Raw genomic sequence first — 57,671 nt, forward strand, 5'->3', positions numbered from 1 at the left:
ATACCAAACAACAGCTGGCCACCATCGATATGACCATCGAAATCTATAACCTGCAGGTACTCGGGCGAGTGCTTGGCAAGCTGAACCAGGTACCGGATGTGATCGACGCACGTCGTCTGCACGGTAATTAATCATTATGTAGGCCGGATAATGTTGTAGGCCTGATAAAGCGCGTTAGCGTTTTATCAGGCATTGCTATGTTGCCATCTGTCGCCTTATCTGGACTATGGTATTGAAATTTCAGGATATTCCAATGAATCAAATCGACCGACTGCTCGGTATTATGCAGCGCCTGCGTGATCCGGAAAACGGCTGTCCGTGGGACAAAGAGCAGACATTCTCCACTATTGCCCCTTACACCCTCGAAGAAACCTATGAAGTGCTGGATGCGATTGCGCGAGAAGACTTCGACGATCTGCGTGGAGAGCTGGGCGACCTGCTGTTCCAGGTGGTGTTTTACGCCCAGATGGCGCAGGAAGAAGGACGCTTCAACTTTGATGATATTTGTGCTGCGATAAGCGATAAACTCGAACGCCGTCATCCACATGTTTTTGCTGATGTTTCTGCCAGTAACAGTACTGAGGTTTTGACCCGCTGGGAAAAAATCAAAAGTGAAGAACGCGCCCAGAAGGCACAGCATTCCGCACTCGACGATATTCCCCGCAGTTTACCGGCATTAATGCGCGCCCAAAAAATCCAGAAACGCTGCTCAAATGTTGGCTTCGACTGGAAAACGTTAGGACCGGTTGTCGACAAGGTTTACGAAGAGATCGACGAAGTCATGTTTGAGGCTAAGCAGGCTGTTGTCGACCAGGCTAAACTGGAGGAGGAAATGGGCGATCTGCTGTTTGCTACGGTCAATATGGCCCGGCATTTAGGCACTAAAGCAGAGACCGCATTGCAGAAAGCGAATGAGAAGTTTGAGCGGCGTTTTCGTGAAGTTGAGCGAATTGTGGCTTCGCGCGGTCTGGAAATGACTGGTGTTGATCTGGAAACTATGGAAGAAGTCTGGCAACAGGTAAAACGGCAGGAAATTGATCTCTAAGGGATTTCGTCGGTCAAGGGCGATTTGTGTGATTTTTTAAATAACAAGCGCTTGATTTACGTCAAAAACATTTACCCCAAAGGGGCTATTTTCTCACTCCCGATGTTAATGTGAGCCTGGTGAAGAGGAGGAATAATGAAAGTTTGTGGCGCTCGTCATGTTCGGGTATACTACTTTCCCGTCTTGGTAATTCCATCGTTTCACCCTAACTTCTCAGGTCCAGCATGACAACGAACTATATTTTTGTGACCGGCGGGGTCGTATCCTCTCTGGGAAAAGGCATTGCCGCAGCCTCCCTGGCAGCCATTCTTGAAGCCCGTGGCCTCAATGTAACCATGATGAAACTGGATCCGTACATCAACGTCGATCCAGGTACTATGAGCCCAATCCAACACGGGGAAGTGTTCGTTACCGAAGACGGCGCTGAAACCGACCTGGACCTGGGTCACTATGAGCGTTTCATTCGTACCAAAATGAGCCGCCGCAACAACTTCACTACGGGTCGTATCTACTCCGACGTTCTGCGTAAAGAACGCCGTGGCGACTACCTGGGCGCAACAGTTCAGGTTATCCCGCACATCACGAATGCCATTAAAGAGCGCGTTCTGGAAGGCGGTGAAGGTCATGATGTTGTGCTGGTCGAAATCGGCGGAACCGTTGGGGATATCGAATCTCTGCCGTTCCTTGAAGCGATTCGCCAGATGGCCGTAGAAATTGGTCGTGAGCACACGCTGTTTATGCATCTGACGCTGGTTCCGTACATGGCGGCGGCAGGTGAAGTCAAAACTAAACCGACTCAGCACTCTGTAAAAGAGCTGCTTTCTATCGGTATTCAGCCAGATATCCTGATTTGCCGCTCCGATCGCGCAGTTCCGGCTAATGAACGTGCAAAAATTGCATTGTTCTGTAACGTTCCGGAAAAAGCGGTGATTTCTCTGAAAGATGTCGATTCCATCTATAAAATCCCGGGCCTGTTGAAATCTCAGGGCCTTGACGATTATATTTGTAAACGATTCAGCTTGAACTGTCCGGAAGCTAATCTGTCAGAATGGGAACAGGTTATCTACGAAGAAGCGAATCCGGCAGGCGAAGTGACTATCGGTATGGTCGGCAAGTACATTGAACTGCCGGATGCCTATAAGTCAGTTATCGAAGCGCTGAAGCACGGTGGCCTGAAGAATCGTGTCACCGTCAACATCAAGCTGATCGATTCGCAAGATGTCGAAACGCGTGGCGTTGAGATCCTGAAAGGTCTTGATGCAATCCTGATCCCTGGCGGCTTCGGCTACCGTGGTGTTGAAGGTAAGATCGCGACGGCGCGCTTTGCGCGTGAGAACAATATTCCTTATCTGGGCATTTGCCTGGGTATGCAGGTTGCGTTGATTGAGTTTGCACGTAACGTAGTGGGTATGGACAACGCCAACTCCACGGAATTTGTGCCAGACTGTAAGTACCCGGTGGTGGCCCTGATTACCGAATGGCGCGATGAAGACGGTAACGTCGAAGTCCGTACCGAGAAGAGCGATCTGGGCGGCACAATGCGCCTTGGCGCGCAGCAGTGTCAGTTGAGCGACGATAGCCTGGTTCGTCAGCTGTATGGCGCGCCGACAATTGTTGAACGCCATCGCCACCGTTACGAAGTCAACAATATGCTGTTGAAACAGATTGAAGCTGCGGGTCTGCGTATTGCAGGCCGTTCCGGTGATGATCAGTTGGTCGAGATCATTGAGGTACCGAATCATCCGTGGTTCGTGGCCTGTCAGTTCCACCCGGAATTTACTTCCACGCCACGTGATGGGCACCCGCTGTTTGCCGGCTTTGTGAAAGCCGCCAGTGAACATCAGAAGCGTCAGGCGAAGTAAGAAGTAAATAAGTTAGAACGGCAATGCACCCATCAGGGTGCATTGTTTGTCTGGAGTTTTAGTTTAACTTGTACTGAGGAAAATCTAATGTCCAAAATCGTTAAAATCATCGGTCGTGAAATCATCGACTCCCGTGGTAACCCGACTGTTGAAGCCGAAGTACACCTGGAAGGTGGTTTCGTAGGTATGGCAGCAGCTCCGTCAGGTGCTTCTACTGGTTCCCGCGAAGCACTGGAACTGCGCGATGGCGACAAATCCCGTTTCATGGGTAAAGGCGTACTGAAAGCTGTTGGTGCGGTAAACGGCCCAATTGCTCAGGCTCTGCTGGGTAAAGATGCTAAAGATCAGGCTGGCATCGACAAGATCATGATCGATCTGGACGGTACTGAAAACAAATCCAACTTCGGTGCAAACGCCATCCTGGCTGTATCCCTGGCGAACGCCAAAGCAGCAGCTGCTGCTAAAGGCCTGCCACTGTATGCACACATCGCTGAACTGAACGGTACTCCGGGTAAATACTCCATGCCGGTTCCGATGATGAACATCATCAACGGTGGTGAGCACGCTGACAACAACGTCGACATCCAGGAATTCATGATTCAGCCGGTTGGCGCTAAGACTCTGAAAGAAGCCGTTCGTATGGGTTCTGAAGTGTTCCACAACCTGGCTAAAGTTCTGAAAGCTAAAGGTATGAACACTGCAGTTGGTGACGAAGGCGGCTATGCGCCGAACCTGGGTTCCAACGCTGAAGCTCTGGCTGTAATCGCTGAAGCGGTTAAAGCAGCTGGTTACGAGCTGGGCAAAGACATCACCCTGGCGATGGACTGTGCAGCTTCTGAATTCTACAAAGACGGTAAATACGTTCTGGCTGGCGAAGGCAACAAAGCATTCACCTCCGAAGAATTCACTCACTTCCTGGAAGAACTGACCAAACAGTACCCGATCGTGTCCATCGAAGATGGTCTGGACGAGTCTGACTGGGACGGTTTCGCATACCAGACTAAAGTGCTGGGCGACAAAATCCAGCTGGTTGGTGACGATCTGTTCGTAACTAACACCAAGATCCTGAAAGAAGGCATCGAAAAAGGCATCGTTAACTCCATCCTGATCAAATTCAACCAGATCGGTTCTCTGACCGAAACTCTGGCTGCGATCAAAATGGCGAAAGACGCTGGCTACACCGCTGTCATCTCTCACCGTTCTGGCGAAACTGAAGACGCTACCATCGCTGACCTGGCTGTTGGTACCGCTGCAGGCCAGATCAAAACTGGTTCTATGAGCCGTTCTGACCGCGTTGCTAAGTACAACCAGCTGATTCGTATCGAAGAAGCTCTGGGTGAACAAGCACCGTACAACGGTCGTAAAGAGATCAAAGGTCAGGCGTAATCCTGTTCTTTAACTCTTAACGTAAAAACCCGCTACGGCGGGTTTTTTTATATCTTTAAAGCAGTAGAGGAAGGGTTGCGCTGGCGGTTTGCTGGCTCACATCACTGTACTTTTCATCCAGCGCAATCAGCGACGTAGTCAGTAGTTCGACCAACAGCATCACACCCACCTTGGCGTTTAGCGCACCAGCACTCAACGGACCTTCTGGTTTGGCTGCGACCAGTTGAATATCACTCAGCGAAGCCAACGGGCTGCGCGGTGTATTACTCAGCGCCAGTACACGTACGCCTTGCTTACGCGCCAGTTTAACGACATGCAGCAGATCGCGCGTCGAACCTGAACTGGAAATCGCTACCACGAGAGTGTCTTTGCTAAGCGTTGTGGCGTTCATGGCTGCACGATGCATGTCACTGAACAATTGTGCAGGTTTGCCGAGACGCAAGAGTTTGTAATGTAAATACTCCCCCAGAATAGCGCTGGCCGCTACGCCATAAATCTGTACCGACTGAGCCTGATGCAGCGCCAGAGCGGCGGATTCCAGTAATGTCCTGTCGAGTAATTTTGCTGTGTCCTGCAACGCTTGTACGGACTCATTGACCACATTGTCAATTTCATCCCCGCTGTGCTCTACCGGCTGTCCTTGCTGGAGATCGAGTGCCAGCGCCATTTTGAATTCGTTATAGCCCTTACACCCAAGCGTGCGGCACAGACGCGTGACGCTTGCCTCGCTGGTGTCGCTTTCACGCGCCAGTTCGGTAATCGTCAGGTAGACAACTTTTGCCGGATCGCTGAGCACAAACTCTCCCAACTTTTGCTGTGTTCGGCTATATCCGTCAACGCCCTGGCGCAATCTCAGCAGCAGGTTTTCATTTTCTGACATGCAAAATCCTTAATGCGTTTCTCTGTTGATAGTGTGGCGGAAAGCAGGGGAGAGATGCCAGTCATTTTAAAAAAGTATGATCGGCTTCCTGGATTTTGATGATAATTTTCACTATCAATATTAAATATGGTAAAAATTTTCATCATTAATCGGGGAGATGAAAAAATGATGCAAATATTTAGCGGCGCCTCATCGGGCGCATGGTTCGAAAAGGCACAGCGGTTCGGCAAATCGTTCATGCTGCCGATTGCGGTACTGCCCGCTGCGGGGCTGTTGTTAGGGATTGGCGGCGCGCTGTCGAATCCAAACACATTGACCGCTTATCCATTTTTGGACGTTGACTGGTTACAGGCAATCTTCACGATCATGACCAGCGCAGGTTCTATTGTGTTTGCCAACCTGTCGGTGCTCTTTGCGGTGGGTGTCGCAGTAGGACTGGCGAAAACGGATAAAGGCACCGCCGGGCTTGCGGCATTGCTGGCATTTCTGGTGATGAACGCCACAATCAACGCTTTATTGACGCTCAACGGAACGCTGGCACACGAGAATCCCGGTGCCGTAGGCCAGGGGATGACGCTGGGTATTCAGACGCTGGAAACGGGCGTGTTTGGTGGGGTGGTTATTGGCCTTGTCACCTGTGCGCTGCATAGCCGTTTCAATAAAGTCTCACTCCCTCAGTTCCTTGGTTTCTTCAGCGGTTCGCGCTTTGTACCGATTATTAGCTCCCTTGCCGCGATAGTCGTGGGGGCGATCATGACGGTGGTTTGGCCGCATTTCCAGAAACTCATTTTTGGACTGGGTGGTCTGGTGGATGCGACAGGCTATCTGGGAACGCTGTTGTACGGCTTCATCCTGCGTATGCTCGGCCCATTGGGTTTACACCATATCTTTTATTTGCCCTTCTGGACGACGGCGCTTGGCGGTAGTGAAATCGTCAACGGCCAGTTAGTTGAAGGTACGCAGCGTATTTTCTTCGCGCAACTTGCCGATCCGAATACGCAGCAGTTCTATGCGGGCACCTCGCGCTTTATGTCCGGGCGTTTCATCACCATGATGTTTGGCCTGCTTGGCGCATGTCTGGCGATGTACCACACCGCCAGGCCGGAGAACAGAAAGCTTGTCGCCGGTCTGCTGTTGTCTGCGGCACTGACCTCTTTCCTGACGGGGATCACTGAGCCTATCGAGTTCTCATTCCTGTTTGTCGCACCCGTGTTATACGTCATTCACGCCTTCTTCGATGGTCTGGCGTTTATGATCGCGCATATTTTACATATCACCATCGGGCAAACCTTTTCGGGTGGGCTTATCGATTTCCTCCTCTTCGGTGTGCTACAGGGGGAAGCTAAAACCAACTGGATGTACGTCCCCATGGTGGGGATCCCGTGGTTCTTCCTTTACTACTTCACATTCCGTTATTTGATTAACCGCTTTAACTGGCTGACGCCGGGTCGAGAGACCGCAACTTCGATGGCATCCGATCTACCGCAAAGTGAACGTGCAGCGGCAGTGATTGCCGGACTGGGAGGTAAAGAGAATCTGGAAGAGGTGGACTGTTGCGCCACACGTCTGCGCGTGACGGTAAAAGAGAGTAGCAAGGTCGATGAAGCGGCACTGAAAGCGACCGGAGCGCGTGGCGTAATTATTCGCGGCAACGGGGTTCAGGTGATTTATGGCCCGCATGTCACCATCATTAAAAACGAAGTCGAAGAGATCTTATCGTAATGAAAACTGTACTGGATTCCCTGAAAGGTAAATTAATCGTCTCCTGCCAGGCGCTGGAAAATGAGCCTCTGCACAGCCCGTTTATTATGTCACGTATGGCGCTGGCGGCAGCGCAGGGCGGTGCGGTAGGTATCCGTGCGAACAGCGTGGTGGACATTCGCGCGATCAAAGAGAGCGTCTCCCTGCCGGTGATTGGGATTATCAAGCGTGATTATCCGGGTAGCGATGTGTTTATCACAGCCACTTTGCAGGAAGTCGATGAACTGATGACCGTTGAGCCGGAAATTATTGCTCTGGATGCGACAGCGCGCCCGCGCCCCGGTGGGCAATCGCTGGAAGAACTGGTCACGCAAATCCGCGCTCGCTACCCGTCTGTGCTACTGATGGCGGATATCGCCACCGTAGATGAAGCGGTGACCGCCCAGCGTCTGGGTTTTGACTGCGTGGGTACCACGCTCTACGGCTATACCGCTGACACCGCCGGACATGTGCTGGCGGAAAACGACTGTGGTTTTTTACGTGAGGTATTGGCCGCGGTCAGCATACCGGTCGTAGCGGAAGGAAACGTTGATACTCCGGAACGCGCCGCTCATTGCCTGGCATTAGGTGCTCATACCGTGGTGGTTGGGGGGGCTATCACGCGTCCGCAGCAGATAACGGCACGCTTTGTCGCGGCAATCGCCTCGTAAAGCATCGATGGGGCATGATACTTTGGCGGGGATCTGCGATAATTATCGTTTATCCCCATATTGAGAGCGCTATGCAGTACCCGATTAACGAGATGTTCCAGACCCTGCAAGGTGAGGGTTACTTTACCGGCGTCCCCGCCATTTTTATTCGTTTACAGGGATGCCCGGTTGGCTGTGCCTGGTGCGATACCAAACACACCTGGGATAAGCTTGAGGATCGGGAAGTCTCCCTTTACAGCATCCTGGCTAAGACCAAAGAGAGCGATAAATGGGGTGCTGCGAGCAGCGAAGATCTGTTGGCGGTCATTTCGCGTCAGGGCTATACCGCCCGTCACGTGGTGATCACCGGTGGCGAGCCCTGCATTCATGATCTGATGCCGCTGACGGATCTGCTGGAAAAGAACGGCTTTAGCTGCCAGATTGAGACCAGCGGCACGCACGAAGTACGCTGTACGCCGAATACCTGGGTAACCGTATCGCCGAAGGTGAATATGCGTGGCGGTTATGATGTGCTGTCACAGGCGCTGGAGCGCGCGAATGAAATCAAGCATCCGGTTGGTCGCGTTCGCGATATTGAAGCGCTGGATGAACTGCTGGCGACGTTGAGTGACGACAAACCGCGAATCATCGCCTTACAGCCAATCAGCCAGAAAGAAGATGCGACGCGTTTGTGTATTGAGACCTGCATCGCCCGCAACTGGCGTCTGTCGATGCAGACCCATAAGTATCTGAATATTGCCTGATAACTGTGCCGGGGGCATTTCGCTTACCCGGCCAGAGTTTGTTGCTCGTTGCAGGCCGGATAAGACGCATTGCCATCCGGCAAGCCTACAATCACTCGCCGCGGTACACGCAGCCCGCTGTGCAGGTCTCTTTTACCATTACGGCACTCAGCAGTGGGACAACCGGTTTAACCTGATCCCAAATCCATTTTGCCAGCACTTCGCTGGTTGGGTTTTCTAAGCCTGGAATATCGTTCAGATAGTAGTGATCAAGCCTGTCGTACGTTGGTTTAAACGCTGCTTTTAACTCAGAAAAATCCATAATCCAACCGGTATGAGGATCGACTTCACCGGTAATTTCAAGACGCACCATAAATGAGTGACCATGCAGACGGCCACACTTATGCCCTTCCGGTACATGCGGCAGGCGGTGAGCGGCTTCGAAGGTGAAATCTTTAAACAAGGTGGTGGACATTATTTACTCTCAAGAATGCGAAAAACCGCGGTAGGGTACCGTAAAGAGCAAATTTTATCATTAGTTATACACGTCATTCTTTAAGCTGCTTCTTTGTTGGCAACCTTTGCACGCCCCAGTCACTTACTCATGTAAGCTCCCGGGGACTTGATCAGTTGCCGCCTCGATGCCTCTTAAATTATTTAGTGTATAAAAGGATGCTCAGCACCAAAGCTACATATTCATACAATCAATATTGATTAATTATTTATATATCAGATGCTTATATAATCTGTTTTGCTGTTAATAACTATAACTAAAACAGGTTAGTTCATTTGGTTATTTGTTATTTCTATCCCTTCTTTAATTGTTACTATCCCCGCCGTTAACCTTATCTTCAGTTTGGGTTTTATTGCTGAAATCCGCTTTGCTTACTGGAACATGACAACGCATGACGACACAGGCCCCACCTTCCGCTTTGCTACCGCTAAACCCGGAGCAACTGGCACGCCTTCAGGCGGCCACGACCGATTTCACTCCCGCACAGCTTGCGTGGGTTTCTGGCTATTTTTGGGGCGTGCTAAATCAGCAGCCTGGCAGCAATGCGGTGGCGACTGCGCCTGTCGCTGAAATGCCTGGCGTTACGCTTATCTCCGCCTCGCAAACTGGTAATGCGCGTCGTGTGGCGGAAGCCCTGCGCGATGATCTGATTGCCGCGAAGCTCAACGTCACTCTCATCAACGCTGGCGACTATAAATTCAAACAAATCGCCAATGAAAAACTGCTGATCGTGGTGGCGTCGACGCAAGGGGAAGGTGAACCGGCGGAAGAAGCCGTGGCGTTGCATAAATTCCTGTTCTCGAAAAAAGCGCCGAAGCTTGATAACACCGCTTTTGCCGTGTTTGGTCTTGGCGATACCTCTTATGAGTTTTTCTGTCAGGCAGGAAAAGACTTCGATACCAAATTGGCTGAGTTGGGCGGTGAACGTCTGCTCGATCGTGTAGATGCCGACGTTGAATACCAGGCCGCGGCTGCGCAGTGGCGTGCCCGTCTGGTTGATGTCCTGAAAGCGCGAGCGCCTGCGGCACCATCTGTGCAAGTGGCCGCGAGCGGTGCGGTAAACGAAGTACACTCCAGCCCATACACCAAAGAAGCGCCACTGACGGCGTCGCTTGCGGTGAATCAGAAAATTACCGGCCGCGACTCTGAAAAAGACGTGCGCCATATTGAAATTGATTTAGGCGATTCCGGCCTGCGTTATCAGCCGGGCGATGCGCTTGGCGTCTGGTATCAGAATGACCCGGCGCTGGTCAAAGAGCTGGTGGAACTGTTGTGGCTGAAAGGTGATGAGCCGGTCACGGTTGACGGCAAAACTCTGTCGCTCGCTGAAGCGTTGCAGTGGCATTTCGAGCTGACGGTTAACACCGGCAATATCGTAGAAAACTATGCCACCTTGACCCGTAGCGAAACTCTGCTGCCGCTTGTGGGTGACAAAGCGCAGTTGCAGCATTATGCCGCAACCACGCCTATCGTCGATATGGTGCGTTTCTCCCCGGCGCAACTGGACGCCCAAACGTTGGTTGATCTTCTGCGCCCGCTGACGCCGCGTTTGTACTCCATTGCTTCTTCCCAGGCGGAAGTAGAAAGCGAAGTGCACGTCACCGTGGGCGTGGTGCGTTATGAGATAGAAGGTCGTGCCCGTGCTGGTGGTGCTTCCAGTTTCCTTGCCGACCGCGTGGAAGAAGAAGGTGAAGTTCGCGTGTTCATTGAACACAACGACAACTTCCGTCTGCCAGCGAACCCGCAGACGCCGGTAATTATGATTGGACCGGGTACGGGGATTGCACCGTTCCGTGCATTCATGCAGCAGCGTGCGGCTGATGGAGCCGAAGGCAAAAACTGGCTGTTTTTTGGTAACCCACACTTTACCGAAGATTTCCTGTATCAGGTGGAATGGCAGCGTTACGTCAAAGAGGGCGTACTGAGCCGTATCGATCTCGCCTGGTCCCGCGATCAAAAAGAAAAAGTCTACGTACAAGATAAACTGCGCCAACAAGGCGTGGAACTGTGGCGCTGGATTAACGACGGTGCGCACATTTATGTCTGCGGCGACGCCAATCGCATGGCGAAAGACGTTGAGCAGGCTTTGTTGGAAGTGATTGCCGAATTCGGTGGTATGGATATCGAAGCGGCGGATGAATTTTTAAGTGAGCTGCGCATTGAGCGCCGTTATCAGCGAGATGTCTACTAATGAGCGAAAAACATCCTGGACCATTGGTGGTCGAAGGCAAACTGACTGATGCCGAGCGCATGAAGGTTGAGAGCAACTACCTGCGCGGTACTATTGCCGAAGATTTAAATGACGGCCTGACCGGCGGCTTCAAAGGCGACAACTTCCTGTTGATCCGTTTTCACGGTATGTACCAGCAGGACGACCGCGATATCCGCGCCGAACGTGCCGAGCAAAAGCTGGAGCCGCGTCACGCGATGCTGCTGCGCTGTCGTCTGCCGGGTGGGGTGATCACCACCAAACAGTGGCAGGCGATCGACAAGTTCGCCCATGACAACACCATATACGGCAGCATTCGTCTGACCAACCGTCAGACCTTCCAGTTTCATGGCATTCTGAAGAAGAACGTTAAGCCAGTACACCAGATGCTGCACTCCGTCGGGCTGGATGCGCTGGCGACCGCCAACGATATGAACCGTAACGTGCTGTGCACCTCCAACCCGTATGAATCTGAGCTGCACGCGGAAGCCTACGAGTGGGCGAAAAAGATCTCCGAACATCTGCTGCCGCGTACCCGCGCCTATGCAGAGATCTGGCTCGATCAGGAAAAAGTCGCGACCACTGACGAAGAGCCGATCCTCGGTCAAACCTATCTGCCGCGTAAGTTTAAAACCACGGTCGTGATCCCGCCGCAGAACGACATCGATCTGCACGCCAACGACATGAACTTCGTGGCGGTTGCTGAAAACGGCAAGCTGGTGGGCTTTAACCTGCTGGTAGGCGGTGGTTTGTCCATCGAGCATGGCAATAAGAAAACTTACGCCCGTACGGCAAGCGAGTTTGGTTATCTGCCGCTTGAGCATACGCTGGACGTGGCAGAGGCTGTGGTGACGACGCAGCGTGACTGGGGTAACCGTACCGATCGTAAAAACGCCAAAACCAAATACACGTTGGAACGCGTGGGCGTTGAGACCTTTAAAGCTGAAGTTGAGCGCCGGGCGGGGATCAAGTTTGAGCCGATCCGTCCGTACGAGTTCACCGGTCGCGGCGATCGTATCGGCTGGGTGAAAGGGATCGACAATAACTGGCACCTGACGCTGTTTATTGAAAACGGCCGTATCCTGGATTATCCGGGCCGCCCGCTGAAAACCGGTCTGCTGGAGATCGCGAAGATCCACAAAGGGGATTTCCGCATTACCGCGAACCAGAACCTGATCATTGCTGGTGTTCCTGAGAGTGAAAAGGCGAAGATCGAGAAGATTGCGCAGAAGAGTGGCTTAATGAATGCGGTGACTCCGCAGCGTGAAAACTCGATGGCCTGCGTCTCGTTCCCAACCTGTCCGCTGGCGATGGCGGAAGCCGAGCGTTTCCTGCCAACATTTATCGACAATATCGATACGCTGATGGCGAAACACAGCCTGAGTGATGAAAACATTGTCATGCGAGTGACCGGCTGCCCGAACGGTTGCGGTCGTGCAATGCTGGCGGAAGTTGGCCTGGTGGGGAAAGCACCCGGACGTTACAACCTCCATTTAGGAGGCAACCGTATCGGAACTCGCATTCCCCGGATGTTTAAAGAGAACATCACTGAGCCGGAAATTCTGGCATCGCTGGATGAACTGATTGGGCGCTGGGCGAAAGAGCGCGAAGCGGGTGAAGGCTTCGGTGACTTTACGGTGCGTGCGGGCATCATTCGCCCGGTGCTCGATCCTGCGCGTGATTTCTGGGAATAATGTGAAACTGACTTATCGGGTCTGCTCAATTTGTAGGCCTGATAAGCGTAGCGCCATCAGGCAAGGCAAACAGTGAGGAACTTATGTCCAAACTCGATCTCAACGCGTTGAACGAACTGCCGAAAGTTGAACGCGTTATGGCGTTGGCGCAAACCAACGACCAACTGGAAAAATTGAGCGCCGAGGATCGTGTGGCGTGGGCGCTGGAAAACCTGCCTGGTGAATATGTACTGTCATCAAGCTTTGGTATCCAGGCGGCAGTGAGCCTGCACCTGGTAAATCAGATTCGCCCGGATATCCCGGTGATCCTCACCGATACCGGTTATCTGTTCCCGGAAACCTACCAGTTTATTGATGAATTAACGGACAAGCTCAAGCTTAATCTGCAAGTCTACCGGGCAAAGGAAAGTGCGGCCTGGCAGGAAGCGCGCCACGGCAAACTGTGGGAGCAGGGCGTTGAAGGCATTGAGAAATATAATGACATCAACAAAGTCGAACCGATGAACCGGGCGCTGCAGGAGCTGCACGCGCATACCTGGTTTGCCGGTCTGCGCCGTGAGCAATCTGGCAGTCGTGCGCATTTGCCGGTGCTGGCTATCCAGCGCGGCGTGTTTAAAGTTCTGCCGATCATCGACTGGGATAACCGTACGGTTTACCAGTATCTGCAAAAACATGGCCTGAAATACCATCCGTTGTGGGATCAAGGTTATCTGTCAGTCGGCGACACCCACACCACCCGCAAATGGGAGCCGGGGATGGCGGAAGAAGAGACGCGCTTCTTCGGATTGAAGCGCGAGTGCGGACTGCACGAAGGGTAACAGGAAAGTGATCCGGTAAGATTTACACCCTATCGGACTCCCTTCTTCAGGATTTACCCGCTTTTGCCAGTTCTTTTACCAGCGGCAGCATAATGCGTACCACGTCGCGGCTACGGTGCTCTATCCGGCCCGGTAACGCTTTATCGATATGCTGCTGGTTATCCAGTCGCACATCGTGCCAGCTGTTGCCTGCCGGGAATGAGGCGCTTTTGGCTCGCTGTTGATAGCCATCTTTCTTGCCCAGGTTCCAGTTGGTCGCTTCAACGGAGAGAACGGCAATCCCTGCGTTGTCGAAGACCTCTGCATCGTTACAACATCCAGTGCCTTTCGGATAGTCTTTGTTCAGACCAGGATTGGTGCTGGCAACGATACCGCGACTGTGCGCGATAGCCAGTGCCCGGTCGCGCGTCAATTTTCGCACCGCTTCCGGGGTTTTCTTACCGCTATTGAAATAGAGCTTATCACCGACAATCAGGTTATCGAGGTTGATAACCAGCAGCGTGTTTTTCTTCTCTGCAGCGCTCATTCGCTTCAGAATGTTCTCCGCGCCCAGTTTGCCTTCTTCCTCACCGCTGGTGGCGATAAATCGAATACCGTACTGCGTCGGCACGTTTTTGAGTTTTTCCGCCAGTTCCAGCATCACGCCAACACCTGCGGCGTTGTCATCGATACCTTGCAGGGTTAATCCGCCCAGATTGGCATCTGAATCGGCGTCGCTTTGTGCGGCGTAGGTGTCGAGGTGCGCCATAATAATAATCTGCTGCGGCGCTTTGCCTTCATGTGCAGCAATAACGGTGCTTCCCGTTACGTTATGCCAGTTTTTACGGTTATCTTTAGCGGTATAAACATAACGGCTATTAAACGTCCGAATATCGCTGCTATAGCCCATCTGTTGAAATTGCTGACGTATATAATCAGCAGATAACATTTCTGCCGGAGATCCCGTCACGCGGCCTGGGAAAAACGTTGCAATATATCGAGCCTGGGTATTTGCGATATCTCCGGGCTTCGAAGATGTTGCCTGTGCAGGAAGGATGAAGCACGCGCCGAGCGCCATGGCTGCAAGAAGGTGGCGCAATGCGGAAAACATAGTGAGTCCTTAAATACCAAGCAGAAATTTTCAACCGCTAGTATGAAACCGTGATCGAGGTAAAACAATTTCATTTGCTCCTAAATGCCCGAATTCCGGTAGCTTAAGCACTTTTTGATATTTGCTTTTCCGGATCGTTATTCCTTTGAGGAACTACTCATTCCAATTCGTAATTTCATTCGTCCCCTTGCCCTCCCTATAGTCAGGTTATCTGAGCATCGTTAGCAATATAACGGCATTACATAGGAACGGTTATGGATCAAAAACGACTTACCCACCTGCGGCAACTGGAAGCGGAAAGCATCCATATTATTCGTGAGGTGGCCGCCGAGTTTTCTAATCCGGTGATGATGTATTCCATCGGCAAAGATTCCAGCGTAATGCTGCATCTGGCGCGTAAAGCGTTTTATCCTGGCACGCTGCCGTTCCCATTACTGCACGTTGATACTGGCTGGAAATTCAGCGAAATGTACGAGTTTCGTGACCGCACGGCGAAAGCCTACGGCTGCGAACTGCTGGTGCATAAAAACCCGGAAGGGGTGGCGATGGGCATCAACCCGTTTGTCCACGGCAGCGCCAAGCATACTGACATTATGAAAACAGAAGGGCTGAAGCAGGCGCTGAATAAATACGGTTTCGATGCCGCGTTTGGTGGTGCTCGTCGTGACGAAGAGAAATCGCGTGCCAAAGAGCGTATTTACTCCTTCCGCGATCGTTTTCATCGCTGGGACCCTAAAAATCAGCGCCCGGAGTTGTGGCATAACTATAACGGGCAGATTAACAAAGGCGAAAGCATTCGCGTCTTCCCGCTATCTAACTGGACCGAACAGGATATCTGGCAGTACATCTGGCTGGAAAATATCGACATCGTACCGCTGTATCTGGCGGCAGAACGTCCGGTGCTGGAACGTGACGGCATGCTGATGATGATTGATGACGACAGAATCGATCTGCAGCCCGGGGAAGTGATTAAAAAACGCATGGTGCGTTTCCGTACGCTCGGCTGCTGGCCGCTGACAGGCGCGGTGGAGTCGAATGCGCAGACGCTACCGGAAATTATCGAAGAGATGCTGGTCTCAACCACCAGTGAACGTCAGGGCCGCGTGATTGACCGCGACCAGGCGGGCTCCATGGAGCTGAAGAAACGTCAGGGGTATTTCTAAGGAGCCGCCATGAACACGACACTTGCACAACAAATTGCTAATGAAGGCGGCGTTGAAGCCTGGATGGTTGCCCAGCAACACAAAAGTCTGCTGCGTTTTTTAACCTGCGGTAGCGTGGATGATGGGAAAAGTACCCTGATTGGCCGTCTGCTGCACGACACGCGTCAAATTTATGAAGATCAGCTTTCATCGCTGCACAACGACAGTAAACGTCACGGCACTCAGGGTGAAAAGCTCGATCTGGCGTTATTGGTTGACGGCTTGCAGGCCGAGCGCGAGCAGGGCATCACCATCGACGTGGCTTACCGTTATTTCTCCACCGAGAAGCGTAAATTTATCATTGCGGATACCCCCGGCCATGAGCAGTACACCCGTAACATGGCGACCGGTGCGTCGACCTGCGATCTGGCGATCCTATTGATCGATGCGCGTAAAGGCGTGCTGGATCAGACGCGTCGTCACAGCTTTATCTCCACGCTGCTTGGGATCAAACACCTGGTGGTGGCGATCAACAAAATGGATCTGGTGGACTTTAGCGAAGAGACATTTAATCGCATTCGCGAAGACTATCTTACTTTTGCTGAACAACTGCCGGGCAGCCTGGATATCCGGTTTGTGCCGCTCTCTGCGCTGGAAGGCGATAACGTGGCTTCGCAAAGCGCCAGTATGCCGTGGTACAGCGGTCCGACGCTGCTGGAAGTGCTGGAAACCGTTGAGATCCAGCGCATTGTTGATACTCAGCCGATGCGCTTCCCGGTGCAGTATGTGAACCGACCGAATCTGGATTTCCGCGGTTATGCCGGAACGCTGGCTTCAGGTAGCGTGAAGGTCGGGCAGCGCGTCAAAGTGCTGCCGTCCGGCGTTGAGTCCAGCGTAGCGCGGATCGTGACTTTTGATGGCGATTTACAGGAAGCGCATGCGGGTGAAGCGATCACCCTGGTGCTGAAAGATGAGATCGATATCAGCCGGGGCGACCTGTTACTTGATGCCGGCGAAACGCTGCCGACAGTACAAAGCGCTGCTGTTGATGTGGTGTGGATGGCGGAACAACCGTTGTCGCCAGGACAGAGCTACGACATAAAAGTCGCAGGCAAGAAGACCCGCGCACGCGTAGATAGCGTGCAATATCAGGTCGATATAAACAACCTGACCCAACGTGACGTTGAAGCGCTACCGCTGAACGGCATCGGTCTGGTTAATCTGACCTTTGATGAGCCGCTGGTGCTGGATACCTATCAGCAGAATCCGGTTACGAGCGGGCTGATTATCATTGATCGCCTGACCAACGTTACCGTTGGCGCGGGACTGGTGCGTGAGCCAATCGCCCAGGAACTCGCCAGCGCTTCTCAGTTCAGCGCGTTTGAGCTGGAGCTTAATGCACTGGTGCGTCGCCACTTCCCACACTGGGGTGCGCGCGATCTGCTGGGAGGCAAATAATGGCGCTGCATGACGAAAACGTCGTCTGGCATGCCCATCCTGTTACACCGCAACAGCGGGAACAACGCCACGGTCATCGTGGTGTTGTGCTGTGGTTTACCGGGCTGTCAGGTTCCGGTAAATCCACGGTAGCAGGGGCGCTGGAAGAGGCGCTGCATAAGGTAGGGGTGAGCACCTATCTGCTGGATGGCGATAACGTGCGTCACGGGCTGTGCAGCGATCTCGGTTTTAGCGATGCCGATCGCAAGGAGAATATTCGTCGGGTTGGCGAAGTGGCTAACCTGATGGTAGACGCCGGCCTGGTGGTGTTGACTGCGTTTATCTCCCCGCATCGCGCCGAGCGACAAATGGTTCGCGAGCGCGTGGGCGAAGGGCGTTTTATTGAGGTTTTTGTCGATACGCCACTGGCAACCTGTGAAGCACGCGATCCAAAAGGGCTGTATAAAAAAGCGCGAGCGGGGGAGTTGCGCAATTTCACTGGAATTGATTCGGTTTACGAAGCGCCTGAATCGCCAGAGATTCATCTTGATGGTGAACAATTGGTAACAAATTTGGTTCCCCAATTATTAGACCTGCTGAGGCAGGAAGATATTATCAGATCCTGAGACACCCGAGCTTGCACGCCCGGTCAGTCACGGTCACAGGATTAGATATGCGTAACAGCCATAACATTACTATTACAGAGTCAGATACCTTCGCTGCCGACGACGAAACCACCTGGTCACTTCCAGGAGCCGTGGTCGGTTTTGTCGCATGGTTGCTGGCGCTGGGATTCCCGTGTCTGATGTATGGCCCTAACACACTGTTTTTCTTCCTCTATACCTGGCCCTTTTTCCTCGCGTTGTTGCCCGTGGCGATAGTGGCGGGTATTGCCCTGCATTCGCTATTGAAGGGACGGTTGCTGCTGAGCATTACCTGTTCCCTGCTGGTGGTTGGTGCAATGTTTGGCGCACTTTTTTTATGGTTATTAGGTTAAGATCACGTCTATTTCACATGATCGTCGCTGTTGTTCACTCTCTGGCCATAATTCAAACCGTAACCAACAATGAGATTATGTTCTCCTTACATGGGGTATACGTAACAACGGGCAAATGTGGTACATTTGCCCGCGTTGTCGCGGCATTCCCGTTCGTTGATGTAAAGTCGTCAGCGGAGTTTATGGGATGTTGATGCCGTTTTTCAGGGGGCAGGATGGGTAAACTAACGTTGCTGTTGCTGGCTTTATTAGTCTGGCTACAGTATTCGCTGTGGTTCGGTAAGAACGGCATACATGACTATAGTCGCGTCAACGATGATGTTGCGGCGCAGCAAGCTACAAACGCGAAACTTAAAGCGCGTAACGATCAGCTCTTTGCCGAAATTGACGACCTCAATGGCGGGCAAGAGGCTATCGAAGAGCGCGCGCGCAACGAACTCAGCATGACTAAGCCAGGCGAAACCTTTTATCGTCTGGTGCCTGACGCGTCTAAACGCGCTCAGACTGCAGGGCAAAACAATCGATAAACCGTCCAGGGATTTAACATGGCAGCCACTTTAATGGACGTTTGCGCCGTGGTGCCGGCTGCCGGGTTTGGCCGCCGAATGCAAACAGAGTGTCCTAAGCAGTACCTCTCTATTGGCAATAAAACCATTCTTGAACACTCGGTTGATGCGCTGCTGGCTCATCCCCGGGTGACGCGAGTCGTCATCGCTATCAGCCCAGGCGACAGCCGCTTTGCCCAACTGCCACTCGCAGCGCACCCGCAAATTACCGTAGTGGATGGAGGCAACGAGCGTGCCGATTCTGTCCTTGCCGGTTTACAAGCCGCAGGTGAGGCCAGTTGGGTACTGGTACATGATGCCGCGCGTCCGTGTCTGCACCAGGACGATTTATCCCGTTTGCTGGCAATAAGTGAAACCAGCCGCATCGGCGGGATCCTTGCCGCGCCGGTGCGCGACACGATGAAACGCGCGGAGCCGGGCCGAACAGACATCGCCCATACGGTCGATCGCACCGATTTATGGCATGCGTTAACGCCGCAATTTTTCCCTCGCGAGCTGTTGCACGACTGCCTGACCCGTGCGCTAAACGAAGGCGCAACCATTACGGACGAAGCCTCGGCGCTGGAATATTGCGGTTTTCATCCGCAGCTGGTCGAAGGACGCGCTGACAACATCAAAGTCACGCGTCCGGAAGATCTGGCGCTGGCGGAATTTTATCTGACCCGAACTATCTAGATACATCATTCTTCAGACTACCTGGAGGATACTGTGTATATCAGGAGAAGGCATAATGCGAATTGGACACGGTTTCGACGTACACGCTTTTGGCGGAGTTGGCCCAATTATCATTGGTGGTGTGCGCATCCCGTATGAAAAAGGATTGCTGGCGCATTCTGATGGCGACGTGGCGTTACATGCGCTAACTGATGCTCTGCTGGGCGCGGCTGCGCTGGGGGATATCGGCAAACTCTTCCCGGACACCGACCCGGCCTTTAAAGGTGCAGATAGCCGTGAATTATTGCGTGAAGCCTGGCGGCGTATTCAGGCCAAAGGCTATACGCTTGGAAATGTGGATGTGACGATTATTGCGCAGGCACCGAAGATGCTGCCGCACATTCCGCAGATGCGCGTGTTTATTGCCGAAGATCTCGGCTGCCATATGGATGATGTTAACGTGAAAGCGACCACCACGGAAAAACTCGGTTTTACCGGGCGTGGGGAAGGGATTGCCTGTGAAGCGGTGGCGTTACTCATTAAGGCAACGAAATGACTGCGTTTGAAGATCTGACGTATCTCCATGGCAAACCACTGGGCCATGGCGTTCTGAAAGCGAATCCGGAAGACTTTGTCGTCGTCGAAGATTTAGGCTTCGAACCCGATGGCGAAGGCGAGCACATTTTGGTGCGTATCCTGAAAAACGGCTGTAATACCCGTTTTGTGGCTGACGCGCTGGCGAAGTTCCTGAAAATTCACGCCCGTGAAGTGAGCTTTGCCGGCCAGAAAGACAAGCATGCGGTCACGGAACAGTGGCTGTGCGCGCGCGTGCCGGGCAATGCGATGCCTGATTTAAGCAAATTTGAGCTTGAAGGCTGTAAAGTGCTGGAGTACGCGCGCCACAAGCGTAAGCTGCGTTTAGGGGCGCTGAAAGGCAACGAATTTACGCTGGTGCTGCGTGAAGTAAACCAGCGAAATGACGTTGAAGCGCGTTTGCAGGCGATTAGCGAGCGCGGCGTACCGAATTATTTTGGCGCTCAGCGTTTTGGTATTGGCGGCAGCAACCTGCAAGGGGCGCTGCGTTGGGCGCAAAGCGATGCGCCGGTACGCGATCGCAATAAACGCAGTTTTTGGTTGTCGGCGGCCCGTAGCGCGTTGTTTAATCAGATAGTCAGTGAACGCTTGAAAAAAACAGACTTTAATCAAGTTGTTGACGGCGATGCGCTACAATTGTCGGGACGCGGAAGTTGGTTTGTCGCCACGCAGGAAGAGCAGACCGAATTACAGCGTCGCGTCGATGATAAAGAATTGATGATTACAGCGGCATTACCGGGCAGCGGTGAGTGGGGAACTCAGCGCGACGCGCTGGCGTTTGAAGCAGCCGCTATTGCCGATGAAACCGCGCTGCAATCGCTGTTATTGCGTGAGAAAGTCGACGCGTCGCGTCGCGCTATGTTGCTGTATCCACAACAATTAAGCTGGAACTGGTGGGATGACGTAACCGTTGAGTTACGCTTCTGGCTACCGGCAGGTAGCTTCGCCACCAGTGTTGTAAGGGAACTTATTAACACAATGGGTGATTATGCGTATATTGCTGAGTAACGATGATGGGGTCCACGCACCCGGTATACAAACGCTGGCGAAAGCGCTGCGTGAGTTTGCTGACGTACAGGTGGTTGCCCCGGATCGTAACCGCAGTGGCGCGTCTAACTCGCTGACGCTGGAATCCTCACTTCGCACGTTCACCTATGATAACGGTGATATCGCCGTACAAATGGGTACACCTACCGATTGCGTCTATCTGGGCGTGAACGCATTAATGCGTCCGCGTCCGGACATTGTCGTGTCTGGAATTAACGCAGGTCCTAATCTGGGCGATGATGTTATCTATTCCGGTACAGTTGCGGCGGCGATGGAAGGTCGTCACCTGGGGTTCCCTGCGCTGGCGGTCTCGCTTGATGGGCATAAACACTACGATACTGCTGCCGCAGTAACCTGCCGAATCTTACGGGCGCTGAGTCGTGAACCGCTGCGCACCGGGCGCATTTTGAATATCAACGTGCCGGATTTACCGCTGGATCAGATTAAAGGTATCCGCGTCACCCGCTGCGGTAGTCGCCATCCTGCAGATCAGGTGATCCCACAGCAAGACCCGCGCGGTAATACGTTGTACTGGATCGGGCCGCCGGGCGAAAAGTGCGACGCCGGACCGGATACGGATTTTGCCGCCGTCGATGAAGGCTATGTTTCCATCACGCCGCTGCATGTCGATTTAACCGCATATGGCGCGCATGAAGTTGTTTCTGACTGGTTAGACAGCGTGGGAGCCGACACGCAATGGTAAGCAGACGCGTACACACTCTTCTTGAACAATTACGTGCGCAGGGCATCAGAGATGAGCTTGTTCTCGATGCACTTGCCGCCGTGCCGCGTGAAAAATTCATTGATGAGGCGTTTGAACATAAGGCCTGGGACAATATTGCCCTGCCGATTGGCCAGGGGCAGACGATTTCGCAGCCCTATATGGTTGCGCGGATGACCGAGCTGCTTGAGTTAACGCCGCAGTCCCGGGTGCTGGAAATTGGTACCGGCTCTGGCTACCAAACGGCGATTCTGGCGCACCTGGTGCACCATGTATGCTCCGTGGAGCGCATTAAAGGTTTGCAGTGGCAGGCGCGTCGCCGCCTTAAACAGCTTGATTTACATAATGTTTCTACCCGTCACGGTGATGGATGGCAGGGCTGGCAAGCGCGAGCCCCGTTTGACGCTATCATTGTTACGGCAGCGCCGCCTGAGATCCCAACCGCATTGATGACGCAGTTGGATGAAGGCGGCATTCTCGTCTTACCCGTGGGCGATGAGCACCAGTTTCTGAAACGGGTGCGTCGTCGGGGAGGCGAATTTATTATCGATACCGTGGAGGCCGTACGTTTCGTTCCCTTAGTAAAAGGGGAGCTTGCGTAGATACTGGCGCTGAATACCTGGAGTTTTCCTGGATATTCTGGAATTAGTAAGCGTATCGTGGTCACGTTTCCAGTGCCCAGTCCGATGCCTTGCACGGTGATTACGTCACTGGTTTTAACCAAATTTTCCTGGGGGATAAATGAGCGCGGGAAGCCACAAATTTACCGTTCGCCGCATTGCGGCATTGTCACTGGTTTCATTATGGCTGGCAGGTTGTTCAAATACCTCGAATCCACCAGCACCGGTCAGTTCGGTTGGCGGCAGTGCATCATCGAACACCAGTTCCGGCATGCTGATTACGCCTCCACCAAAAATGGGCTCGACGTCGACAGTACAGCAGACGCCACAGATCCAGCCGGTGCAGCAACCAACCACTCAGCCAACACAAATCCAGCCTGTCGCACAGCAGCCTGTGCAGATGGAAAACGGTCGTATTGTGTACAACCGTAAGTATGGGAACATTCCGAAAGGTAGCTATACGGGCGGCAGTACCTATACTGTTAAGAAAGGCGATACTCTTTTCTATATTGCCTGGATTACCGGGAACGATTTCCGTGATCTTGCACAACGCAATAACGTTCCGGCCCCGTATGGTCTGAATGTCGGTCAAACTCTGCAAGTGGGCAACGCGTCGGGTACACCGATTACTGGTGGTAATGCTATTACCCAGGCGGATGCAGCACAGCAAGGAGTTGTGACCAACCCTGCACAAAATTCCACCGTTGCTGTTGCTTCGAAACCAACAATTACGTATTCTGAGGATTCAGGTGAACAAAGTGCTAACAAAATGTTGCCGAACAACAAGCCTGCTGGGACCGTTGTCACAGCGCCTGTAACGGCTCCAGCAGTTAGCGCAACCGAATCAACTGCAAGCTCAACGTCAACCAGCTCGCCAATCTCTACCTGGCGCTGGCCGACTGACGGCAAAGTGATCGAAAACTTTGCGGCTACCGAAGGTGGCAATAAAGGGATCGACATCGCAGGCAGCAAAGGACAGGCTATTGTCGCGACTGCAGATGGACGCGTCGTCTATGCCGGTAATGCGCTGCGTGGTTACGGTAATCTTATTATCATCAAACACAACGATGATTACCTGAGTGCCTACGCCCATAACGATACAATGCTGGTCCGGGAACAACAAGAAATCAAGGCGGGGCAGAAAATAGCTACCATGGGTAGTACCGGAACCAGTTCAACACGCTTGCATTTTGAAATTCGTTACAAGGGGAAATCCGTAAACCCGCTGCGTTATTTACCGCAGCGATAATTCGGCGGAACCAGGCTTTCACGTGCTAGTTCCGTTAGGGATCACGGGTAGGAGCCACCTTTATGAGTCAGAATACGCTGAAAGTTCATGATTTAAATGAAGATGCGGAATTTGATGAGAACGGAGTAGAGGCTTTTGATGAAAAAGCCTTGAGTGAAGAGGAACCCAGTGATAACGACCTGGCTGAAGAAGAGCTGTTATCGCAGGGGGCCACACAGCGTGTGTTGGACGCGACTCAGCTTTACCTTGGTGAGATTGGTTATTCACCACTGTTAACAGCCGAAGAAGAAGTTTATTTTGCGCGTCGCGCACTGCGTGGAGATGTAGCATCTCGCCGTCGCATGATTGAAAGTAACCTGCGTCTGGTGGTGAAGATTGCTCGTCGTTATGGCAATCGTGGTCTGGCATTGCTGGACCTGATTGAAGAGGGCAATCTGGGGCTGATCCGTGCCGTCGAGAAGTTTGACCCGGAACGCGGGTTCCGCTTCTCAACATACGCAACCTGGTGGATCCGCCAGACGATCGAACGGGCGATTATGAACCAAACCCGTACGATCCGACTGCCGATCCACATTGTAAAAGAGCTGAACGTCTATCTGCGTACCGCGCGTGAGTTGTCGCATAAACTGGACCACGAACCGAGCGCAGAAGAGATTGCTGAACAACTGGATAAACCGGTTGATGACGTCAGCCGTATGCTCCGACTCAACGAGCGTATTACCTCGGTAGACACCCCGCTGGGTGGCGATTCCGAAAAAGCGTTGCTGGATATTCTGGCCGATGAAAAGGAAAACGGTCCGGAAGACACCACGCAAGACGATGATATGAAACAGAGCATCGTCAAATGGCTGTTCGAACTGAACGCCAAACAGCGTGAAGTGCTGGCACGTCGTTTTGGTCTGCTGGGGTACGAAGCTGCGACACTGGAAGATGTTGGCCGTGAAATTGGTCTCACTCGTGAACGTGTTCGCCAGATTCAGGTTGAAGGTCTGCGTCGTCTGCGTGAAATCCTGCAGACTCAGGGACTGAATATCGAAGCGCTGTTCCGCGAGTAAGCACAAGTTCTATCAAGAAAGGCCAGTCTCATTGGGACTGGCCTTTTTCTTTAATGTTATCGCTTATCGGTCGGCACATATTGACCGATGTCGCTTTGCTTATCGGGCCTACAAGACGTCACTCGTAGCCGCCATTACCCCATCATCTTACGCACCAGTTGCGTAAACTGCTCGCGTTCTTCTTCGCTAAGTCTGCCCAGAAACTCATCATCCACGCTATCGCCTAACGGAGTTGCGCTGGCCAGTAATGCTTCTCCTTGCGCGGTCAAATAAACAAAGCGTCGACGCTTATCTGCCGGGTCATGTTCACGCCTGACCAGTTCCCGTTTTTCCATTCGGCTCAGCATTTCCGCAAGGGTTGCCTTGGTACAAACTGCGGCTTCGGTCAGGGCGACCTGCTCAATGCCGGGACGTTCAGCAATGGCGCGCATCACCGCATACTGTGGTTTGGTCAGGTCCGGTAATTCATGTTGCCAGCGGGACGTATGCTGCTGGAAGAGCTGACGTAAAAGGTGAAATGCTTTATTTCGTAACGGCATGAGCGCTCCGGAATTCCTGTCAGTCTCTATCATAGCGGGTTACGCATCTTTTTTTAACAATTGCGGCTTTAGCGATCTGTGCGAGATGGCCTTGCCCGGAATGTCATGTGGGAGTATTTTAATCAAAACGTTCGTACACGAACAAAAATTGAGAAGCTAAATGAGATTGATTGTCGGAATGACCGGGGCAACCGGCGCGCCGCTTGGTGTGTCGCTACTGCAGGCTCTGCGGGAAATGCCCGAGGTGGAAACCCATCTGGTGCTGTCAAAGTGGGCCAAAACCACTATTGAACTGGAAACGCCGTACAGCGTTCGCGATGTGTCTGCGTTGGCCGATTTTTGTCACAACCCGGCGGACCAGGCGGCGACCATCTCCTCCGGATCGTTTCGCACTGACGGCATGATCATTATCCCCTGCAGTATGAAAACCTTGGCCGGTATTCGTGCAGGCTACGCGGAAGGGCTGGTGGGGCGCGCTGCTGATGTGGTGCTGAAAGAAGGACGCAAGCTGGTTCTGGTTCCGCGTGAAATGCCACTGAGCACTATTCATCTGGAAAACATGCTCGCACTTTCCCGCATGGGCGTGGCGATGGTCCCGCCAATGCCTGCGTATTACAACCACCCGCAAACGGTCGATGACATCACTCAGCATATCGTTGCGCGTGTGCTCGATCAGTTTGATCTGGAGCATCCAAACGCCCGTCGCTGGCAGGGTTTACGGCAGGCACAGAATTTTGCACAGGAGAATGAATAATGGCATTTGATGATTTGCGCAGCTTTTTGCAGGCGCTGGACGACCAGGGACAATTGCTGAAAATCAGTGAAGAAGTCAACGCTGAGCCGGATCTGGCTGCGGCAGCCAACGCAACCGGGCGCATTGGCGACGGTGCGCCAGCGCTGTGGTTTGACAATATTCGTGGTTTTACCGACGCCCGTGTGGCGATGAACACTATTGGCTCGTGGCAGAATCACGCTATCTCTTTAGGGCTGCCGCCAAATACCCCGGTGAAAAAACAGATTGATGAGTTTATCCGCCGTTGGGATAAATTTCCGGTTACGCCGGAGCGTCGCGCCAACCCGGCATGGGCTGAAAACTGTGTTGATGGTGATGAGATCAACCTGTTTGATATTCTGCCGCTGTTTCGCCTGAACGATGGCGACGGCGGTTTCTATCTCGATAAAGCCTGCGTGGTGTCGCGCGACCCGCTGGATCCGGACAACTTCGGCAAGCAGAACGTCGGCATTTATCGTATGGAAGTGAAGGGCAAACGCAAGCTTGGCCTGCAGCCGGTGCCGATGCACGATATCGCGTTGCACCTGCATAAAGCCGAAGAGCGCGGTGAAGATCTGCCGATTGCCATCACGCTGGGTAACGATCCAATCATCACTCTGATGGGCGCCACGCCGCTGAAGTACGATCAGTCGGAATACGAAATGGCGGGAGCGCTGCGTGAAAGTCCGTACCCGATCGCTACCGCGCCGCTCACCGGCTTTGACGTGCCATGGGGTTCAGAAGTGATCCTCGAAGGGGTCATTGAAAGCCGTAAACGTGAAATCGAAGGTCCGTTTGGCGAGTTTACCGGGCACTATTCCGGTGGACGTAATATGACGGTCGTGCGTATCGATAAAGTCTCTTATCGCACCAAACCTATTTTTGAATCGCTGTATCTGGGGATGCCGTGGACGGAGATTGACTACCTGATGGGGCCGGCAACCTGCGTACCGCTGTATCAACAGTTGAAAGCCGAATTCCCGGAAGTGCAGGCAGTAAACGCCATGTACACCCATGGTTTACTGGCGATTATCTCCACCAAAAAACGCTACGGCGGCTTTGCCCGCGCGGTGGGGCTGCGCGCAATGACAACGCCACATGGCCTGGGTTACGTGAAAATGGTGATTATGGTTGATGAGGATGTTGACCCGTTCAACCTGCCGCAGGTGATGTGGGCGCTGTCTTCGAAGGTCAATCCGGCGGGCGATCTGGTGCAACTGCCGAATATGTCGGTGCTGGAGCTTGATCCGGGTTCCAGTCCGGCGGGGATTACCGACAAGCTAATTATTGATGCGACCACGCCGGTTGCGCCGGATAACCGTGGGCACTACAGCCAGCCGGTATGCGATTTACCAGAAACGAAAGCCTGGGCAGAAAAATTGACCGCCATGCTGGCCAACCGTAAATAAGGAGTAGCAGATGATTTGTCCACGTTGTGCCGATGAACATATTGAAGTGATGGCAAACTCGCCGGTAAAAGGTGTCTGGACGGTATATCAGTGCCAGCATTGTCTGTACACCTGGCGTGATACCGAGCCGCTACGCCGCACCAGCCGTGAGCACTACCCGCAAGCGTTTCGCATGACGCAGAAGGATATTGATGACGCACCGATGGTGCCGAGTATTCCACCGCTGTTGGCAGAAGATAAGCGCTAATCAACACGCCGGGTGCGGCTTCGCTTTACCCGGCCTACATATAGCGGTATTTTGTAGGCCCGATAAGCAAAGCGCCATCGGGCATTACAACGTTACACCAGACTCTTCAACCGATAGATCCACTCCAGCGCCTGGCGAGGCGTTAGCGAATCCGGGTCGAGATTTTCCAGTGCTTCAACGGCGGGCGACGTTTCTTCCGGAACCGAGAGCAGCGACATCTGTGTGCCGTCGACCTGAGTTGCGGCAACATTTGGTGCGATGCTTTCCAGTTCGCGCAGTTTTTGCCGCGCGCGTTTAATAACCTCTTTTGGTACACCAGCCAGGGCAGCTACCGCCAGACCATAGCTTTTGCTTGCCGCACCATCTTGTACGCTGTGCATGAAGGCGATGGTATCGCCGTGCTCTAACGCATCAAGATGCACATTTGCTACACCTTCCATTTTCTCCGGTAACTGAGTCAGTTCGAAGTAGTGGGTGGCAAACAACGTTAATGCTTTGATTTTATTGGCCAGGTTTTCCGCGCACGCCCACGCCAGCGACAGGCCGTCGTAGGTGGAGGTGCCGCGTCCAATCTCATCCATCAGCACCAGGCTGTTCTCGGTGGCGTTATGCAGAATGTTGGCGGTTTCGGTCATTTCTACCATGAAGGTAGAACGGCCGGATGCCAGATCATCCGCCGCGCCCACGCGGGTAAAGATGCGATCGATAGGCCCGATCTCCACTTTCTGCGCCGGAACGTAGCTGCCGATGTAGGCCAGCAGCGCAATCAACGCAGTCTGGCGCATATAGGTACTTTTACCCCCCATGTTCGGGCCGGTGATAATCAGCATCCGTCGCTGAGGCGAGAGGTTAAGCGGGTTGGCGATAAACGGTTCGGTCAGCACCTGTTCAACCACCGGATGACGTCCCTCGGTAATACGAATACCGGGTTTATCGGTGAAGGTCGGGCAGGTGTAATTCAGGGTATAAGCTCGTTCCGCAAGGTTGACCAGTACGTCCAGCTCTGCCAGCGCGCTGGCGCTTTGTTGCAAATCAGCCAGGTGCGGCAGCAGCATGTCGAACAGCTCGTCGTACAGCTGTTTTTCCAGCGCCAGCGCTTTGCCTTTTGACGTCAGAACTTTGTCTTCGTACTCTTTCAGCTCCGGAATAATGTAGCGTTCGGCGTTTTTCAACGTCTGGCGGCGCACGTAGTTAATCGGTGCCAGATGACTCTGCCCGCGACTGATCTGAATGTAGTAGCCGTGAACGGCGTTAAACCCAACCTTCAGCGTATCGAGGCCGGTGCGCTCGCGCTCACGGATTTCCAGTCTGTCCAGATAGTCGGTTGCGCCATCAGCCAGCGCTCGCCACTCGTCCAGTTCTTCGTTATAGCCCGGGGCGATGACACCACCGTCGCGAACCAGCACTGGCGGCGCTTCCACCACGGCGCGTTCCAGCAGTTCACGCAGCTCGGCAAACTCACCCATTTTCTCACGCAGCATCTGCACGGGGGCACTGTCTACGCTTTCCAGTTGCGCGCGCAGTTCCGGTAATTGCTGGAAGGCATGACGCATACGGGCCAGATCGCGCGGGCGCGCAGTACGCAGGGCCAGGCGCGCCAGGATACGTTCCAGATCGCCGACCTGACGCAGCACGGGTTGCAATTCACTGGTGGAATCCTGTAGCGCGCCGATGGTCTGTTGGCGCTCAGTGAGGACTTTGGTGTCGCGGACCGGCATATGCAGCCAACGCTTAAGCATACGGCTGCCCATCGGCGTCACGGTACAGTCGAGTACTGAAGCCAGCGTGTTTTCAACGCCGCCCGCCAGGTTCTGGGTGATTTCCAGATTGCGGCGCGTGGCGGCATCCATAATGATGCTGTCCTGCTGACGCTCCATGGTGATAGAACGAATATGCGGCAGCGAGGTGCGCTGGGTATCCTTTACGTATTGCAGCAGACAGCCGGCTGCGCATAATCCGCGCGGGGCATTTTCCACGCCAAAACCAATCAGATCCCGCGTGCCAAACTGCAGGTTTAGCTGCTGGCGAGCAGTATCGATTTCAAATTCCCATAGTGGACGACGACGTAATCCGCGACGTCCCTCAATCAGTGAGGTTTCAGCGAAATCTTCGGCATACAGCAGTTCAGCGGGATTGGTGCGCTGCAATTCTGCGGCCATAGTCTCGCGGTCAGCAGGTTCACTGACGCGAAAACGCCCGGAGCTGATATCCAGCGTGGCGTAGCCGTAACCTTTACTGTCTTGCCAGATAGCAGCCAGCAGGTTGTCCTGGCGTTCCTGCAACAGCGCTTCATCACTGATGGTGCCAGGCGTGACGATACGCACTACTTTGCGCTCAACCGGACCTTTGCTGGTTGCCGGATCGCCAATCTGCTCACAAATAGCAACGGACTCACCCTGGTTGACCAGCTTAGCGAGGTAGTTTTCTACCGCATGATGAGGAATGCCAGCCATCGGAATTGGCTCGCCCGCAGATGCGCCGCGCTTGGTCAGGGAGATATCAAGCAGCTGAGACGCGCGTTTCGCGTCGTCATAAAACAGTTCGTAAAAGTCGCCCATGCGGTAAAACAGCAATATTTCCGGATGCTGGGCTTTCAGCTTGAGATACTGCTGCATCATGGGTGTGTGGCTAGAGAAGTCCGTATCAAGTGACTCTTTCATATCGCTTTTGCTCTTTTTTTAATCTTTTTAGGGACCTGGGCAGTCTCACGTGAGACCCTGGAAACTCACATAAACCCACAAATTTGTATACCAGAAGTGTGCTATCTGCTATCTGGTATGCACACTTGAACTACTTGTCCGGATTGATGAAAATGACGCTCCATCAATCTATTATAATCAATAAGTTACCTACCAGCAGCAAACCTGAACTCGACACAGTTGGAAAAGTTCTCTATTTACTCAACCCTGGATGAAAAGCCTATCTTATCACCGACAACCACCGCGATTCACCCGTTGGATTTTGTGTCAAAATCAGGGCCGCTACACCGAGAGTAGCATTACATGAATATGAGCAGGATTGTTGGTTTCGATACTGCCAAATCTGTTTTTCGGGTCTGCGTCTGGTTGACGATATTTATTCGCTACTCGTGTCTATTATTCTCAATGTATATTCTATCGTTATATATATTGTGTATATGAGAATGTTACCCAAGAACATGCCGTGGTACCAGGCGTGATTTTGTTTACTCTCACCGCAAAAATAAGAATTATATTGCTCTTGTCATAGGGTATACATGCTCGTAATATATGTAATTATATATCGAACGTACCCTCTGTTGTTCCATTTTTATCTCTTATTTGTAACTGAAGATATCATCTTCAGTTAAATCCCTGCTTTTTATCAGATGAAAAGTGATAAACCTGTCATGTTTTTTTTTGCTCCATTTCTCCGTAAAAATTCGCTTGATCATAATCAACAATAAATAATATTTAACCCTTTATAGTTATTCATTAATAATAAATATGGATGCAATGTAGGGAAATAAAAAAGATGGAAATAAAAGAGTGGTTAAATACAACGCTGTCCCGACGGGATGCGGTAACTGGCACTGCGAAAATAGGGGCTGCCGTTGCGCTCAGTAACGCAATTACGTTGCCTTTCTCTGCTACCGCACAGGCCGAAACGATCGCTGCGCCAACGCAAGGCGGCAATGGTGAAACCGTTCGCCACAGTGCTTGCCTGGTTAACTGTGGCAGTCGTTGCCCGCTGAAAGTGATCGTTAAAGATGATCGTATTGTGCGTATTGAACCGGAAGACGCAAAAGACGATACGATATTTGGTGAGCACCAGATTCGTCCGTGTTTGCGTGGACGCTCCAGTCGCTGGCGGGTATATAGCCCAGACCGGATTAAATATCCGATGAAACGCGTAGGTAAACGCGGTGAAGGGAAATTCAAGCGTATTTCCTGGGATGAAGCGACAGTATTTATCGCTGCAGAATTAAAACGCGTGACGGAAAAATATGGCCGTGAGGCAATTTATTATAATTATCAATCTGGCGCTTATTATCATACTCAGGGCACGCCAGCCTGGAAACGTTTGCTAAATCTTACCGGCGGCTATTTAAATTATCATAACACCTATTCCACGGCGCAAATTGCCACTGCAACGCCATACACCCACGGCGTATATGTCGGGAGTCACTTTACGCAAATTGCTCATTCCGATCTGGTGGTGCTGTTTGGTCTGAATTTGTCGGAAACGCGCATGTCAGGTGGCGGACAGGTGGAAGAGTTACGCCGCGCGCTGGAAGCCTCAAAGGCGCGGGTGATCATTATCGATCCGCGTTATACCGACTCGGTGGTTACCGAGCATGCCGAATGGCTGCCGATTCGCCCGACGACCGATGCCGCGCTGGTGGCGGGTATCGCGCACACGTTGATTACCGAACAGTTGATTAATGAAGCTGAGGTGAATAAGTACTGTGTAGGTTATGACATTAGCACACTGCCCGAAGGCGCCGCGCCGAATGCCAGCTATAAAGACTACGTGATCGGTAAGGGCGATGACGGCATCGCTAAAACGCCGGAGTGGGCGGCTGAGATCTCTGGTATTCCGGCGGCGCGTATTCGGCAACTGGCGCGTGAAATAGCCTCGGCACGCGCCTGTTACATTTGTCAGGGTTGGGGACCGCAGCGTCATGCCAACGGTGAGCAAACCGTGCGCGCCATTCAGACGCTACCTGCGCTGACGGGCCACTTTGGCCTGCCGGGAACTAACAACGGTAACTGGCCTTATGGGACCCCATACGGCGTGCCGCTGCTACCGATTTTGACCAACCCGATCAAAACCTCTATTCCTTGCTATCTCTGGACGGATGCGATTCAACGTCCGGAAATCATGACGGCTACCACGATGGGCGTGAAGGGGGCGGATAAACTGAAAACCGGCATCAAGCTGTTCTTCAACCAGGCCGGTAATGCGCTATTGAACCAACACGGTGAAACCAACCGTACGCGCAAAATTCTCGCGGATGAAAACTTGTGTGAAACCATTGTCGTCATTGAAAACCACATGACGCCGAGCGCCAAGTACGCCGATCTCTTACTGCCTGAAACCAGCTATCTCGAAGCGGAAGATCTGGTGGACAGTTCCTATGCTGCGGGCTCTCACAACTACATGATCGCCATACAGAAAACGGTCACGCCGATGTGGGAAGTGCGTAGCACCTACGATATCTGTGCCGATATTGCTGGGCATCTGGGGTTGCGTGAGCAGTACACCGAAGGGCGGACACAGGCGCAGTGGGCAGAAATGCACTATCAGCAGATCCGCGAAAAACGTCCGTACCTGCCGGAATGGAAAGTGGCAAAAGAGATGGGGGTCATCGACCAACGTATCGCGACAGACAAACAGAGCCTGGCGTTTGCTGACTTCCGTGCTGATGCTGTGGCGAACCCGCTGACCACGCCGTCTGGCAAGATTGAGATTTATTCGCAGGCGCTTGCCGATCTCGCAAAAGCGTGGACGCTACCGGAGGGCGATCGTATCCCGGCGGTACCGGAGTTCTGCGCAGTGACAGAGTCGCATCTGAACAAAGCGCTGACCGCGAAGTATCCGCTGCAGTTGAGCGGTTTTCACACCAAAGGTCATACCCACTCAACCTATACCAACGTACTGATGCTGCATGAAGCGGTACCTGATGAAGTGTGGATCAACCCGATAGATGCCAGTGCGCGACAGCTGAACTCCGGGGATCTGGTGCATGTGTTCAACGATCGCGGCGTGGTGGCGATTCCCTGCAAGGTGACTCAGCGCATTCTCCCTGGTGTGGTGGCGATGCCACAGGGGGCGTGGACCCGACTGGACAGCAACGGTGTGGACGTTGGCGGGTGCATCAACACCCTGACCAGCCATCTGCCGTCGCCGCTGGCGAAAGGAAACCCACAGCATACCAACCTGGTTGAAATCAAACGCGCTTAAGGAGTGATCTGCAATGAAACAGTATGGCTTTTATGTTGACTCCTCGCGCTGCTCAGGCTGTAAAACCTGCCAGGTCAGCTGTAAGGATAATAAAGATCTGGACGTCGGTCCGAAATTCCGCCGGGTCTATGAATACGGCGGTGGAAGCTGGGTGAAGGAAGGGGAGAGCTGGCACAACGACACCTTTACCTACTACCTCTCTATCGCTTGTAACCACTGTGATGAGCCGGTCTGTGTATCAGGCTGCCCGACCGGCGCGATGCATAAGCGTGAAGAAGACGGTCTGGTGCTGGTCGATGACAGCGTCTGCGTCGGTTGCCGTTATTGTGAAATGCGCTGCCCGTATGGCGCACCGCAGTTTGATGCTAACGCCAAAGTTATGCGCAAATGTGACGGCTGTCTCGACCGACTGGAGCAAAATTTGCGTCCAATCTGTGTGGATTCTTGTCCGCAGCGAGCACTGGATTTTGGCCCAATCGATGAACTGCGCGCGAAGTACGGCACCGAGAACGAAATTGCACCGCTGCCCGCCGCGTCGTTTACCCATCCTAACCTCATCATTAAGCCACATCCGAAGGCCAGACCTACGGGTGACAAGGAAGGGGCCATTATGAACATGGGAGAGGTGCGCCATGCATGAGTTACCACTGGTCTTTTTTACCGTCTTTACCCAAAGCGCAGTTGGCGCATTTATTCTGTTGCTGATTGGCGGCACTCTGGGGCAAATCGAGGCGCGACGGATGGCCATCGGCCTGTTCTCCGTCATGTGCCTGTTTGGGGTTGGGGTACTGCTGGGGATTATCCACGTTGGGCAACCGCTGCGAGCGCTGAATATGCTGCTGCGTGTGGGTCATTCGCCGATGAGTAACGAAATTGTGCTGTCGGCAGTGTTTGCTACGCTCGGTGGGCTGGGCTCTCTCGGTCTGCTGCTTAACCGTGGCGCAACCGCGCTGTGTAAAGTGCTGGTCTGGCTGGCAGCGGCGGTGGGCGTGGCCTTTATTCTGGCGATCCCGCAAATCTACCAGTTGCCGACGGTGGTCACCTGGCGTACCTCTTATACAACGGTGATGATGGTACTCACGCCGCTGATTGGCGGTGGCATTTTGGCCGGGCTGTTCGGGCTGCGTCTGGGCCTGCTGGTCAGCGTGCTGGCGATCCTCGCCAGCTTCTGCTTGCGTCCGGGGTATATGTCGACGCTGATGAGTGCGGACGGTGCGTTAACGGCGGCGCAAACCAGTTGGTTTACCGCGCAGGCTGCGCTGCTGGCTGTGGGCATTGTTGGGGTGGTGGCCTGGTCGCGACGGAAGTCCAGCGTCACCGTTCTGGCAATGACCGCCGTGGTTGTCATCGTGGCTGAGCTGGTGGGCAGGATTGCGTTCTACAATCTGTGGACGTTACCGATGTAATCCTCATGGGCTGGACCGCGTGTCCGGCCCTGAAGTCTGGGCGAATACTTACCGCCTTCAGGCACTTTTTCAGGAGTTTCCATTATGCCAACCAGTGCCGTATTACCGAGGATCCTTGGTGCATTATTTTACTACTCACCCGGACGCCCGGAGGTGAAAGCGCTGTTCGACAGCCTACCCACGCTGCCTGAACTGTACCCGTGGCGCGATCCGGCGCAGATGGTCAGGCTGTGTGCTGACTGGCCCTTACCAGATGCAGATGACCTGGCGTGGCAGTTTTCCGTGCTATTTGAAGGGCAGGGGGAAATGCCCGCACCGCCGTGGGGTTCCGTCTGGCTGGAACGCGATAATTTGCTGATGGGGGATACCACCTCGGAATACCGCGCGTTTTTACAGTCGCAGGGAATGGCGTTTGACTCGCACCAGAGCGAACCCGAAGACCAGTTTGGCCTGATGCTGTTAGCCAGTAGCGCGTTGCTGGAGGCAGGTAAAGACGCGGCGGTGAATCAGTTATTCGAGGCGCATCTGCTACCGTGGGGATATCGCTACCTGGAACGAGTGCAGGACAGCGCAGTGAGCCCGTTCTATACGCGTCTTGCCGCTGTAACCGCGTTTTATCTGCAGGATATGGAGCAGCAGCGTGCATTGCAACCTGCGGTGAAACGGCTGTACTTCGGATGAACAAGTCAGAGAAATATTATCAGGCGCTGATGACGCATCGACATGTTAGTCGACGCGGGCTATTTCGTGCGTTTGTCAGTGCGGCAAAACACACTACACCGACGTTGCCGGTATCTCAATTGGCACACCCGCTTCCGCCGGGTGCTGTGCCTGTCGCACAGTTCATCGCACAATGTACTCGCTGTAACCAGTGTATTGATGCCTGCCAAATGGGGATTCTGATCCATCATGAAGACGGTTATCCGCAACTGGCTATTGAGTATGCCAGTTGCGATGGCTGTGGCTTGTGCATCACCGCATGCCAGAGCGATGCGCTGCGTATACAGACGCGTTTTAATACCGGATTGCGCCCGACGTTCAGCACTGCCTGCATTAATCCATTACGTCCGTGCAACCAGTGTATCGGGGCATGTCCCGAACAGGCCTGTACCATCGGCGCGGCGGGGATCCCTGTGCTGGACAGCGATCGCTGCACTGGCTGTGGTGAATGCCGGGTGCAGTGTAACGCTGATGCCATCAGACTGAGATAACCCTCCAGCCTGGAATTGCGTGGTGCCTTCCCGTGTACTGAATTGCCGCAGGTTTAACTGATATTTATAGGGCAGATTTGCCTTCAGGCTTGGAGATATTCCATCAACGGCTGAGATTCATCCGTAGGTTTTGCCGCCAGAACGCTTATTGATTATTCATTTTCCGGCAAAGCATAATTCTGGCAGTACAGATAGGGGATCCCCTCTTTGGTAATCAGGTATGTCGCGCTGTTCAGCGCAAAAAAATCGACGTTGGATACGCTGGTGTTGGTCAGGAAAAAGTCGGGGAGGAGTTCCTGAATAAGGCTGGCGGGAGCCGTTTCGCGATTGGAAATTTGGATTTTCTGTGAAATCCAAACCGGGCTTGAGCCGTAGCTGGATTGTGTAAAAAGTACCATGCGTTGCACGGTCTGCTCATTATTTTCAGCATCTTTGATAATGCCATCAATATTCACAATACCTTTACTGCCCCCGGTTTTGATATCAATAATCCCTCGGAACGAGCTTGTATTGCGTACAATTTCGATGGCTGAGCGGCAGGTAAGATCTTGTAATCCGCCATTGTTCTTACTGTACCGATAGACGAAAGTAAGAATTAGCGCAGCAAAACAAAACAGCAGGATAATACCTGTCTGGATGCGGGAAGTTCGGGGATATAAATTCATTAGCTATCATACCGTGGGTAATATACCGGCTGACAGGCGTTTCCCTGTCTGGCTTTTATCGGTGAGCGACACACCAGCGCGGACAGTTTCTTAGACTCAGGATAAGTTGTGATATAAATAAATTTATGGCTCTGACACAATCCTGGGTTTTTGTCGATAAACGCGGTATGCCGGGAGAAGTTACTGGCATCGTTATTGAAATAATACTGACAGTCTGTTGGTGTTTTGGTCGCGGCGATATAGCCGGAGAAATAATCATCGCTGGCTTGCCACGGATATAATATAAGCACACAAATTATCAGGGTAAGTGCCAACATTATCGTTTCTGCTGTCGTTATCAAAGGTTGACGCGGTCTGTCAGCCAAAAATTCCTCAATAGTGGCATCTGATGCTAAGGATTCTTCAGCAGAAGCAGCGTTCTCCTCCGGTGTTTCAATGACCTGAATATCAAACTCTTCCTGAATGATCAGCCCTTTGCGGGGGATCGTTGTAATCAGCGGTTGTTCAAGCTCCAGTTGCAGCAAGCTTTTACGCAACGAGAGAATGCTTTGATAAAAGGCGTTGAAACTCACCTGGCGGTGATTTTTACCCCAACCGAATTCCAGCAATTCGTTTTGCGAAACCACTTGCCCGCGATGTTGAATAAGTAATAAAAGACATAACGACGCTGAGTGTTTGAGTTTTATCCGCTGATTGGGGTGATCTACCCGTGCCAGACATTGTGTGGCTGGCGTAAATATTATTCTATTTTCAATCAGATAACTGACATTGCCAGTCTCAGACATATTGTCTCTACTCTTGATGATGCGTCTGGTGGTTGGTTAGTCATGATACCACTGAGCCTATAAAGACCACCAGCATGGACCTGATCCCACAGCGAGAACCGCGAAGTGTTGCAATTTAGTATCATGATATAACAAGAATGATAACTTTTTAATGAAAATAAAACTCATTGAAATCAATTGATTGTATCTTTTTGGCTACTCTGCAAAGAACAGAAAGATGAAAAAATGTCGACAAAGATGATTGCCATTAATTCTTTATGGACAGCGCCATATACTGCCTGGCACCACCACGCGAAAACAGAATGAACCTTAACGCGTCAATGGCACCAGGGAATGCCGGTGGTAGATGTAGATGGGAATAAATGTCAGCTTGTTTGCGAGCTGACATTTATTTTTAGTGCTGAGTAAATTTAACCATCTTTTTGACTAAGCCATAATTTGCGGTAGAGAGTCCCATGTTCCAGAAAGAAATTGAAAATGCTGTAGTGCTCGTTGGCGATGAAATGAAGAAGTCGGATAATGCCTGGCTGTCGTTACGTAAAAAACGTCAGCGTATTGATTTGAAGACCGATGGACATATCTTATTTCTGGAGAAAGGGACTGTCTCTGTTTATCGTGTGGAAAATGATTTAGTCACGGTGAGTATTTCTGCACCTGCTATTCTCGGCCTGCCACAAATGCGTACGGAAGTGGCTGGCCACTATTTACGTTGTGATACCGATTGTGAAATGTGGGCGATGAGCGTACAAAATGCCGATCTCCTGTTTACCGCTAAAAACTTATGGAAGCAGGCGTTTGATATCTTAACGCATCATCTTCAACGTTATTTCCAGCGCGAGGCGTTGCAGTCGCACCGCACTATTCGTGAGCAGATTATTGAACACGTGAAATATATCTGGGCGATGGAGCCTGGGGTACGTGAGAAAACGTCCGTGTATACTTTTATTTTGACCCGTAACCATATCTCACGTAGCGCCATCCATAAGGTGTTACAGGAGCTGGTTAATGACGGGAAAATCATCCTGAATCGTGGAAAGCTCTCTTTTTGCACGCCGTTATAAACACATGCGCTCCCCGGCAAAAATGTAAGGGAGCGCAACCGATCAACGTTCTCTGAGTGCTTCCGCGCGTGCGCGAATAATCGGTTTTAACAGGTAGCTCAGAATCGTTTTCTTACCGGTGAGAATATCGACGCTCGCCACCATGCCGGGAATGATCAGCATCGGATGCTCTTTTGTTCCCAGGTAATTTTTATCCGTCTGCAAACGCACAATATAAAAGCTGCGGCCCTGCTTATCGGTAACGGTGTCCGGGCTTATCTGCACTACTTCGCCTTGCAGACCGCCATAGATGGTGTAATCGTAAGCGGTAAATTTCACCATCGCATGTTGACCCGGATGGAGGAAGGCGATATCGCGCGGCTGTATTTTGGCTTCGATTAACAGTTTGTCATCCAGCGGCACTATTTCCACCAGATCGCTGCCCGGTTGAATGACGCCGCCGATAGTATTCACCATTACCTGTTGGACGATACCCCGCACCGGTGAGGTGACCATGGTACGATTCACCCGATCCTCCAGTGCTTTAACGCTGGCCTGCGTCTTGCTCAGATTCGTACGCGCCTCATTGAGTTGGGCCAGTGCATCGCTCTGGAAACGGCCACGGCTTTCACCGATTTTATTCTCAATCTCTTTAATCTCTGACGTGGCCTTGGGCAGCGACAAACTAATAGAATTGAGCTGCCCGGCGGTTTCCACTTCGGTACGACGCAGGCGCAGCAGCTCGACTTTTGAAATGGCGCCTGAAGCGAGCAGCGGCTCGGACATTTTGATTTCCTGGCGGATTAACCCGAGGCTGTGCTTAAACTGATCTTCCTTTGACTCAAAGTCACGCAGCTCCTGTTTTTTCTGCACCAGCTGTTCTTCGAGCCCGGAAATTTCGTTGTGAAATTGTTCCCGACGGCTGTTATACAGATCGGTTTCTCCTCGGGCGACATCCGGTGCCTGGCTGGCTATCTCGGGTGAAATCACAAAGTCCCGGTTTTCAACTTCAGCCGTCAGGCGTTCTACTTTGGCGCGCAGACCGAGCTTGTCGGCTTCAGTTTCGCCAACGTTGGAGGCGAAACGCGTGTCATCGAGGTGCAGTAGCGGGGCCCCGGCGTTAACGATTTGCCCTTCGTGCACATACAGCTCGGTGACAATTCCCCCTTCCAGGTTCTGGATCTTTTGCAGTTTTGATGAAGGGATCGCTTTGCCTTCACCGCGTGTCACTTCATCTATTTTTGCAAAGCCAGCCCAGATGAAGGACAGCACTACCAGCGCGAGGATCACCCACAGCGTCAGTCGTATCACTCTTGGGGCGTCATCAATTATGGCCTGGCTAACCTCATTAATACTGTCGGTTTGATTTTCATCACGACCGCGAAAATAGTGCTGCATATAGCTGCGGGCACGAGTCAGGAGATCAGCGAGACGCATTAATTTGCCCCTTTTTCAACGCATCCATCACTACCCCTTTCGGACCGTCTGCGATGATGCGACCTTTATCAACAATAATCAGACGGTCAACCAGCGACAGCATGGAAGCGCGGTGTGTGACCAGTAATAACGTTTTTCCCGCTATACAGGGGGCCAGCGCGTGTTTGATCTTCTCTTCGCTGGTGTTGTCCATCGAACTGGTGGGTTCGTCCAGTAGCAGGAGTGGAGGATCAAGCAACAGCGCGCGTGCAAGGGCCACCGCCTGCCGTTGCCCGCCGGAAAGCTGGGAGCCGCGTTCGCCGACCTGCAGGTTATAGCCGTCGGGATGCAGGCGCGCGAATTCGTTGACGCCCGCCAGCTCTGCCGCTCGCAGCATAGTTTCGTCATCGACATAGCGCGCTCCGCACAGCAGGTTATCGCGCAGCGTGCCATTGAAAAGCTGGATATCCTGCGGCACGTAGCCGATGCTGTGGCGCAGATCGTTCACATCCAGCTGACGAGAGTCGATACCGTCAATCAGCAGGTTCCCGGCGCTCGGCTGGTATAAATTGACGATAAGTTTACTCAGTGAACTTTTACCGGAACCGCTGCGCCCGATAATGCCGATGCGTTCACCGGGCTGAATGGTCAGGTTAATTTTGTGCAGCGACAGGTTTTGTTGCTCCGGATAGCTGAAATCCACATCGCGAAATTCAATGCTGCCCTGTAACTGTTCACGCTTGAGCGGGTTTTCATCCGCACGGCGCTCCTGCGTCAGCGACATCATTTTCTCAGTATTTTTGATGGTCAGCTTCGCCTGCTGATAGCGGGCGATAAGGCCGGTGAGTTGGCCCAGCGGCATCAAGGCGCGACCGTTAAGCATGTAGCAGGCGATCAAACCACCCATACTCAGTTTGCCGTCGATAATCATGTACACCCCGACGATGATCATCACCACACCTGAAATTTGCTGGAACCAGCCGGTGAGGTTGCTGGCCAGACTGGATAAGGTTTTCACCCGCAGTTCGAGACGGCTCAGGCTACCCAGCGTTTGTTCCCACTGGAACTGGCGTTCGCTCTGGGCATTATTCACTTTGATGGCATCCAGACTGCTCAGGGTTTCAATCAGTAGCGCCTGGCGTTCGCTGGCGAGGCTCATGGTTTTTGCCACAGCAGCGTTGACCGGTTTTTGTAGTGCCCAACTGCACAACAGGGCAATCGGTAATGTCAGTACCGGGATCCATGCCAGCGCGCCGCCGATAATGCCAATAACAACCAGCAGTAACAGGGTGAAGGGCAGATCGATAATCGTCGTCAAAGTAAGGGATGAGAGAAAATCACGCAGTGACTGAAACTCGTGAATGTTTTGTGCAAAGCTGCCCACGCGCGCCGGGCGCTCTTTCATCTCCATACCGATAATGCGCTCAAACAGGGTCGAAGAGATGATGAGATCGCTTTTCTTACCTGCAATATCAAGGCAGATACCGCGCAGCATTTTTAAAATCAGATCAAAGACAAAAGCCAGGCAGATACCGACTGCCAAGACCCATAGCGTGACAGTTGCCTGGTTCGGCACGACGCGGTCATAGACGTTCATGGTAAAGAGCGGTGTGCCGAGCGCAATCAGGTTGATCAGCAGGCTGGCCAACACAGCATCCATATACAGAAAACGCGACAGCTTCAGCGTGTCTTTAAACCAGGATTTGGTACGTGGCAGAAAGGCTTCTGCCTGCAAATCGAATTCGTGGCGCGGATGCGCAAAAATGACTTTGCCCGCATAGTTTTGCTCAAGCGTGGCGGCATCAACGCAAATTTCTCCACCTTCGCTTTCGCTGGGCATAAAGCGGGCGCTGCCGTCATCGTTCCAGGCCAGCAACACCCCGGTTCCCCCAGAGTTCAATAACAAGACCGCTGGCAGAGACATCGCTGGAATTTTATCGAGCGTGCGCGTGACGACTCGCGCCTTTAAACCGGCCCTTGCCGCCGCGCGTGGAAATATATTCAGCGTGAGCCGATCGTTTTCTAATGGCAGGCCACTGCTTAGTGTTGAACGACTCGCCGGTTTTCCGTGCAGAGAACACAGAATCAGTAAGCTATCTAATAACGGGTCGTCATTATGGCTACGTGGGTCGTGATGTTGAGAATTAGGGCTAGTGTAATTCTCAGGGACGTCATTTAATAATTCGGCTTGTGCACTCATTTTCGCAACCATTCTGACCGTGCACTATTAAATAATAGCAAGCTAATAATAAGCGTGCAGGTCAGAGATTTATTGGGGGATTAATAATTATTAATGAAGTTCCGGTAAGTTATTTTCTTCTGCTGAATCTACCGGTTGCCCCGAAGGCGGCGGGGTGATTTTTAGAATGTTCATTAATTCCCCGGTGCGTTCGCTAATACGGTAGCCACTGGTCATGGCCAGATAACGTAATTCAACAAGACGGCGTTTAGAGGAGAACACTTCATTTTCACTATCGAGTAAATCCAGCAGCGTACGCTCGCCAAGACTAAATTGATCCTGATAAGCCGTGCGCACTTTGACGCTGCGGTCGGCGTATTCTTCTGCCGAAGGAAGCTGAGCGCGTGCGTTTTGTAGTGCGGTCCAGGCCAGGCGCAGCTCCTGATTCAGCTGGCGCAGCGTGTTATTACGTACATCCTGAGCCTGCTTGTGCAGATAAGCACGGGAGTTCATGTTGGCTTTGTCGCTGCCACCCTGGTACAGGTTGTAATGCAGTTTGACCATCGCTTCCCACTCTTCGGTGTGTGCGCGGGTGGTATCGGTGTTGTTGCTAATCCCACGGGAAAGCTCAACGTCCACACGTGGATAGAAGGTTGATTTCGACGCTTCGTACTGCTGGTGCGCAGCTTCGATATCCGCATTGGCAGATTTCAGTAATGGATTATTTTTTTCCATCCGACTTTTGGCATCTTCCAGCGAGGTTGGCAGCTGAGAGTCAATGCTCTCTGGCTGGCTTAAGCCCTGCGGGTCCATGCCCGTCACGCTGACAAAGGTGGTTTTCGCGTCTTCAAGGTTAGTCTGCTCGGTCAGCAGGTTGTTACGCGCTTGTGCCAGACGCGCTTCGGCCTGCATAAAATCCCCGGATCGCCCAACGCCCTGATCGGTACGTAGTTTTATCTGGTCGTAAATGCGCTCGTGGTTCGCCAGATCGTCTTCGGCAAGGCGAACAAACTCTTCGCGTTGTAGCACGTCGAAATAGGCCTGAATCACCGCATAAGCGGTGCTTTCGCTGGTGTTCATCACACCGTAGGCGCGTGAGTCAACGGTCGCTTTTTGCCGCGCCACTTCGCTGTTGGTGGCAAAGCCGTTAAACACATTTTGCTCGAGGCTGATAGTCGCCTCGTTAGGTGACTGAGTCAGACCGTTATTGCGGCCTGCCGCGCGGGTAGTTGCATCATCAACATTTTTGCGTCCGGCCTCGGCATTTAAATTCAGGGATGGCAAATAACCACCTTGAGCCGCCCGCAGTTCTTGCTCCGAGGAATAACGGCTATTTATTGCAGCATTAACTTCAGGATGATTCGCTAATGCATCTTTAACGGTATTTTGTAAGTCTTCTGCGTTAACTGCATTTATTGAAAAAAATGAAAGCAGAAAAACTAAAAACTTCTTCATGACATGAATGCCTTATATCTCACGGTTATGACATCCAGTTGTCGTCGCTATCATCCATTTTTACAAACACGTTATATTAATTAACAAATGTGAATTATCTTAATTGATGGCTGTAATCAGCTATTCAGCGACATGTTTTGTCACATCGTGTTTTATTTTTGGTTATTTTTTATTATATTCATTTGCCAGTCAAGTCTCATGTAATTGCATTCTATAAAATGTGTTTTTTTCTACATTGAGATATTAATGTTTACATTAATTGAATGTGATATTTGTTCGTTAATATATTAACGAGTTTATAAAAATAATGATGGTAATTAAGTGAGGTTACGGTGAGCAAATTACTCGGTGTGATCAAAGCAATCATTGGACAGGTTTACGTTGTTGATGCCAATGGCGTGCAACGACAGGTTCATGAAGGCGACAGGGTATATAACGGTGAGGAAATTGTAACCGGAGCCAGCGGCGCGGTAAGTATCTCTTTACCAGACGGAAAAACGCTTGATATAGGCCGTAATAGCCATTGGGGTGAGCACGGGCTACAGGCCAGCCATAATCCGGACAGTAGCGCTCAGGATATTGCCTCCGCGCAAAAGGCCATTGCCGATGGCGCTGACCCGACGCAGGTGCTGGAAGCCACCGCGGCGGGTAATGAAGCGCCAGTAACCCTGGAAGGTGGCGGCGGCGGTCATACACTGGTTCAGCTTGAATTGACCGGACAGGTGGTTGATCCGACAGCAGGTTTTAACACCAAAGGTCTGGGAAGCCCGAACTGGGATATCAACTTGCCAGTTGGGGGGATTGATGCCGGTTCAGCGAGTGTTTTCCCGCCTGAGGTGCAAATTACCGAGTTTGCCGGCAACGACGGTTTCATTAACAAAAATGAATTTCACCAGACCCATTTAAGCGGCACCAGTAATCAAAATCACATCATACTCACCTTCACCGATAGCCAAAAAAACACATTTACCGTTACTGTTCCGGTGAGCAACGGGCACTGGAATATTGATACCGATCTGGGGGGACTGGTTCCGGGAAATGTAACAGTGGTGGCAATTGCGACCGATGTGACGGGACGAACGGCTGAAAGTTTTGACCATGCGCTGATTGATATTACCGGACCAAACATCGACATTACCGTTGATAACGTCACGCCGGATAACCTCATTAACTACGAAGAGTCACGTCAACCGCAAACCCTGATCCACGGGGCGGTTGGCGGCGATGCTAAACCAGGCGATGTCGTCACTTTATTGGTTGATGGTAACGAATATACCGGCGTTGTTACCGACCCGGGTAATGGGACTCTGACTTATACCATCCCGGTACAGACTCAGGGGCTACTGAATGACCCGAACATTCACGCCACATTAACTTCTACTGACGATGCAGGAAACACCACCATTGTTTCCACGGATCATCATGTCGATAACGACCTGTATGCGCAAAATGCCGTGACCATTGAAACGGTGGCGAATGATGATGTCGTCAACGCTAATGAGTCTCGTATGCCGACCATTATTTCTGGCATTGCCAGCGGTGATGCGAAAGCGGGTGATCCGGTTACGTTGACCATTCAGGGCAAAGCGTTTCACGGCACGGTTTTCGACGATCATGGTCAGCTCCGCTATGAAATCGTTGTGCCTACCGCAACCCTCAAAGAGGGGGCTAACGATGTGCAGGTGACGCTGGTCAGCCATGACGCGCCAGGCAATGAAGCTACTGCAATTATGCACCGCACCGTGGTACTGGATACCCAGGCGCATAACGTGCTGACTATCGACAATGTGACCGACGATAACACCCTGAACCGTGTAGAGCTTTATATGCGCAATCAGGTGATTTCCGGTACCGTCAGCGGCGAAGACGCTAAAGTAGGTGACCCGCTACTGGTGGAGATTAACGGTCATCAGTACAACGGTCAGGTTATCGATCTCGGCAATAACACGCTGGGCTACCGTATTGCGGTTAACGCTTCCGACTTTGCAAATAACAGCACCCCGGTAGATGGGAATGTGGAAGTGAAGGTCAGCGTCACCTCCCATGATGCAGCGGGTAACCTGGCGATTGCCACTGATACCCACAGTGTACACATTGATAATCTCGCGACTAATCAGGTCAACATTGGCGCGGTAGCAACGGATGATGTGGTCAACGCCATTGAAAACCGTATGACGACGCTAATAAATGGTGTGGCGGGTGGCGATGCTAAACCAGGCGATGCGGTCAGAGTCAGCGTACAGGGGCAGATTTTTACCGGTACGGTGGTCGATGATAACGGCCAGATGCGTTACGAAGTGGCATTACCGACAGGAACTTTGGCGGAAGGCAAAAACGATGTAGTGGTAACGCTGGTCAGCCATGATGCGGCGGGTAACGAAGTGACCGCGCTGGCGCACCGTACCATCACGCTGGACACTCAGGCGCACAACTCTCTGACAATTAATGATGTAGACAGCGATAACACCCTGAATCGTAGTGAGCTGTACACACGTAACCAGGTTATCTCCGGCTCCATTGGCAGCAATGAAGATGCTAAACCCGGCGATCCGGTTCAACTCGAGATTAACGGTCACCAGTACCGCGGGGAGATTATCGATTTAGGCAACAATGCGCTGGGCTACCGCATCACGGTAGATACTTCTGACTTTGCCAACAACAGCGTACCGATTGACGGTAATGTGGAAGTGAAGGTCACTGTCACCTCTCACGATGCGGCGGGTAACCTGGCGATCGCCACCGGCACTCACAGCGTGCACATTGATAACTTCGCTATCAACCAGGTCAGCATTGATGCGGTAGCGACGGATGATGTAGTCAACGCCATTGAAAACCGTATGGTAACGCTGATTAGCGGTGCAGCTGGCGGTGATGCCAGAGCCGGCGATGTGGTCACTGTTAGCATGCATGGGCAAAACTATACCGGAACGGTCGTTAATGATAACGGCCAGTTGCGCTATGAAGTGGCGCTGCCGAAAACGGCCTTGTTGGAAGGCAAAAATGAGGTGGTGGTCTCGCTGGTCAGCCACGATGTGGCGGGCAACGAAGTGACCGCGCTCGCACACCGTACCGTGGTGCTGGACACCAAAGCGCATAACACCGTCAATATTCATGATGTCACCGCCGATAACACCCTGAACTTTACTGAGCTGTCGGCGGCTAAACAGACGATTACCGGTTTCGTTGGCGGTGAGGATGCAAAGGTAAACGATCCGGTCTTACTGGAGATAAATGGCCATCAGTACAGCGGTAAGGTGATTGATTTTGGCCGCGGTAAGCTGGGTTATAGCATCGATGTGGATTCTTCTGCATTTGCTGATAACAGCGGTCATGTGCTGACGAATGTGAAAATTACCGCGATGGTCACATCTCATGACGCAGCGGGAAACCTGGCGATCGCGACGGATTCCCATAAAGTCCATATCGATAACTACGCGGAAAACACGCTTAAAATTGACGCAGTGGCCACGGACAATGTGGTCAACGCCATTGAAAATCGGATGCCTACCATAATCAGCATCGTCGCTGGCGGCGATGCCAAAGTGGGTGATGCGGTGAAAATAAGCCTTCATGGGCAAGACTTTAACGGCAAGGTGGTCAACGAAAACGGCCAGCTACGTTATGAAGTGGTTCTGCCGCATGGAACCCTGCATGAAGGTAAGAACGCAGTGGTTGCGACACTGGTCAGCCATGACGCACTGGGCAATGAAGTAACCAGTGAGTCGCACCGTATTGTCACCCTTGATACTCATGCGCATAACACTATCTCGCTGGATAATATCGCTACGGACAATGTCCTCAATTACCAGGAACTGTCCGCGACAACACAGCGTATTACCGGCATTGTCGGTGGGGAAGATGCGAAAGTCGGCGACCCAATACAACTGGTGGTTAATGGTCATCAGTACGATAGCAAGGTCATTGACCTTGGTCACGGGCATCTGGGTTACAGTATTGATGTGGACTCATCGGCCTTTGCAGACAACAGCGCCCATGTGTTGACTGATGTCGACGTGCACGTCACGGTCACCTCTCATGATGCTGCGGGGAACCTCGCCATCGCCACCGATAGCCATAAAGTTCATATCGATAACTTTGCCAAAAACGCGGTGACGACGAATATCGTCGCGTCGGATGATGTGGTGAACGCGATTGAAAACCGCATGCCGACGCTGATTAGCGGTATCGCGAAAGGCCTGGATGCCAAAGCGGGCGATGTGGTTACCGTCCACGTACAGGGGCAAACACAGGACTTTAGCGGCACGGTGGTTAACGATCACGGCGTTCTGCGCTACGAAGTGTTTGTTCCAACAGGTGTGTTGCAGGAAGGCAGCAACGACGTAATGGTTAAGCTGGTCAGCCACGATGATGTGGGCAATCAGGCGGTTGCGGTGGAGCATCGAACCGTTACGCTGGATACGCAGGCGCAAAGTACCGTTACTATTGATAGCGTCACTGATGACGGCAAACTTAACCATCTTGAGCTGGATACGCCGATGCAGCTCATCAGCGGCATGGTGGATGGTGATGCGCAGGTTGGCGATGCGGTGAGCGTTGAAATTAATAAGCAGACGTTTAACGGCAAGGTGATTGATCTTGGCGGCGGTCAATTAGGGTATCAGGTCCCGGTCAACTCAACGGCATTCAGTGATAATAAAGGCAATCAGGATAAAGATGTGACCGTAAGCGTCACGGTTATCTCTCACGATGCGGTGCAAAATGAGGTCATTACTACCGCAACCCGTGTCGTGCATATTGATAACCATGCTGGGGCTGAAATCACCGTTGATACGGTGGCGGGCGATGACAAACTGAATGGCGCAGAAGCCGCGAAACACCTCACTGAGGTGATGGGGACGGTTTCGGGCGATGTGCATGTAGGGACTAAAGTTCAGGTTATTGTCAACGGCCATACTTACGACACAACCGTTCAGCGACTCCCGGAACATAACAATGCGCTGGGATATAAGCTGGACGTTCTGAGCCGCGATCTGGTCAAAGACCCGCATATCGTTGCCCGCGTAGTCGGCGAAGATAGTGTGCATAATTTCCATAAAGCGGAGATAACGCACGACCTGGTGGTTGATTTACATGCCAAAGCCATGCTGACGATCGATCCGGTCACTGGCGATAACATGGTCAACGGCGATGAATCAAAACAGCCATTCACTTATGTAACCGGGAAAGTGGCCGGGGATGTTCATGTAAATGACGTCGTTTATCTCACCGTTAATGGTCACGTCCTGACGGGAAAAGTGCACGATGTGGGGGGCGGAGTTCTCGGCTACAGCATAAAAGTCAGCACCGCAGACCTGATCTCCGATCCGCATTTAACCGCGACGGTGAGCACCACCGATGGCGCGGGCAACCCGGCCACGGCCAATGCAGAAACCACCGTTATTATCGATACCCGTGTGGATGCGCAGATAACCATTGATGCCGTGACGCTGGATAATACGCTGAATCTTGCAGAGCAAATGCATGGCTATACGATAGTGAGCGGTACGGTGAGCGGTGAGGTCCATCCTGGCGATCCGTTTACCATGACCATCAATGGCCATAACTATGCCGGGGTGGTGGAAGATCGTGGCAACCATCAGATGGGTTTCCATCTTCCGGTGTCGACCGCCGATCTGGTTGCCAGCCCGCATATTGAAGTCTCAATGGATGTGACGGATGCGGCGCAGAACCATGCCCATATTGTGGCGCACCATGATGTTAATCTGGACAGTAAAGCTGAGGCCGAAATTACCATTGACCCCGTAACAGGGGATGATGTACTGAACGGCGTTGAACTGGGTAAGTCTTTAACGACCATTAGCGGTACAGTCGGTGGTGACGCGAAAATTAATGATCTGGTGCACCTGAATATCGGTGGCCATATGATTGATGCCACAGTGACGCACCTGCCAAATCTGGGCACACTGGGTTACTCCATTAATGTTGATACTCAGTGGCTGCAAAGCGATCCACATATTACTGCGACTATCACGACTACCGATGCGGCGGGTAATAATGCAACCGCGGATGCGCACAGTGCGGTGGCAATTGACCCGCACGCGGAAGCTATCGTTCATATCGATCCGCTAATCACCAAAGATCATGACTCGGTAATTAACTATTCCGAGGCGCATCATCCACTGACTACCGTCACCGGAAGCGTCGGCGGCGACGTCCGCGTTGGTGATGTTGTGGAACTGACTATCAACCATCAGACCTACTATGCGCCGGTGCATGATGAGTACGGTCGGCTGGTGTTCAGCACCCAGGTCTCAACACTGGATCTGCTGATGTCGCCGAAGATTCATGCGGAAGTCTCAGCGACCGATGCGGCAGGCAACGTCGCGCGTGGTTATGACAGCATGGCGGTGGTGGTTGATACCGTTGCTGACGCAGGGATCACCATTGATACGGCCTCGAATGGTCTGCCGCCGGGTCAGACGGTCGCGAATGATCTGCTTCCTGGCCGCAGACCTGACTTTATCTCTGTATCCGGACATGTTGATCCCGACGCCATTAAGGGAGATACGATAACCATTACGGTCGGTAAAGGAATTGTCTATACCACTCATGTTGTGACCCTGGCGGATGGCACTCTCGGTTATCAGGCCAACATAGGTACAGGTGATCTTGCCGATGATGGCAATATTGTGGTTTCCATCACCACCCATGACAATCATGGTAATACAGCCACGGCGACAGAACATAAATTTATCGATTTGCCTTGGTTACACAATACGCCAGTGATCGGTAATACCCCTTATGGTTTCACTACCCCGCCAGTGGTAACACCTCCTTCAACGGGTACAGGAACAGCACAACCACATCAGCCGAACGTGCACCTTACCGTTGATAAGGTGGCGGGCGATGATGTTCTCAATCATGACGAAGCGCTGAAATCGACAACGCCCATCCGTGGTCTGGTGACTGGCGATGTTCATATTGGTGATGACGTTATTGTTACTATTAACAATGTTTCATACACCGGGCACGTTAAGGCTATCCCGACTATGCCGGGACAGCTGGCATATGAGGTTGATGTCCCGACCACAGCGCTTCAGGCGCATCCGTCGTTTGATGTCTCCGTTACAGTGAAAAACGCAGCGGGGACAGCAACAGACTCAGCGCAGAAAAACATCACCGTAGACACGGAAAATCCGCTGCAGGTCACGATGGATAAGATTGCCGGGGATGATGTGATTAATGGCAAAGAAGCCCAGGCTGGAAAAGTAACCGTTAGTGGTACGGTCAGCGGTGAAGGTATCCATGACGGCAGCGTGGTGAGCCTGCAGGTCAATGGCAATACGCTAACTGCGGTAGTGCATGACGATAGACACGGCCACTGGGCCTGGTCGACGAAGGTCAGTATCAACGATCTGCACAATGATCCACATATTGTCGCGACGGTAACGGCGACGGACGATCATGGAAACCTGGGGAGTGCCTCTGCCAGCAGCCATGTAGTGGTCGATCTGAGTGCCGATGCTGGAGTCACTATCGATAAGATCGCGCAGGACAATGTGCTGAATGCGCAGGAATCGCTGCAACCTAAGATAGCCGTAACGGGTTCAGTATCGGGAGATGTGCACCCGGGTGATAAGGTGACTCTGACGGTTAACGGTAATGAATATGCGGCTACGGTGGACCAGAGCCATCATTACACTGTTGATATCTACACCAAAGACCTGCTGGCGGATCATGCCATTGTGGCGAAAGTGATGGGTTATGACGAGCATAAGAATGTGCAGTCCGCCAGCTTCACGCAGAATTATTCAATTGATACGACGACAACGGGCAGCGTGACCATCAATACCGTTGGTGGTGACGATGTTATCAATGCCGATGAGGTAAAAGCAGGAACCGTTGAGGTCAGCGGTCAGGTCGATGGCGATGTGCATCTCGGTGATAAAGTCGACATTCTCGTCGATGGTGTCACGGTTCATACGCGAGTCATTGAGCTGCCGCATATGAACGGGCAATTGGGTTACAAAGCGATGGTGAGTACGGTCGGGCTGCAGAACGATCCGACTATTCATGTCAGCGTGCATGGGCACGATGCGGCGTTGAATCCAATGCATGCCGTCAACGACAAAACGATCACTATCGACACGCAGGTGGATGCCAGCATCGTGTTGGATAAGGTGTCCATCGATGATGTGCTGAATAATGAGGAAACTCAGCATGCGAAAACCACCATCAGCGGCTATGTGACCGGGGACGTGGATGTTGGCGATCAGGTGACCATCACCGTTAACGGTAAAGACCTGGTTGCTGATGTGAAAAATAGTGGTGGTCAAAAGGTCTTTAGCGTAGACGCCAGTACGACTGACCTGATTCATGATCAAAAGATCCTCGCTCACGTTATCGCCCATGACGATGCCGGTAACCGTGATAAGGTCGATACCGATAAGACTATTACCATCGACAGAACCGCTGCGGGAACGATGGATATTGATAACGTCACCTCGGATAACGTTTTGAATCATCAGGAACTCCAGGCCGCGACGGTGAGGGTCACCGGGCATCTTGGCGGTGATGTTGATGTCTGGGATTCGATCAAATTAAAAATTGGCGGTCAGGATTTTACCGGTTCGGTAGATACGCTGAGCAATGGCGATCGGGTCTGGCACGTTGATGTGGACAGCCATGTCATGGAAGTGAACACCACGTTTTCGGTTGAGGTTAAAGGTCATGATACGCCGGGCAACCCGTATTCAAAGACAACTTCTCACAGCTATTCCGTTGATCAACAGGCAGACGCCACGCTTATCGTCGATAAGGTTACCGGGGACAACCATATTTCACGTGCCGAATCACAGGATGCCGTCACGCATATTACCGGCAGTGTGAGCGGTGATGTGCAGGACGGCGGTCATATTAAAGCGCTGGTAAATGGCCATCAGTACGATGCCATTCTTCATCAGGGTAATAATGGGCTGACCTATGATATTGAGGTTGAGACTTCCGCATTCCGTGCCGGTCATAACCGCGTGAACGTATTGGTCGAGGCGCATGATGACCATGGAAATACCACACCCTACACGCAAACGCTGAACGTGACGATGGACGATCCCGTGCCAGTGAAAGGACATTCGGTGGATAAAGGGAATCATGCTGCGATGCAACATGCGCTGCACAACCTGTTCGATGACAACGCATTATCTCTGTCTTACGCACCAGCAGCGACCGGACACGGCCAGGCGACAGCGGTGCTCAGCGCTGACGATAAAGCGAAGGGCGTACTTGAAAAAGTCGATCTCAGCGATCTGGCGCGTGAACTACATGAAGGTGTGGATATTGCGAAGTACATTCAAACCAGCGGCGATCATCACCTGATCGCCAGTCCGGCGAAGGTGGCGCATGGGATTGATACTGCACTGTCGACTCCGACAAGCAGCGATCTGCATTCTCCGAGCTACTCGTTGGATCACCTGATTGCTAAACCCGATCAAAACCACACTCACTAACGATTGCCTGCTGCCCTGTGTAAACAGGGCAGCAGCATCATGCAAAATGAAAAGGCACTGATATGAATTCTGATTCATCTGCTGCAAACGCGCAGGCAGAAGGCGTGGCAAAAAATCCTGAAAATGACAACCAGCAGGCTTTAGCGATGTTGCAAAAAAGCGACCTGGAGATGGTTCGCGTACTCGACGATTTGATTTACCTGTTGATCCGTAAAGGCGTTATTGCCATTACCGATCTTCCACCGATGGCGCAGGTTAAATTAATGAATCGTGCGAACGCGCGCCAGGAACTTGGCGGGTTAGAACAACTGCTTGGTAACGATGAACGTATATTTTAGCTGATGCAGGCAGTTTGTAGGCCGGATAAGCGCAGCGCCATCCGGCTATACACAGGCGTATCAAGACGCCGGTTTTATCGCAATGGCGCGGGCTCACCTAATAATTGCCCCATTACACCATCAATCCCTAATTCTTGCAGCACCATAAGCTCGCCTTCCGTTTCAACACGTTCGGCAATGAGCGGCAAATCAATACTGCGCGTGGCGTTGGATAACACTTCAATAAATAAACGTTTATCGTTTTCTTCATTAATATTGCGGATATAGCTGCTGTCGATTTTCAGATAAGCAAGTCCCCACTGCGACAGATGACCAATCATATCGAAACGGCTACCGAAGTGTTGCAGACCCAGCGAGCAGCGATGCTGACCGACGGTTTTAACAAATGCCGCCATCTGATGGGGGCCGGGTAACTGATTTTCATCCAGTTCCAGAATCAACTGACTGGCTAATTTCGGTGAATAGCGCAGCGGGGTGAGTAGCTCAGCAGTAGCGGCCGCACTGGTGACAGAACTGCCGGAGATACTCAACGCCAATTTTCCAGGCGCGGTTTTCAACTGGTTCAATGTCAGTTTCAACATGACTTTATCGAGGCGATGACTCCAGCCAAAGCGGTGGATCCAGGGCAGGAACCGTCCCGCGGTAATGGCGTTACCCTGCTCATCAATAATGCGCGACAGCACCTTGTAATGCAGGATTTTGTCCGGCTGGCGGCAATCGACTACCGGCTGATAAACCAGCTGGAACTGCTGTTTATCGAGTGCATGCTCCAGACGCACAAACCACAAATGCTGATCTTCTGTACTCGCAGGGACTTCAGTGGTGGGAACCACCTGATGGTTGGTGTGTGTTTCCGCTTCAACCAGCAGGCGATCGGCCTGGATCAGCAATGATTGGGCATTATCTCCGGCGCTAAACGGCACCATGCTGGTGTAGGCCACGGGCTGTTGGTCTGACATCCCGGTGGCGTAAAAGGCTGTCAGTTTTTGGCACAGCGAATTGCACAAATCCAACATCTCACCATGTGTAACGCCAGGGCAGAGCAGGGCGAACTCACCGCCACGAATGCGGGCAAGCGTGCTGTCGAGAGACGCATATTTTTCTTTATGCGCGTTCAGCAGGTTGGCGATATTGAGCAACAGTTTGTCGGTATGCGGCCCGCCAAAGCGCTGATTCAGACCGCCTAAATCCTGGACGCGGACCAGCATCAGATATCCCGGTGCGGTATCGGCATCGCTTAGCCGCGCCTCAAGCTGCATATCGAAAGCCCGGCGATTGGCAATTCCGGTCTGGCTGTCGAGATAAGCTTCATTGTGCAGGCGTTCGCTGTAGATAGCTTGCTCTTCAAATAACGATTTAAGCTTTGCTGCCATTAAATTCATTGCGCCTACAACGCGGCGTAATTCCGGCGTTTTAGGTAGCTCGTGGAGTGTCAGAAACTCGCGGCGGGTAATAGCTTCTGATTGTTTTGCCATGTAATTGAGCGGGCGCAGCAGTTTGCGCAGCAGCAAACTGCCGGCGATTAAGCAGGCGAGGCTACAGGACAGCATCCACAACAGATTACCTAAGGTATTGTCCCACAGACGCTGCACGGCAAAGATAGGGTCGCTGGTCACTTCCACGCGAGCAGCCTGCTGCCAGCCGCGCATAATCGTTGCTTCACCGGTTTGCGGGGTAACATCCACCAGATCGACGAACCAGGCCGGGACGTTGGGAATTGACGCTGCCGCATTGCGCTCAAGCATTATTTTACCGTTCGCCAGATCGACAATGCGGATTTTTTTGTAGTAACCACTATCGAAAATGGAACTGACCATCAGCTCGATCATTGCCGGGTCGTTGACGTTGGGCGTTAGCGAAACGCCTAGTGCCGTTGCGGCATCCTGGGCATGTGAAAGGAGTTGGTTATTGGACTGATTGCGAGAACTCTCCAGCGTCACAATAAAATTGCCGCTGAACACAATCATCATAAAGAGAGAGATTGCCAGAAGTAACTGTTTAAAAAGAGACACGGGCGATTCCTATTTATCCATCGGGAAGCCTTCTTCCCGCATTTTTGTGAAAACTTGCTGCCAGCGAGAAAGCCTCTTGCTGTCCCCAACGCGTTTATTGTTTTGATTGCCGGGGAGCCAAAGGCCGGTGTTGTTAAAGGAGTAGACGGGTAATAAATCCATGCGCTGCGTCGCAGGAGAAATAGTGCTGGTCAGACTGTCGAGTACCAGAGGAATCGCCTCAGGGGTGGCGTACCAGGTCAGCACCATGTGTGCGCGGTTTAAACGCAGGGCTTTAACATAGGTGATGCGAAGTTTGTCTTCGGATACGCCCAACTGGCGGAGGGTGAAATATTTGGCGATCGCGTAGTCTTCACAATCTGCCTCACCCTTGCGCAGCGACTCGATAGGGGTTGCCCAGTAATCGACGTTATGCCAGACATCAATGTCTTCGGTATAGCGGATCTTCTCGTTAAAGAATTGATTTACAGCGCGTAATTGCGTTTTCTCGTCAGCATTACGCAACTGGAGCAGAAGCTGTTGCCAGGCGCGGATCCGTTGCTGCGCTTCTGGTGTAGCCGGGCCATAAAGCGCATCGGACTTTTGTTGAATATTGGCAAAATCCCAGGCCGCGCGCAGCGAATGGACTGACAGCAATAGCAGCAGCGCCCCGGGGATTTTCCACAGGCGCAGCAGGCGATGGCGTAAGCAGCGGCGGATAATGTTCAATGGCTATGCTGACAACTGCCCGGTGACGGGTTTTTCAGCTTTTCGCAGGACCAGGGGGACAACCACTTTTTACGTAACTGCACGTTGGCCGGCGAGGCAAAAAAATCTTTCAGCGTACTGTCAACAAACGTCACAAACTGCGGATCGTTTTTCCTCATCATAATGGCATAGTGCATATCATTACCGATGCTCTCAGAAGAGACGCTGAACAGTTCAGGTTGCTCGCTATGATTAATTAGCGGCCAGGCCAAAATATCATCAACAAAGAAAGCAGCGGATTCATTATGCGCCATCTTCTCAAATGCGCCCTTTATGGTGGTGCTGGTAATCGTTGAAATATTAAGGTGTTGCTCTCTGTTTGCTTTATTAAATTCCAGCAAATCTTTTGAGCTTCCGGTCAGACTCACCGTGCGACCTTTAAGATCGGCAATTGACTGTATATTATTTTTACGTAAAGAGATGATGCGCATCTTTGCGGTGTAATAGTTTTCAGAAAATGACACGCTGGAGGTCCGCTCCGGCGCATTGGTATTTACGCCACAGTCCATATCTATTTTACGCGAGTTTAATGCGGAGAAACGTTCGGCAAAATTCACGGGAATGTAATGAATGGTTAAATTGTTGAGCTTCAGATACTGGCGCAATTTATCGGCAATCATGTTGCATACCGCAATGGTATAACCCGTGACTTTGCCATTGTGGTCAGTAAAAGAAAATGGCGGCAGCTGGCGATAACCCACGTTGAGCACACTGTTGTTCTGAATATGATCGAGCGTCGCAGCGTTCTGTTGCGCCATCGGTGCGGGGGAGATGACGAGGCCTGCCAGTAAAAACAGCCATTGCGCCGTACGCTTCACCCTTGTCATCTCACGATTAATTATATTTTTCATAATCAAAACTGATCTTCTTTTTAGCAGACGTTAATGCTTTCAGGTTATCTGACATGGGAATGTTTAAATTAATGGCTTTCGGCGGAATCGGTGACTGAAACCATTTATTGTACAGCGCAGTAAATTCGTTGCTGGTCATCAGGGAAGAGAGCGTGCCATCAACAAATTCTTTAAATTCTTTATCGTGTAACGGCAGTAACAAGCCGGCCGGTAACGGGACGCTGAGCGCAATATCGGAAAGTTTATAGTCTTCAGGATTTGGTGTTTGCGCGATCATCCCTTTGAGTAAAACCGTACTGGAGATCAGTGCAGAATACTCACCACTCTTCAGTTCATTGAATGCGGTAATATTATTGGTATCGAGTTGAATATTAATATCCAGGTCATTGGCAGCATTCACTTTTTGCAACTGTTCTACGTAAATCGTGCCGCTTTTTACCAGTACGCTATGTCCGGAAAGTTCTGTCAGATTGTCGTTGTTTTTATTTTTACGC

The 57,671-nt window shown here is 52.1% G+C and carries 47 protein-coding genes and 1 pseudogene (2 of these 48 cut by a window edge); 34 read left to right on the forward strand and 14 right to left on the reverse strand.

The annotated features are described in order from the left end of the window. From relA to eno, 4 genes are all read left to right on the forward strand, one after another. Positions 1 to 131, forward strand: the final stretch of a protein-coding gene (gene relA / locus OGY83_RS20605; RefSeq protein ID WP_286636807.1) for a GTP diphosphokinase. Its footprint begins 2,104 nt before the window's first position; the window shows 131 of its 2,235 coding nt (coding positions 2,105-2,235); its start codon lies off the left edge, out of view; the stop codon is at positions 129 to 131. Positions 132 to 253: 122 nt separating this feature from the next. Continuing rightward, a complete protein-coding gene (gene mazG, locus OGY83_RS20610) occupies positions 254 to 1,045 on the forward strand; it encodes a nucleoside triphosphate pyrophosphohydrolase (RefSeq protein WP_003825693.1) in 792 nt (263 codons plus the stop codon). Positions 1,046 to 1,269: 224 nt separating this feature from the next. Then, complete coding sequence (gene pyrG, locus OGY83_RS20615; protein ID WP_003034127.1) at positions 1,270 to 2,907, forward strand: glutamine hydrolyzing CTP synthase; 1,638 nt, start codon at positions 1,270 to 1,272, stop codon at positions 2,905 to 2,907. Between the two features lie 87 nt (positions 2,908 to 2,994). Continuing rightward, positions 2,995 to 4,293 (forward strand): phosphopyruvate hydratase, encoded by a 1,299-nt coding sequence (gene eno / locus OGY83_RS20620; RefSeq protein WP_079938701.1) that lies wholly within the window; start codon positions 2,995 to 2,997, stop codon positions 4,291 to 4,293. 55 nt (positions 4,294 to 4,348) lie between these two features. Here the strand turns inward: eno and OGY83_RS20625 are convergent, their stop codons facing one another. Beyond that, positions 4,349 to 5,173, reverse strand: coding sequence for a MurR/RpiR family transcriptional regulator (locus tag OGY83_RS20625; protein ID WP_079938702.1), 825 nt, complete (start codon positions 5,171 to 5,173; stop codon positions 4,349 to 4,351). A 165-nt stretch (positions 5,174 to 5,338) separates the two neighbouring features. Here OGY83_RS20625 and OGY83_RS20630 point away from each other — a divergent pair, with 165 nt between their 5' ends. The 3 genes from OGY83_RS20630 to queE all read left to right on the forward strand — a co-directional run bounded on the left by OGY83_RS20630 (position 5,339) and on the right by queE (position 8,327). Next, positions 5,339 to 6,895: a maltose/glucose-specific PTS transporter subunit IIC gene (locus tag OGY83_RS20630; protein ID WP_079938792.1), complete on the forward strand. Its 1,557-nt coding sequence runs from the start codon at positions 5,339 to 5,341 to the stop codon at positions 6,893 to 6,895. Further along, complete coding sequence (locus tag OGY83_RS20635) at positions 6,895 to 7,584, forward strand: N-acetylmannosamine-6-phosphate 2-epimerase (protein ID WP_191228235.1); 690 nt, start codon at positions 6,895 to 6,897, stop codon at positions 7,582 to 7,584. The genes OGY83_RS20630 and OGY83_RS20635 overlap by 1 nt, the downstream gene beginning before the upstream one ends. 71 nt (positions 7,585 to 7,655) lie before the next feature. Further along, positions 7,656 to 8,327: a 7-carboxy-7-deazaguanine synthase QueE gene (gene queE / locus OGY83_RS20640; protein ID WP_047461605.1), complete on the forward strand. Its 672-nt coding sequence runs from the start codon at positions 7,656 to 7,658 to the stop codon at positions 8,325 to 8,327. Positions 8,328 to 8,418: 91 nt separating this feature from the next. Here the strand turns inward: queE and queD are convergent, their stop codons facing one another. Next, positions 8,419 to 8,781 (reverse strand): 6-carboxytetrahydropterin synthase QueD, encoded by a 363-nt coding sequence (gene queD / locus OGY83_RS20645; RefSeq protein WP_043017394.1) that lies wholly within the window; start codon positions 8,779 to 8,781, stop codon positions 8,419 to 8,421. A gap of 430 nt (positions 8,782 to 9,211) precedes the next feature. Between queD and cysJ the strand changes: the two genes are divergently transcribed. From cysJ to cysH, 3 genes are all read left to right on the forward strand, one after another. Continuing rightward, positions 9,212 to 11,011, forward strand: a complete 1,800-nt coding sequence (gene cysJ, locus OGY83_RS20650; protein WP_286636808.1) for an NADPH-dependent assimilatory sulfite reductase flavoprotein subunit — start codon at positions 9,212 to 9,214, stop codon at positions 11,009 to 11,011. Continuing rightward, positions 11,011 to 12,723, forward strand: a complete 1,713-nt coding sequence (gene cysI / locus OGY83_RS20655) for an assimilatory sulfite reductase (NADPH) hemoprotein subunit (RefSeq protein WP_286636809.1) — start codon at positions 11,011 to 11,013, stop codon at positions 12,721 to 12,723. The genes cysJ and cysI overlap by 1 nt, the downstream gene beginning before the upstream one ends. A gap of 83 nt (positions 12,724 to 12,806) precedes the next feature. Continuing rightward, positions 12,807 to 13,541, forward strand: a complete 735-nt coding sequence (cysH, locus tag OGY83_RS20660) for a phosphoadenosine phosphosulfate reductase (protein WP_286636810.1) — start codon at positions 12,807 to 12,809, stop codon at positions 13,539 to 13,541. 46 nt (positions 13,542 to 13,587) lie between these two features. Here cysH and OGY83_RS20665 read toward each other — a convergent pair whose 3' ends face one another. Next, complete coding sequence (locus OGY83_RS20665) at positions 13,588 to 14,631, reverse strand: aminopeptidase (RefSeq protein WP_286636811.1); 1,044 nt, start codon at positions 14,629 to 14,631, stop codon at positions 13,588 to 13,590. A gap of 254 nt (positions 14,632 to 14,885) precedes the next feature. Between OGY83_RS20665 and cysD the strand changes: the two genes are divergently transcribed. From cysD to rpoS, 12 genes are all read left to right on the forward strand, one after another. After that, positions 14,886 to 15,794 (forward strand): sulfate adenylyltransferase subunit CysD, encoded by a 909-nt coding sequence (cysD, locus tag OGY83_RS20670; RefSeq protein ID WP_003034152.1) that lies wholly within the window; start codon positions 14,886 to 14,888, stop codon positions 15,792 to 15,794. Positions 15,795 to 15,803: 9 nt separating this feature from the next. After that, positions 15,804 to 17,231, forward strand: a complete 1,428-nt coding sequence (cysN, locus tag OGY83_RS20675) for a sulfate adenylyltransferase subunit CysN (protein ID WP_286636812.1) — start codon at positions 15,804 to 15,806, stop codon at positions 17,229 to 17,231. Beyond that, positions 17,231 to 17,836 (forward strand): adenylyl-sulfate kinase, encoded by a 606-nt coding sequence (gene cysC / locus OGY83_RS20680; RefSeq protein ID WP_079938717.1) that lies wholly within the window; start codon positions 17,231 to 17,233, stop codon positions 17,834 to 17,836. The genes cysN and cysC overlap by 1 nt, the downstream gene beginning before the upstream one ends. Before the next feature lie 47 nt (positions 17,837 to 17,883). After that, the gene (locus OGY83_RS20685; protein ID WP_079938718.1) at positions 17,884 to 18,207 is read left to right on the forward strand and encodes a DUF3561 family protein; all 324 of its coding nucleotides are present in this window, start codon (positions 17,884 to 17,886) and stop codon (positions 18,205 to 18,207) included. Between the two features lie 215 nt (positions 18,208 to 18,422). Next, the gene (gene ftsB, locus OGY83_RS20690; RefSeq protein WP_003034163.1) at positions 18,423 to 18,734 is read left to right on the forward strand and encodes a cell division protein FtsB; all 312 of its coding nucleotides are present in this window, start codon (positions 18,423 to 18,425) and stop codon (positions 18,732 to 18,734) included. A gap of 18 nt (positions 18,735 to 18,752) precedes the next feature. After that, positions 18,753 to 19,448, forward strand: coding sequence for a 2-C-methyl-D-erythritol 4-phosphate cytidylyltransferase (gene ispD / locus OGY83_RS20695; RefSeq protein ID WP_079938719.1), 696 nt, complete (start codon positions 18,753 to 18,755; stop codon positions 19,446 to 19,448). A gap of 55 nt (positions 19,449 to 19,503) precedes the next feature. Continuing rightward, the gene (gene ispF, locus OGY83_RS20700; protein WP_003034167.1) at positions 19,504 to 19,983 is read left to right on the forward strand and encodes a 2-C-methyl-D-erythritol 2,4-cyclodiphosphate synthase; all 480 of its coding nucleotides are present in this window, start codon (positions 19,504 to 19,506) and stop codon (positions 19,981 to 19,983) included. Next, entirely contained in the window at positions 19,980 to 21,029 is a 1,050-nt protein-coding gene (truD, locus tag OGY83_RS20705) for a tRNA pseudouridine(13) synthase TruD (protein WP_079938720.1), read from the forward strand. The genes ispF and truD overlap by 4 nt, the downstream gene beginning before the upstream one ends. Further along, a complete protein-coding gene (surE, locus tag OGY83_RS20710; RefSeq protein ID WP_003825728.1) occupies positions 21,010 to 21,771 on the forward strand; it encodes a 5'/3'-nucleotidase SurE in 762 nt (253 codons plus the stop codon). The genes truD and surE overlap by 20 nt, the downstream gene beginning before the upstream one ends. Next, positions 21,765 to 22,391 carry a protein-L-isoaspartate O-methyltransferase gene (locus OGY83_RS20715; protein WP_123268046.1) on the forward strand — a complete coding sequence of 209 codons (627 nt, stop codon included), beginning with the start codon at positions 21,765 to 21,767 and terminating at the stop codon, positions 22,389 to 22,391. Before surE ends, OGY83_RS20715 begins: the two co-directional genes overlap by 7 nt. Before the next feature lie 184 nt (positions 22,392 to 22,575). After that, positions 22,576 to 23,658, forward strand: coding sequence for a murein hydrolase activator NlpD (gene nlpD, locus OGY83_RS20720; RefSeq protein WP_286636813.1), 1,083 nt, complete (start codon positions 22,576 to 22,578; stop codon positions 23,656 to 23,658). Between the two features lie 62 nt (positions 23,659 to 23,720). Next, a complete protein-coding gene (gene rpoS / locus OGY83_RS20725) occupies positions 23,721 to 24,713 on the forward strand; it encodes an RNA polymerase sigma factor RpoS (RefSeq protein WP_000081498.1) in 993 nt (330 codons plus the stop codon). A gap of 134 nt (positions 24,714 to 24,847) precedes the next feature. On the opposite strand, the gene OGY83_RS20730 is transcribed toward rpoS, so the two are convergent. Continuing rightward, complete coding sequence (locus tag OGY83_RS20730) at positions 24,848 to 25,252, reverse strand: MarR family winged helix-turn-helix transcriptional regulator (RefSeq protein ID WP_079938722.1); 405 nt, start codon at positions 25,250 to 25,252, stop codon at positions 24,848 to 24,850. Positions 25,253 to 25,412: 160 nt separating this feature from the next. Between OGY83_RS20730 and OGY83_RS20735 the strand changes: the two genes are divergently transcribed. The 3 genes from OGY83_RS20735 to OGY83_RS20745 are packed head-to-tail and all read left to right on the forward strand — an operon-like array spanning position 25,413 to position 27,680. Further along, complete coding sequence (locus tag OGY83_RS20735; RefSeq protein ID WP_079938723.1) at positions 25,413 to 26,006, forward strand: non-oxidative hydroxyarylic acid decarboxylases subunit B; 594 nt, start codon at positions 25,413 to 25,415, stop codon at positions 26,004 to 26,006. Beyond that, positions 26,006 to 27,433: a non-oxidative hydroxyarylic acid decarboxylases subunit C gene (locus OGY83_RS20740; RefSeq protein WP_003825816.1), complete on the forward strand. Its 1,428-nt coding sequence runs from the start codon at positions 26,006 to 26,008 to the stop codon at positions 27,431 to 27,433. Before OGY83_RS20735 ends, OGY83_RS20740 begins: the two co-directional genes overlap by 1 nt. A gap of 10 nt (positions 27,434 to 27,443) precedes the next feature. After that, positions 27,444 to 27,680, forward strand: a complete 237-nt coding sequence (locus OGY83_RS20745; protein ID WP_032944812.1) for a non-oxidative hydroxyarylic acid decarboxylases subunit D — start codon at positions 27,444 to 27,446, stop codon at positions 27,678 to 27,680. A gap of 92 nt (positions 27,681 to 27,772) precedes the next feature. Here OGY83_RS20745 and mutS read toward each other — a convergent pair whose 3' ends face one another. Beyond that, on the reverse strand, positions 27,773 to 30,340 hold the full coding sequence (gene mutS / locus OGY83_RS20750) for a DNA mismatch repair protein MutS (RefSeq protein WP_079938725.1): 2,568 nt from the start codon (positions 30,338 to 30,340) through the stop codon (positions 27,773 to 27,775). Between the two features lie 146 nt (positions 30,341 to 30,486). Here mutS and OGY83_RS25215 point away from each other — a divergent pair. The 6 genes and pseudogenes from OGY83_RS25215 to OGY83_RS20775 form a co-directional block, all read left to right on the forward strand. Continuing rightward, positions 30,487 to 30,660: pseudogene (locus OGY83_RS25215) on the forward strand (integrase); the annotation flags it as partial. Between the two features lie 512 nt (positions 30,661 to 31,172). After that, complete coding sequence (locus OGY83_RS20755) at positions 31,173 to 33,605, forward strand: DMSO/selenate family reductase complex A subunit (RefSeq protein WP_286636814.1); 2,433 nt, start codon at positions 31,173 to 31,175, stop codon at positions 33,603 to 33,605. Positions 33,606 to 33,618: 13 nt separating this feature from the next. Further along, a complete protein-coding gene (locus tag OGY83_RS20760; RefSeq protein WP_079938727.1) occupies positions 33,619 to 34,245 on the forward strand; it encodes a DMSO/selenate family reductase complex B subunit in 627 nt (208 codons plus the stop codon). After that, positions 34,238 to 35,011, forward strand: a complete 774-nt coding sequence (locus OGY83_RS20765) for a dimethyl sulfoxide reductase anchor subunit family protein (RefSeq protein ID WP_191214011.1) — start codon at positions 34,238 to 34,240, stop codon at positions 35,009 to 35,011. Before OGY83_RS20760 ends, OGY83_RS20765 begins: the two co-directional genes overlap by 8 nt. Positions 35,012 to 35,095: 84 nt before the next feature. Next, positions 35,096 to 35,692 (forward strand): molecular chaperone TorD family protein, encoded by a 597-nt coding sequence (locus OGY83_RS20770; RefSeq protein WP_286636815.1) that lies wholly within the window; start codon positions 35,096 to 35,098, stop codon positions 35,690 to 35,692. 29 nt (positions 35,693 to 35,721) lie between these two features. Beyond that, positions 35,722 to 36,222: a 4Fe-4S binding protein gene (locus OGY83_RS20775; RefSeq protein ID WP_286636816.1), complete on the forward strand. Its 501-nt coding sequence runs from the start codon at positions 35,722 to 35,724 to the stop codon at positions 36,220 to 36,222. A 152-nt stretch (positions 36,223 to 36,374) separates the two neighbouring features. Here OGY83_RS20775 and OGY83_RS20780 read toward each other — a convergent pair whose 3' ends face one another. Next, positions 36,375 to 36,887 carry a YqeJ family protein gene (locus tag OGY83_RS20780; protein ID WP_286636817.1) on the reverse strand — a complete coding sequence of 171 codons (513 nt, stop codon included), beginning with the start codon at positions 36,885 to 36,887 and terminating at the stop codon, positions 36,375 to 36,377. Next, positions 36,887 to 37,672 carry a winged helix-turn-helix domain-containing protein gene (locus tag OGY83_RS20785; RefSeq protein ID WP_286636818.1) on the reverse strand — a complete coding sequence of 262 codons (786 nt, stop codon included), beginning with the start codon at positions 37,670 to 37,672 and terminating at the stop codon, positions 36,887 to 36,889. The genes OGY83_RS20780 and OGY83_RS20785 overlap by 1 nt, the downstream gene beginning before the upstream one ends. Before the next feature lie 455 nt (positions 37,673 to 38,127). Here OGY83_RS20785 and OGY83_RS20790 point away from each other — a divergent pair, with 455 nt between their 5' ends. Beyond that, positions 38,128 to 38,733 carry a helix-turn-helix domain-containing protein gene (locus OGY83_RS20790; protein ID WP_071687043.1) on the forward strand — a complete coding sequence of 202 codons (606 nt, stop codon included), beginning with the start codon at positions 38,128 to 38,130 and terminating at the stop codon, positions 38,731 to 38,733. A 42-nt stretch (positions 38,734 to 38,775) separates the two neighbouring features. Here the strand turns inward: OGY83_RS20790 and OGY83_RS20795 are convergent, their stop codons facing one another. The 3 genes from OGY83_RS20795 to OGY83_RS20805 all read right to left on the reverse strand — a co-directional run bounded on the left by OGY83_RS20795 (position 38,776) and on the right by OGY83_RS20805 (position 43,762). Further along, complete coding sequence (locus tag OGY83_RS20795; protein ID WP_123268055.1) at positions 38,776 to 40,149, reverse strand: HlyD family type I secretion periplasmic adaptor subunit; 1,374 nt, start codon at positions 40,147 to 40,149, stop codon at positions 38,776 to 38,778. After that, positions 40,136 to 42,328 carry a type I secretion system permease/ATPase gene (locus OGY83_RS20800; RefSeq protein WP_249419038.1) on the reverse strand — a complete coding sequence of 731 codons (2,193 nt, stop codon included), beginning with the start codon at positions 42,326 to 42,328 and terminating at the stop codon, positions 40,136 to 40,138. Before OGY83_RS20800 ends, OGY83_RS20795 begins: the two co-directional genes overlap by 14 nt. Before the next feature lie 90 nt (positions 42,329 to 42,418). Then, positions 42,419 to 43,762: a TolC family outer membrane protein gene (locus tag OGY83_RS20805; protein WP_079938735.1), complete on the reverse strand. Its 1,344-nt coding sequence runs from the start codon at positions 43,760 to 43,762 to the stop codon at positions 42,419 to 42,421. Between the two features lie 332 nt (positions 43,763 to 44,094). On the opposite strand from OGY83_RS20805, the gene OGY83_RS20810 reads away from it, so the two are divergent. After that, on the forward strand, positions 44,095 to 53,229 hold the full coding sequence (locus tag OGY83_RS20810) for a retention module-containing protein (protein WP_286636819.1): 9,135 nt from the start codon (positions 44,095 to 44,097) through the stop codon (positions 53,227 to 53,229). A gap of 62 nt (positions 53,230 to 53,291) precedes the next feature. Beyond that, a complete protein-coding gene (locus tag OGY83_RS20815; protein ID WP_286636820.1) occupies positions 53,292 to 53,567 on the forward strand; it encodes a hypothetical protein in 276 nt (91 codons plus the stop codon). Positions 53,568 to 53,641: 74 nt separating this feature from the next. Here the strand turns inward: OGY83_RS20815 and lapD are convergent, their stop codons facing one another. The 4 genes in view from lapD to OGY83_RS20835 are tightly spaced (at most 9 nt apart) and all read right to left on the reverse strand, a layout consistent with a single transcriptional unit that may run on beyond the window. Beyond that, positions 53,642 to 55,579 carry a cyclic di-GMP receptor LapD gene (gene lapD / locus OGY83_RS20820; protein WP_286636821.1) on the reverse strand — a complete coding sequence of 646 codons (1,938 nt, stop codon included), beginning with the start codon at positions 55,577 to 55,579 and terminating at the stop codon, positions 53,642 to 53,644. 9 nt (positions 55,580 to 55,588) lie between these two features. Further along, positions 55,589 to 56,281 (reverse strand): cysteine protease LapG, encoded by a 693-nt coding sequence (gene lapG, locus OGY83_RS20825; protein ID WP_416091132.1) that lies wholly within the window; start codon positions 56,279 to 56,281, stop codon positions 55,589 to 55,591. Between the two features lie 2 nt (positions 56,282 to 56,283). Next, positions 56,284 to 57,177: a transporter substrate-binding domain-containing protein gene (locus OGY83_RS20830; protein ID WP_286636823.1), complete on the reverse strand. Its 894-nt coding sequence runs from the start codon at positions 57,175 to 57,177 to the stop codon at positions 56,284 to 56,286. Then, on the reverse strand, positions 57,161 to 57,671 hold the 3' portion of the coding sequence (locus tag OGY83_RS20835; RefSeq protein ID WP_286636824.1) for a transporter substrate-binding domain-containing protein. 422 nt of this gene lie beyond the right edge of the window; 511 of the gene's 933 nt are visible here — the last part of the coding sequence; the start codon falls outside the window, past its right edge — the gene reads right to left on this strand; the stop codon is at positions 57,161 to 57,163. The genes OGY83_RS20830 and OGY83_RS20835 overlap by 17 nt, the downstream gene beginning before the upstream one ends.

Source organism: Citrobacter sp. Cpo090 (genome assembly GCF_030332665.1).
In the GTDB taxonomy this organism is placed as follows: domain Bacteria; phylum Pseudomonadota; class Gammaproteobacteria; order Enterobacterales; family Enterobacteriaceae; genus Citrobacter; species Citrobacter portucalensis.

Coding starts and splice junctions, on each gene's coding strand:
- mazG (WP_003825693.1), top strand. CDS start 254: ATGAATCAAATCGACCGACTGCTCGGTATTATGCAGCGCCTGCGTGAT.
- pyrG (WP_003034127.1), top strand. CDS start 1,270: ATGACAACGAACTATATTTTTGTGACCGGCGGGGTCGTATCCTCTCTG.
- eno (WP_079938701.1), top strand. CDS start 2,995: ATGTCCAAAATCGTTAAAATCATCGGTCGTGAAATCATCGACTCCCGT.
- OGY83_RS20625 (WP_079938702.1), bottom strand. CDS start 5,173: ATGTCAGAAAATGAAAACCTGCTGCTGAGATTGCGCCAGGGCGTTGAC.
- OGY83_RS20630 (WP_079938792.1), top strand. CDS start 5,339: ATGATGCAAATATTTAGCGGCGCCTCATCGGGCGCATGGTTCGAAAAG.
- OGY83_RS20635 (WP_191228235.1), top strand. CDS start 6,895: ATGAAAACTGTACTGGATTCCCTGAAAGGTAAATTAATCGTCTCCTGC.
- queE (WP_047461605.1), top strand. CDS start 7,656: ATGCAGTACCCGATTAACGAGATGTTCCAGACCCTGCAAGGTGAGGGT.
- queD (WP_043017394.1), bottom strand. CDS start 8,781: ATGTCCACCACCTTGTTTAAAGATTTCACCTTCGAAGCCGCTCACCGC.
- cysJ (WP_286636808.1), top strand. CDS start 9,212: ATGACGACACAGGCCCCACCTTCCGCTTTGCTACCGCTAAACCCGGAG.
- cysI (WP_286636809.1), top strand. CDS start 11,011: ATGAGCGAAAAACATCCTGGACCATTGGTGGTCGAAGGCAAACTGACT.
- cysH (WP_286636810.1), top strand. CDS start 12,807: ATGTCCAAACTCGATCTCAACGCGTTGAACGAACTGCCGAAAGTTGAA.
- OGY83_RS20665 (WP_286636811.1), bottom strand. CDS start 14,631: ATGTTTTCCGCATTGCGCCACCTTCTTGCAGCCATGGCGCTCGGCGCG.
- cysD (WP_003034152.1), top strand. CDS start 14,886: ATGGATCAAAAACGACTTACCCACCTGCGGCAACTGGAAGCGGAAAGC.
- cysN (WP_286636812.1), top strand. CDS start 15,804: ATGAACACGACACTTGCACAACAAATTGCTAATGAAGGCGGCGTTGAA.
- cysC (WP_079938717.1), top strand. CDS start 17,231: ATGGCGCTGCATGACGAAAACGTCGTCTGGCATGCCCATCCTGTTACA.
- OGY83_RS20685 (WP_079938718.1), top strand. CDS start 17,884: ATGCGTAACAGCCATAACATTACTATTACAGAGTCAGATACCTTCGCT.
- ftsB (WP_003034163.1), top strand. CDS start 18,423: ATGGGTAAACTAACGTTGCTGTTGCTGGCTTTATTAGTCTGGCTACAG.
- ispD (WP_079938719.1), top strand. CDS start 18,753: ATGGCAGCCACTTTAATGGACGTTTGCGCCGTGGTGCCGGCTGCCGGG.
- ispF (WP_003034167.1), top strand. CDS start 19,504: ATGCGAATTGGACACGGTTTCGACGTACACGCTTTTGGCGGAGTTGGC.
- truD (WP_079938720.1), top strand. CDS start 19,980: ATGACTGCGTTTGAAGATCTGACGTATCTCCATGGCAAACCACTGGGC.
- surE (WP_003825728.1), top strand. CDS start 21,010: ATGCGTATATTGCTGAGTAACGATGATGGGGTCCACGCACCCGGTATA.
- OGY83_RS20715 (WP_123268046.1), top strand. CDS start 21,765: ATGGTAAGCAGACGCGTACACACTCTTCTTGAACAATTACGTGCGCAG.
- rpoS (WP_000081498.1), top strand. CDS start 23,721: ATGAGTCAGAATACGCTGAAAGTTCATGATTTAAATGAAGATGCGGAA.
- OGY83_RS20730 (WP_079938722.1), bottom strand. CDS start 25,252: ATGCCGTTACGAAATAAAGCATTTCACCTTTTACGTCAGCTCTTCCAG.
- OGY83_RS20735 (WP_079938723.1), top strand. CDS start 25,413: ATGAGATTGATTGTCGGAATGACCGGGGCAACCGGCGCGCCGCTTGGT.
- OGY83_RS20740 (WP_003825816.1), top strand. CDS start 26,006: ATGGCATTTGATGATTTGCGCAGCTTTTTGCAGGCGCTGGACGACCAG.
- OGY83_RS20745 (WP_032944812.1), top strand. CDS start 27,444: ATGATTTGTCCACGTTGTGCCGATGAACATATTGAAGTGATGGCAAAC.
- mutS (WP_079938725.1), bottom strand. CDS start 30,340: ATGAAAGAGTCACTTGATACGGACTTCTCTAGCCACACACCCATGATG.
- OGY83_RS20755 (WP_286636814.1), top strand. CDS start 31,173: ATGGAAATAAAAGAGTGGTTAAATACAACGCTGTCCCGACGGGATGCG.
- OGY83_RS20760 (WP_079938727.1), top strand. CDS start 33,619: ATGAAACAGTATGGCTTTTATGTTGACTCCTCGCGCTGCTCAGGCTGT.
- OGY83_RS20765 (WP_191214011.1), top strand. CDS start 34,238: ATGCATGAGTTACCACTGGTCTTTTTTACCGTCTTTACCCAAAGCGCA.
- OGY83_RS20770 (WP_286636815.1), top strand. CDS start 35,096: ATGCCAACCAGTGCCGTATTACCGAGGATCCTTGGTGCATTATTTTAC.
- OGY83_RS20775 (WP_286636816.1), top strand. CDS start 35,722: ATGACGCATCGACATGTTAGTCGACGCGGGCTATTTCGTGCGTTTGTC.
- OGY83_RS20780 (WP_286636817.1), bottom strand. CDS start 36,887: ATGAATTTATATCCCCGAACTTCCCGCATCCAGACAGGTATTATCCTG.
- OGY83_RS20785 (WP_286636818.1), bottom strand. CDS start 37,672: ATGTCTGAGACTGGCAATGTCAGTTATCTGATTGAAAATAGAATAATA.
- OGY83_RS20790 (WP_071687043.1), top strand. CDS start 38,128: ATGTTCCAGAAAGAAATTGAAAATGCTGTAGTGCTCGTTGGCGATGAA.
- OGY83_RS20795 (WP_123268055.1), bottom strand. CDS start 40,149: ATGCGTCTCGCTGATCTCCTGACTCGTGCCCGCAGCTATATGCAGCAC.
- OGY83_RS20800 (WP_249419038.1), bottom strand. CDS start 42,328: ATGAGTGCACAAGCCGAATTATTAAATGACGTCCCTGAGAATTACACT.
- OGY83_RS20805 (WP_079938735.1), bottom strand. CDS start 43,762: ATGAAGAAGTTTTTAGTTTTTCTGCTTTCATTTTTTTCAATAAATGCA.
- OGY83_RS20815 (WP_286636820.1), top strand. CDS start 53,292: ATGAATTCTGATTCATCTGCTGCAAACGCGCAGGCAGAAGGCGTGGCA.
- OGY83_RS20830 (WP_286636823.1), bottom strand. CDS start 57,177: ATGAAAAATATAATTAATCGTGAGATGACAAGGGTGAAGCGTACGGCG.